Source organism: Pseudomonas sp. PSPC3-2 (assembly GCF_049897085.1).
Lineage (GTDB): Bacteria > Pseudomonadota > Gammaproteobacteria > Pseudomonadales > Pseudomonadaceae > Aquipseudomonas > Aquipseudomonas paraveronii.
Window position 1 is genome coordinate 168,977 of record NZ_JAFCVO010000009.1, and the last position, 55,084, is coordinate 224,060.

Genomic DNA, 55,084 nt, shown 5'->3' on the forward strand with positions numbered 1-55,084 from the left:
TGCAGCCATAGGGTTGTCATCAGCCAGCGACGGGTTGTGTTCGCGGCCTTGCGGCGCAGGCTCGCCACGACCACACCGAGCGCAGCCGCCAGGCCAAAGCATGGCCAGAACAGGTCTGCCTGCCAGGCGCCCTTGAACTGCGCGCTGGCCATCTGTGACAGAAAGGTCGCCGGAATGATGTAGCCAAGGCCGAACAGAAAATAAATCCCGCCCAGGTGCGCGATGCTCGCATTGCTGTCCGCGCCGCTGATGGGCGCGTCAGTGAGGCTCGGTCGAGGCAGGAAAGGCAGGATCGCCAGCAGCATCAGCAGCGCCACCCCGCCGTAGACCAGCCACAGCGTCGCGGAGCTTTGCCCCAGCAGGTTCGAGCCTAGCGCCAGCAGGCCGGTCAATAGAATCCCCAGGCCCGGCCCGGCAAACACCAGGGCGCCCAAGCGTGGCTGCCCTGCGGCAATCGCCAGCGGTTGGCTGAGGCTGGTGATCATCACCAGTGCCCAGGCGCTGGCCACGCCGGTGCCGAAGCGCAACAGCAGGTGCGGCCAGAACCCATGGGCCCAGTACGACGCCAGGGTCAGCAGCACGCACAACCACAACCCGCCGTACAAACGGGCGCGCACATGCTGATGGCTGCGGGCAAAAATCGAATCCACCGCACCGACGAAGTAGCCCAGGTAGTTGGCGGCAGCGATTAGCCCGGCACCTGTCAGATCGATCTGTCCTTCGCTCAGCAAATGCGGCATTTGCGGGGTGAGGGCGAAGCGGCCAATGCCCATGGCCATCATCAAGGCGATAAAGCTGGCGAGGAGGCGAATCAAGGGGGACATGTTCAAGGTTTCCTGCGGGAAAGCGAATGATGTGCAGGCTAAGGTGGATTGATGTTCTGTAAAATTGAATAATAGTGATCAACTTGTTCAGTTTTGGAGAAAGGTATGGAGTTCAGTCAATTGCGCATTTTCCAGGCCGTGGCGGAAGAGGGCTCCATCACCCGCGCTGCCGAGCGCTTGCACCGCGTGCCGTCGAACCTGTCGACCCGGCTCAAGCAGATGGAGGAACAACTGGGCGTCGAGTTATTCGTCCGTGAACGTCAACGCCTGCAGCTTTCCCCAGCGGGCAAAGTGTTGCTGGACTACAGCACCCGTCTGCTGGCGCTGCACGACGAAGCCCACGGTGCCGTGCAAGGCGGGCAACCGGCCGGCGACTTTGTGCTGGGCAGCATGTACAGCACCGCCGCGATTCACTTACCGAAACTGTTGGCGCGCTACCACAAGGCGTATCCGCTGGTGAATTTGCAGGTGCAGTCGGCGCCCAGCGGGGAGCTGCTGGAAGGCTTGATCACCGGGCGTCTTGACGCTGCGCTGGTCGACGGCCCGCTGACCCTCGCGACGCTGGACGGTGTGCCCCTGTGCGACGAAAAGCTGGTGCTGATTTGCGAAGCCGACCACCCACCGGTACACGGTCCCCAGGATGTGGCCGGCCGTGCGGTGTTCACCTTCCGACGCAGTTGTTCCTATCGCAGACGTTTGGAGACGTGGTTTTCCCACGAGCGCGTGGCCATGGGCCGCGCCATTGAGATCGAGTCTTACCAGGGCATGCTTGCCTGTGTGATCGCCGGTTCCGGCGTGGCCCTGATGTCCGAATCCATGCTCGACAGCCTGCCAGGCAAGGACAGCGTGTCCGTTCATCCCCTATCTGGGCCTTTTGCCACTGCGACCACCTGGCTGATGTGGCGAAAGGGTATGCTCGGCGCTAATCTCAACGCATGGATCGAACTGCAGCGCGAAGGCCAGGCAGAGTTGCCGCAAGACGCCCGTGCGATTGCCTGAACGTACCGTCGGCATTTGAATCAATTCAGTAATAGTTCGTTGTGGTTTCGTTGAAGCAATGCGTAGGAGTTAGGGCTACTATCTGTAGGAAGAGGCGAACGAATTCCCGCCGACCCGCACTACCCTCAAAGGGGGCAATCATGAAAGAGAAAATCCAAAACTGGCTCCACGACCTTGGCGTTGCGCTGGGTCTGATCGAGCCCCCGCTGCAGCCGGTGCCCATTCGCACGGATGATGAGCAGCGTCGTCCACGTCGGCGCTAAACCGCAGCCACTGGAATGCCGCAGAATTAATGTAGGTGCGGGCTTGTGTAGGAGCGAGCAAACCCGCCCCCACCCTGTCTTGTACGCCACGCAAAAAAAACGGGTGCGACATCCGACGTCGCACCCGCTGAAGAAAACGTGATAGGCCAGGTGTTTGTTCAGGCCGCCCGAGCGGGCACCGTTTCAGGCCGGCGCGACAACAGGCTCACCCCGACAAAACTCACCAACGCCACCGCCAGGCTGTAGTAGATCGGCGTGTTCGCGTCCAAGCCATCCTTGAACATGAACACCAGCGCGGTCACAAAGCCCAGGGTCATGGACGTAATCGCCCCTGCGGTCGTCGCGCGCTTCCAGAAAATCGCCCCAATCAGCGGGATCAGCATGCCCCCCACCAACAGGTTGTAAGCCAGGGTCAGGGCGCTGATCACATCGTTCACCACCAGGGCGATGCCCAGTACCGCGATACCGGTCAGCATCGTGAACAGGCGGTTGATGTTCAGACTCGACTGCTTGCCGCCGCGCAAACGTGGCAGCAGGTCCTCGGTCAATACGGTGGACGCCGCCAGCAAGCCGGCGCTGGCCGTCGACATCATCGCCGCCAACGCCGCCGCAATCACCAATCCACGAATCCCATCGGGCAGCGACATTTTGACGATCGCGGCAAACGCGTTGTTGACGTTATCCAGATCGGGGATCAGCACATGGGCCGCCATGCCGATCAACGCACAGGCCAGGCCGTAGAGAATGCAGTAGAAACCGGCGAAGGTGCCTGCGTACTGGGCGACTTTTTCGTCGCGAGCGGTGAACACCCGTTGCCAGATGTCCTGGCCGATCAGGATGCCGAAAAAGTAGATCATGAAGTAGGTGATGATCGTGTCCCAGCCGATCGCGGTGAAGCTGAAGCTCGACGCCGGCAGCTTGGTCACCAGTTCGTCCCAGCCGCCGACGCGGTACAGGCAGATCGGCAGCAGGATAAACATCAGGCCGACGGTCTTGATCACGAACTGCACGATGTCGGTCAGGGTCAGCGACCACATGCCGCCGATGGTCGAGTACACCACCACCACGCCACCGCCGAGCAGCACCGAAATCCAGAAGGGCAGGCCGAACAGCACCTGCAGCACGGTGCCGATGGCCAGGATCGAGGTCACGCCGATCATCAGCGCGTAGGCCAGCATGATCACCGCACTCGCCTGGCGGGCCATGGGGTTGTAGCGTTTTTCCAGGACCTGGGTGACGGTGAAGATTTTCAGCTTCAGCAGCGGCTTGGCCAGGAACAGGTTCAGCGCAATGATCCCCATGCCCAGCGCGGCGCACAGCCAGAAGCCGGAGATGCCGTGCACATATCCCAGGCGCACGGTGCCGACGGTGGACGCACCGCCCAATACCGTGGCGGCCATGGTGCCCATATACAGCGTCGGGCCGAGATTGCGCCCGGCGACCAGGTAGTCTTCGTGGGTCTTGGCGCGGCGCATGCCGTAATAGCCGAGCACGAGCATGCCGGCGGCGTAGATGAGTACGACGAATAAATCCAAAGCCATGACGGCGAGTCTCCGATTGTCTTTTTTATGGGAATCAGGCGGCCTGTTGCAGCGCCGGTTCAGCGCGCACGTCCTTGCGTTTGCTGCGCGGATCGGTCGGCCCATATACGCAAGCCGGTTCCGGGAACACGCGAAGCAAGGTCAGGTACACCGCCGAGGCCAGCCCCAAGGTCACCGGCAGGCTGATATCGATGCCGTCGGCGAGATTGCCCAGTGGCCCGACAAACTGCCCCGGCAGGTTGACGAAGCACAGCCCCACCAGCGCGCTCGGAATCCAGGCGCCCAGGCCGCGCCAGTTCCAGCCGTGGCTGAACCAGTAGCGCCCGCCGCGTTCGCCGCGGGTAAACACCTGCAGGTCGTCCGGGCAGTAGAAGCCGCGGCGCACGATCAGGCCGATGATCATCATCACCATCCATGGGGTGGTACAGGTGATGATCAGCACCGCGAAGGTCGACACGCTTTGCACCAGGTTGGCGGCGAAACGTCCGATGAAGATGAAGGCAATCGACATCACCCCGATCAGCAACGTGGCCTTGACCCGCGACAGCAGGCGCGGGAACACGCTGGACATGTCCAACCCCGTGCCATACAGCGACGTGGTGCCGGTGGACATGCCGCCGATCACCGCGATCAGGCACACCGGCAGGAAAAACCAGCTCGGCGCCACCGCCAGCAAACCGCCGACGTAGTTGTTGGCCGCGATGTAGTCCGGCGCCCTGACCGCGACGATGGTCGCAGTGGCCAGGCCAAACAAGAACGGGATCAAGGTGGCGATCTGTGCTGCGACCACCGCCAGCATGATGCGCATTTTCGGCGTTTCACGCGGGATGTAGCGCGACCAGTCACCGAGGAACGCGCCGAAGGAGATCGGGTTGCTCATGGCCACCAGCGCCGCGCCGATAAACGCGGCCCAGAAGCCGCTCTGGCCGAGGGCGACGGTGCCGGCGAAGTGGCTGTCGAAGGTCGGCGCGAACGCGAAGATCCCCAACAGAAACAGCAGGCTCGCCGCCCATACCGCAATGCGGTTGACCCACAGCATGAAGCGAAAGCCATAAATGCACACCGTCAGCACCAGAATGGCAAACACGCCGTAGGCCAGGCCCAGGGTCAGGTCGGTTTCCGGCAGGCCGATCAGGCGTTTCGCACCGCCTACCAGCGCATCCCCTGAACTCCACACCGACAGTGAGAAGAAGGCAATCGCCGTCAGCAATGACAGAAACGAGCCGATAATCCGCCCGTGTACACCGAAGTGCGCCCCGGACGACACGGCATTGTTGGTGCCATTGATCGGCCCGAACAGGCCCATGGGCGCCAGAATCAGCGCACCCACCAGCACGCCCAGCACAATCGCCCAGACACCGGCCTGGAACGACAGGCCGAAGAGCACCGGGAAGGCGCCCAGCACAGCCGTGGCAAAGGTGTTGGCACCGCCGAAGATCAGGCGAAACAGATCCTTGGGCCCGGCGGTACGTTCGTGGTCCGGGATCTGTTCGACCCCGTTGGTTTCTATCTTACGAATACTGTTTTCGTTGTTTTTATTATTCATGATCAGCTCCGATCACATTGGCTAAGGGGGCGGCAGCCCTTCCGGCATAGCGGACAAATGTTCGTGACAGGCCAGCCACAGGCCTTGTTTTTGTTGTACGTCTAACCCTAGTCGTGTGAAGACAATGGTCTCGCGTTCCTGGCTATTGAATTGCTCCCCGTTCATGCGCAGCTCGGTGGCCACGTCATGCATAAAAATCGCCACATCACCCTGCAGGCTGACAACGGCGTTGCTCGAGATGCAGGACAGCACCTCGAACCCCTCGTCCCGGCGCCAGCTGTCCCACAACGCCTGGTAGGCATCGCGACTGAGCAGCGGCTGGGGCAGGGTGTAGAACACAAAGCTGGCGTCGGCGGTGAACGCGCCGAAGTAGGCCGCGCGATCATTGCGGGCAAAGGCCGAGACCAAATCGGCGGCGGCCTGCAATACCTCGCGCGCGCTCATCAGCGGTGCACCACGCCGGGCAGTACGCAGAGCATCTCGTACAGTAGGTTGGCGCCCAGCAGCGAGGTGTTGCCGCTGGTGTCGTAAGGCGGCGAAACTTCTACCAGGTCGCAACCAATCAGGTCGAGGCCTTGGCAGCCACGGATGATTTCGATCGCCTGGATGGTGGTCAGGCCGCCGATTTCCGGCGTGCCGGTGCCCGGTGCCCAGGCCGGGTCGATACCGTCGATGTCGAAGCTCAAGTACACCGGGCCGCCGCCGACTTTTTCGCGCACTTCGGCCATCAACGGCGCGAGGGAGTGGTGCCAGCATTCTTCAGCCTGCACCACGCGAAAGCCCTGCTTGCGGCTCCAGTTGAAGTCTTCGGCGGTATAGCCCTGGGCGCGCAGGCCGATCTGCACCACGCGGTCGCAATCGAGCAAGCCTTCTTCCACCGCGCGGCGGAAGGTGGTGCCGTGGGCGATCTTCTCGCCGAACATATGGTCGTTGACGTCGGCATGGGCATCGATGTGTACCAGCCCGACCTTGCCGTGTTTCTTGTGGATCGCCCGCAGGATCGGCAGGGTGATGGTGTGGTCGCCGCCCAGGGTCATGGGGATCACGTTGTGCTCGAGGATCTCGTCGTAGGCTTCTTCAATGATGCGCACGGCGTCGAGCAGGTTGAAGGTGTTGATTGCCACGTCGCCGATGTCGGCCACCGACAGCGAGTCGAACGGTGCGGCACCGGTGGCCATGTTGTACGGGCGGATCATCACCGATTCGGCGCGGATTTCCCGGGGCCCGAAGCGGGTGCCGGCGCGCAGCGAGGTGCCGATGTCCAGTGGCACGCCGATAAAGGCCGCGTCCAGGCCCTTGGCCGATTGCAAATGGGGAAGACGCATCATGGTGGCGATGCCGGCGAAGCGCGGCATTTCGTTGCCGCCCAGTGGTTGGTGGAAAATCTTGTCCACGGGATTGCCTCATCGTTGTTGTGTTTATAAGGGGCCGATTCTGCGAAAAGCCTGGGGCGGGAAGAATCGGCAGGGGTAAATACTTAGTTCAGATTTTTCTAAACTAATGCCGGCAGGTAGACTGCTGCGATCACCTCCCCGGAGCCGACCATGGCCAACGCCTTGCCCGACCTGAAACTCCTGCGCATCTTTGTCAGCATCGTGCGCCACCAGGGGTTCGCCAATGCGCAGCACGAACTCAACCTCTCGACCTCGGCGATCAGCACCTATATGAGCCAGCTCGAATCGGCGCTGGGCCTGGTGCTGTGCCATCGCGGCCGGGGCGGGTTCAGCCTGACCAGCAAGGGTGAGCTGTTCCATCAGGAAACCCTGAGGCTACTGGGCGAGCTGGAAGGCTTCGAGCAGTACGCCGCCGCGCTCAAAGGCGAGCTGCGTGGCACGCTCAAGCTCGGCGTGCTCGATTCCACCGTCAGCGACAAGGCCCTGCCGTTCGCCGAAGTGATCGGCGCCTACAGCCTGGAGCACCCGGCGGTGCATTTGCATTTGTCGGTGATGAGCCCTTACGAACTGCAACTGGGCGTGCAGGACAACCGCTTGGACCTGGCCATCGGCGCGTTTTCCAATCGCATGAGCGGGCTGATCTATATGCCGCTGTACCGCGAGCAGCACTGGTTGTATTGCAGCACCCGGCACCCGCTGTTCAATGAGCGGCGCATCCCTGAACAGGTGATCACCCAACAACGCATGGTCGGGCGCGGCTACTGGAGCCAGGCGGAGCTGGCACGCCATGGCTTCAAGCACAGCGCCGCCACCGTGGAAAGTATGGAGGCGCAACTGATCCTGGTGCTGTCCGGCGCCTACATCGGCTACCTGCCCGAGCACTACGCCCAGGCGTGGGCCGACAAGGGCGACCTGCGGGTGCTGCTGCCGGCGACCTTCGGCTACCAGGCGCCGTTCTCGATGATCATGCGCCGTGGCCGTAGCCGTGAACCGCTGATCCAGACCTTTCGCGACTTGCTCAAAACCCAGCTCAACCAGGCCTGAAAAACCATGTCCAGACCCCACTGCTCCCGTTGCCTGCGGCCTACCAGCCATTGCCTGTGCGCGCTGATCCCCAGCCTCGACAGCCGCACCCGCGTGTTACTGCTGCAGCACCCGAGCGAGGTCAACCATGCGCTCAATACCGCGCGGCTGGCGGCGTTGGGCTTGAAAAATGCGCAGTTGGTGGTGGGCGAGGTATTCGATGATCTGCCGAGTTTGTTGAACCCGCCTGGTTATCAGGCGCGCCTGTTGTTTCCCGCTGACGATGCCCGGCCGCTGCAGGCTTATGGACAGAGTGACGAGCCGTTGTTGCTGGTGGTCCCCGACGGCACATGGCGCAAGGCGCGCAAGTTGTTGCACCTCAACCCGCTGCTGGCGGCGCTGCCCAGGGTGGCGCTGGTCGAGGCGGCCGTCTCGCGCTACCGGCTGCGCAAGGCGCCGGGCCCCGGTGCGTTGTCGACGGTAGAGGCGATTGTGCAGGCGTTGCAGGTGTTGGAGGCGCCGACATCGTTTGCCGCGCTGCTCAAGCCGTTTGAGGCGCTGATTGACGGGCAGATCGCGGCGATGGGGGAAGAGGTTTTTCAGAGAAATCATGGCGATGGGTATTTGGGCTAGTCCATTTATCGAGGCGCGTCCATCGGGGGCAAGCCCCCTCCCACAGGGGGTTGTGGGGTACACACTATTTTTGGTGAGCACAGGGCAAATGTGGGAGGGGGCTTGCCCCCGATGGGCGCGCCACTTCACTCGCTTATTCCTATAAGCCATAAGCACCGCACTTTGCGTGATATGGCGCGCCAGGCTTTCCCGGTATGATGTTCGTCCCCGCAGTCTGGATTGCGAATACGCCATGACCTTGCAGTACCCTACAATCGCCGATTGCGTCGGCAACACGCCCCTGGTCCGCTTGCAACGCATGGCGGGTGAAACCAGCAATACCCTGTTGCTCAAGCTCGAAGGGAACAACCCGGCCGGTTCCGTCAAGGACCGTCCGGCGCTGTCGATGATCACGCGCGCCGAGCTGCGCGGGCAGATCAAACCCGGCGACACCCTGATCGAAGCCACCTCCGGTAACACCGGGATCGCCCTGGCCATGGCTGCGGCGATCAAGGGTTACAAGATGGTGCTGATCATGCCCGACAACGGCAGCGCCGAGCGTAAGGCTGCGATGACCGCCTACGGTGCCGAATTGGTCCTGGTCACCCAGGAAGAAGGCATGGAAGGCGCCCGCGACCTCGCCGAGCGCATGGCCGCCGAAGGCCGTGGCCAGGTGCTGGACCAGTTCGCCAACGGCGACAACCCCGAGGCGCACTACACCACTACCGGCCCGGAAATCTGGCGCCAGACCCAGGGCACGATTACCCATTTCGTCAGCTCCATGGGCACCACCGGCACCATCATGGGCAACTCGCGCTACCTGAAGGAGCAGAACCCGGCGATCCAGATCGTCGGCCTGCAACCGATGGAAGGCGCGTCGATCCCCGGCATTCGTCGCTGGCCCGAAGAGTATTTGCCGAAGATCTACAACGCCTCGCGCGTAGATCGCATCATCGACATGGCCCAGCGTGAAGCTGAAGACACCACGCGCCGCCTGGCCCGTGAAGAAGGCATCTTCTGCGGCGTGTCCGCTGGCGGCGCCGTGGCCGGCATGTTGCGATTGTCCAAGGAGGTGGAAAACGCGGTGATCGTCGCGATCATCTGTGACCGTGGCGACCGTTACTTGTCGACCGGCATTTTCGACGAACCCAACTGATGGCCAAGCACGAGAGAGGCCTGCGCTTCCAACCGACGGGCGGCAGCCGTGCCCCACAGATCCCCGTGGGCAAAAAGCAACGCCTGACCATCGAGCGCCTGGCCAATGATGGCCGTGGCATCGTGTTCTTTGAAGGCCGCACGTGGTTCGTCAACGGTGCGCTGGCCGGCGAAGAGGTCGAAGCGCGTGTGTTGGGCGCCCACGGCAAAGTGGTCGAGGCGCGCACCGAGCGGGTGTTCAAGGCCAGCGAGCTGCGCCGCCCGGCACCGTGCGCGCACTTTGGCCGTTGCGGCGGTTGCAGCGTGCAGCACCTGCCCCATGCTGAACAACTTGCCCTGAAACAGCGCATGCTCGCCGAGCAGCTGTCGCGTGTGGCGGGGGTCGAGCCGCAAGAGTGGGCCGCGCCGTTGAGCGGGCCGGAGCTGGGCTATCGGCGTCGCGCCCGTGTGGCCGTGCGCTGGGATGCCAAGGCCAAGAAACTGGAAGTCGGTTTCCGCGCCGTGGCCAGCCAGGACATCGTCGCCATCGACGATTGCCCGGTGCTGGTACAGGCCTTGCAACCGATCATGCAGCGTTTGCCCGGTATGCTGCGCCGCCTGAGCAAACCTCAGGCTTTGGGGCATGTGGAGTTGTTCAGCGGGTCGTCCATCGCCGTATTGTTGCGGCATATGGCGCCGTTGTCGGACGCCGACCTGCTGATCCTCAACGAATTTTGCGCTTTCCATGAGGCCCAGTTGTGGCTGCATGGCGAGGGCCAGCCCGAACCGGTCGAGCCTGACCAGGCCCTTGGCTATCGGTTGGAACAATGGGATCTGGAACTGGCGTATCGACCGGGCGATTTTGTTCAGGTCAACGCCGGGGTCAACGCGGCGATGGTGGCCCAGGCGCTTGAATGGCTGGCGCCGCAAGCCGATGAGCGGGTGCTGGACCTGTTTTGCGGCCTGGGTAACTTCGCGCTGCCACTCGCTCGCCAGGTGCGCGAAGTGGTGGCGGTGGAAGGTGTACAGGCGATGGTCGAGCGCGCGGCGCTCAATGCCATCAGCAATAATTTGCATAATGTGCAGTTTTTTCAGGCCGATTTAACCCAGTCGCTGACTGACGCGGACTGGGCCAAACAGGGCTTTTCTGCGGTACTCTTGGACCCACCCCGCGATGGTGCCCTGGAGGCTGTGCGCAAGCTCGCCACTCTGGGAGCCAAGCGCCTGGTGTACGTGTCCTGCAACCCGGCCACGCTGGCGCGGGACACGGTTGAGCTGGTCAAGCAGGGCTACCGGCTAAAACGTGCCGGGATTCTCGACATGTTTCCGCAAACCGCGCATGTCGAGGCGATGGCGTTATTTGAAGCGGGCTAGGACGCCCGTTTAATCCGACTGGCCTGCATTCTCCTGGGCCGTGATCTGCCTGGGAGTGTGTGAGCTTTAGTGATAAAGCAGGTCAGCGATGATTTTTGGCGCATCAAAGGTGCGTCGTAGGGAAGGTAAGCAAGATGGTACAGGTGAGAGCACACCAGCCGATCAACACCGACGGCAGTATCAATCTCGAGGCATGGCTGGATCATGCCGTCAGTGTCGACCCGGCACTGGACCGTGAAGCCTTGAAAGCAGCCTGCGAGTTCGCTCGTGAGTCTGAACAGCAAGACAATGCGGCCAAGAACCTGTGGGCGGAGGGCACTTCAAGCTTTCGTACCGGGTTGGAAATCGCTGAGATCCTCGCGGATCTCAAGCTGGACCAGGATTCGCTGATCGCCGCCGTGCTCTATCGCGGCGTGCGGGAAGGGCATATTGCCTTGCCGCTGGTCAGCCAGCGTTTTGGCACGCTGGTGGCCAAGTTGATCGACGGCGTGCTGCGCATGGCCGCCATCAGCGCCAGCCTCAGCCCACGCCAGTCCATGGTGCTGGGCACCCAGGGCCAGGTGGAAAACCTGCGCAAGATGCTGGTGGCGATGGTCGACGACGTGCGCGTCGCCTTGATCAAGCTGGCCGAACGCACCTGCGCGATCCGTGCGGTGAAGACCGCCGACGACGAAAAGCGCAACCGCGTCGCCCGCGAGGTCTTCGACATCTACGCGCCCCTGGCGCATCGCCTGGGTATCGGCCATATCAAGTGGGAACTGGAGGACTTGTCCTTCCGCTACCTCGAACCCGACCAATACAAACAGATTGCCACGCTGCTGCATGAGCGCCGGCTCGACCGTGAGCGTTTCATCACCGACGTGATGGGCCAGTTGCGTGCCGAGCTGCAGGCCACCGGCGTCGACGCCGACATCAGCGGCCGCGCCAAGCACATCTATTCGATCTGGCGCAAAATGCAGCGCAAAGGCCTGGAGTTCAGCCAGATCTACGACGTGCGTGCCGTGCGGGTGCTGGTGCCGGAAGTGCGCGACTGCTACACCGCGCTCGGTATCGTTCACACCCTGTGGCGGCACATCCCCAAGGAATTCGACGACTACATCGCCAACCCCAAGGAAAACGGCTATCGCTCGCTGCACACAGCGGTGATCGGCCCCGAGGGCAAGGTGTTGGAAGTGCAGATCCGCACCCACTCCATGCACGAAGAGGCGGAGTTGGGGGTGTGTGCGCACTGGCGCTACAAGGGCACCGACGTCAAGGCCGGGTCCAACCAGTACGAAGAGAAAATCTCCTGGCTGCGCCAAGTGCTGGAATGGCACGAAGAACTCGGCGACATCGGCGGCCTGGCCGAACAACTGCGGGTGGATATCGAACCGGACCGGGTCTACATCTTCACCCCCGACGGCCACGCTATCGACTTGCCCAAGGGCGCCACACCGCTGGACTTTGCCTACCGCGTCCACACCGAAATCGGCCACAACTGCCGGGGCGCCAAGATCAACGGGCGCATCGTGCCGCTCAACTACAGCCTGCAGACCGGTGAACAGGTCGAGATCATCACCAGCAAGCACGGCACGCCGAGCCGCGACTGGCTGAACCCGAACCTGGGCTACATCACCACGTCGCGGGCGCGGGCGAAGATCGTCCACTGGTTCAAGCTGCAGGCGCGCGATCAGAACGTCGCCGCCGGCAAAACCCTGCTCGAACGCGAACTGGCGCGCCTGGGCCTGCCCCAGGTGGATTTCGACAAGCTGGCTGAAAAAGCCAACATGAAGATCGCCGAAGACATGTTTGCCGCTCTCGGTGCCGGCGACCTGCGCCTGGCGCAACTGGTCAACCTGGCCCAGCAACTGGTGGAGCCGGAGCGGGGCAACGAACAGCTGGAACTGATCCCGCGCAAAGCCACCGGCTACAAGCCTGGCAAGCGTGGCGATATCCAGATCCAGGGCGTCGGCAACCTGATGACGCAAATTGCCGGTTGCTGCCAGCCGCTGCCGGGCGACGCCATTGTCGGCTACATCACCCAGGGCCGTGGCGTGAGCATTCACCGCCAGGACTGCGCCTCGGTGCTGCAGTTGGGCGGGCGCGAGCCGGAGCGGATCATCCAGGTCAGTTGGGGGCCGGTGCCGGTGCTCACCTATCCGGTGGACATCATCATCCGTGCCTACGACCGTTCCGGCCTGCTGCGTGACGTGTCGCAAGTGCTGCTCAATGAGCGGATCAACGTGCTGGCCGTCAATACCCGCTCGAACAAGGAGGACAACACCGCGTTGATGTCCCTGACCATCGAGATTCCGGGGCTGGACGCGTTGGGGCGGTTGCTGGGGCGGATTTCCCAGTTGCCGAACATCATCGAAACCCGGCGCAACCGCACCCCATGAGCATCTGGATGAACACAGTCTGAAAGGCGGGAGGGGCTTGTCCCCGAAAGCGGAGTGTCAGGTACCAGATTCTTGGTTGACCCACCGCAATCGGGGGCAAGCCGCCTCCCACATTTGATCGGCTGTGTTCATACCTGATCGGAAATAGAATGATGTATTCACTTGAAGATCTGCTGCACCTGATGAGCCGCCTGCGCGATCCGAAGTACGGGTGCCCGTGGGACATCAAACAAACCTACGCGAGCATCGTCCCGCACACCCTGGAAGAGGCCTACGAAGTCGCCGACGCCATCGAGCGCGGCGACTTCGATCACCTTCAAGGCGAACTGGGCGACCTGCTGTTCCAAGTGGTGTATTACAGCCAACTGGCGCGCGAAGAAGGGCGCTTCGAGTTCGCCGGAGTGATCGACAGCATCACCCGCAAGCTGATTCGACGTCATCCCCATGTATTCCCCACCGGCGATCTGTACGCGCCGCTGGATGTCGCGCAACTGAGCGAGGAGCAGGTCAAGGCGCGCTGGGAGCAGATCAAGGCCGAGGAGCGTGCAGAAAAGTCCGACGCTCCTGAGCAACTTTCCCTACTCGACGATGTGCCCACCGCTTTACCGTCCCTGTCCCGTGCCGCCAAATTGCAAAAGCGCGCCAGCCAGGTCGGTTTCGACTGGCCCGCTGCTTTGCCGGTGGTGGATAACGTCCGCGAAGAGCTGGATGAAGTGCTCGAAGCCATGGCCGATAACGATGCAGTGGCCATCGCCGATGAAGTCGGTGACCTGCTGTTTGCGGCGGTCAACTTGGCCCGGCACCTCAAGGTCGACCCGGAAACTGCCTTGCGCGGTGCCAATGCCAAGTTCGAGCGACGTTTCCGATTTATCGAACAGGCATTGCGCGATACGCGCCAATCCATGGAAGATTGCACCCTCGAAGAGTTGGACGCCCTGTGGGGCGAAGCCAAACGCCAGGAAAAGAATGTGTCCAGCTGCGGTTGAGCAGTTGCCTAAGTGAGTAAGCACCATGAGCCTTTCCCTTCGCGACCAGTTGCTCAAAGCAGGTCTGGTCAACCAAAAGCAGGCCAAGCAGGTCGGCAAAGACAAACAGAAACAGCAACGTCTGGTCCACAAGGGCCAGGCCGAGGCCGATGACACCCAGGCACGCCTGGCCCAGGAAGCGATGGCCGAGAAGGTCAAGCGCGACCAGGAGCTGAACCGCCAGCAGCAGGAAAAGGCCGAGGCCAAGGCCCGCACGGCCCAAGTCAAGCAACTGATCGAGACCTCGCGCCTGCCCAAGCTGACCACCGAGGACTACTACAACTTCGTGGATGACAAGAAGGTCAAGCGTCTGTCGGTCAACACGCTGATGCGTAACAAGCTGAGCAACGGCTCCCTGGCGATCGTGCATCACGCTGGCAGTTACGAGGTGATTCCGCGCGAAGCGGCACTGAAGATCCAGGAGCGCGCGCCGGAGCGTATCGTCCAGCTCAATATCCTGACGGAAAGCCAGGTGCCGGATGAGGATGATCCATACGCCGCCTACCAGATCCCGGATGATCTGATGTGGTGAGGCTGTAGAGGCAACAAAACCCGCTCAAAGGCGGGTTTTTGTTTTCAGGCAGCCAAGCTGCGTGGGCCTGGCGCCTGTCTTACAAATATTCAGACGCTTTGTGCCTGGCGTTTCATCTCAAGGCTTTCGAGCTCGTTCTTATAATTATGAGCGTCGCTCTCGTTATGAAACATGCCGACCAGCAGGTCTTGTTGGTGTACATCCCAGATGTGAATCCCATGGCCCAATGCTTCGTGGGACATATGTTCGTCGTCGCGTTCAGTTACTTTTACAGTCATCTGCTTGCTCCAATCTCTGGTTGATCTGCGGCAAGTCGTCGCAGGCGTTTGTTATATGTTTTGTTAGCTTGCTACGTAAACTGATTTTTCCTGCAACAGTTCTTTGCAGTAATCGCAACAATCCAGCAGGCCGCGTAAACCGCGACATTGCGCCGCAGGCTGCTGAGTTTTATGACAAAAGTTTCATCTTGGCGTAAGGCTTTAATATTGGATTGGCGTTGTTCGCGATGGCGATAGTGGCCTTGCCTAAAAAATCCCAGGCGAAAAAAAGCCCCGCATTGCGCGAGGCTCTTTTCAACGCATCAGCGCTATCAGCTACCTTTGACAGACTGACCGTCAACCGTACCGTCTAGCAGCATGATGTTGTATTCCTTGCCGTCGGTTTCCACCTGACGCAGAGCAACCAGGATGCCGCCCCAGTCCTTGGCAAACCACATCTGGGTGATACGCTTGCTTTGGGTTGGGTCACGCACGCGCTCGACCTTGATCGCGTCGATGGAGCCGGCTTTGGTCTGGACCTTTTCCGGGCCGATCACGCGGAAGTCGTAGGTGTCGACGTCGGTGCCTTCAACCACGTTGTAGCTCATGCTCTTCTTGCCTGCCGCGACATCGCGCTGCAGCGCCAACTGGTAGGTCGACTTGTCGAGCATGCCGCTTTGCAGGGCGACGTTGACCGGATCTTTGTTTTCAAAACCGGTGACTTTCTTGGCCGTCTGGTCGAAGTCCAGGTTGATCTTCTTCGCCTTGCCCAGGCCGCCGCGTTCGAAGGTGTAGCTCTTCGGTTGCAGGGCGTCCTTGTCGAAGTGGATCACGCTGGTTTCGGTGAGGCTGGCGATCATCATGGACGCCTTGAAGTTCAAGGTCCAAGTGCCGTCGCCATTGTGGGTCAGGCTGCGTTCGGCCGAGCCGCTCATGGGCAACTGTTTCCAGTCGGCGGTATAGCTGGCGGAGAAAGGATGTAAATCTGCTGCTTGCACCGCAGGCAAGGCGAACAGCGCAAAAGCGAAGAGCAAGGCGCGACGCATAAAATCTCCTAGGTTCGAATCAAGTGGCCGCTGGCCGCGAGTAACTGACCGTCCAATAATGCACCCTGTTCACCAAGAATCAACCGCCCCTCGGCAAACCAGCGAACAGCCAGCGGGTAAATCCTGTGTTCCTGGGTATGAACCCGTTGCGCAAGCGTCTGCGCCGAGTCGTCAGACTCTACCGGAACCACTGCCTGTACGACCAGAGGCCCGCCATCGAGTTCCTCCGTAACAAAATGCACACTGCAGCCATGCTCGCTGTCGCCCGCGTCGAGGGCGCGCTGATGGGTGTGCATGCCTTTGTACTTGGGCAGCAGGGAAGGGTGGATATTCAGCAGCCGTCCTGCGTAGTGCCGCACGAAATCTGCGCTGAGGATGCGCATGAAGCCGGCCAGTACCACGAGTTTGGGGTTAAAGGTGTCGATCAGTTCGATCAAGGCGCTGTCGAAGGCCTCGCGACCTTCGAAAGCCTTGTGATCCAGGGTGCGCGTGGCAATGCCCGCGTCCCTGGCGCGTTGCAGGCCATAGGCGTCGCTGCGGTTGGAGATCACCGCAGCGATGCGCGCCGGGCTGTCGCCGGTGCGCGTGCTGTCGATCAGGGCCTGCAAATTACTGCCGGTGCCGGAGAGCAGCACTACGACATCACAGGTTGCAGGCATCAGTGCGCCTTAAGGTTCTTCAGTTCAACCTGAGCCGCGCCTTCAGCAGCAGCGGCGATCTGGCCGATGACCCAAGGCTGCTCGCCGGCTTCGCGCAGTACGTTCAGCGCGGTTTCCACGTGCTCTTGCGCCACGCAGATCACCATGCCCACGCCGCAGTTCAGCACGCGGTGCATTTCGGTTTCGTTGACGTTGCCTTTCTCTTGCAGCCAATCGAATACCGCAGGACGCTGCCAACTGGCCACGTCGACAATCGCCTGGGCGCCTTTTGGCAGGACGCGCGGGATGTTGTCCAGCAGGCCGCCGCCGGTGATGTGGGCCATGGCTTTGACCGCGCCCGTGTCCTTGATCAGCTTGAGCAGTGGCTTGACGTAGATGCGCGTCGGGGCCATCAGCAGGTCGGTCAGTGGCTTGCCGTCGAGCTGGATGTTTTCGATGTCGGCGCCGGACACTTCGATGATCTTGCGGATCAGCGAGTAACCGTTGGAGTGCGGGCCGGACGATGGCAGGGCAAGCAGGGCGTCGCCGGCAGCGACTTTGGAGCCGTCGATGATCTCGGCTTTTTCTACCACGCCGACGCAGAAACCGGCCAGGTCGTAGTCTTCGCCTTCGTACATGCCCGGCATTTCAGCGGTTTCGCCGCCGACCAGGGAGCAACCCGACAATTCACAGCCGGCGCCGATACCGGTGACCACCTGGGTGGCGGTCTCGACGTTGAGCTTGCCGGTGGCGTAGTAGTCAAGGAAGAACAACGGCTCTGCGCCGCACACCACCAGGTCGTTGACGCACATGGCGACCAGGTCGATGCCGATGCTGTCGTGTTTGTTCAGGTTCAGTGCCAGGCGCAGCTTGGTGCCCACGCCGTCGGTGCCGGAGACCAGCACCGGCTGTTTGTAGCCGGCCGGGATTTCGCAGAGGGCGCCAAAACCGCCCAGGCCGCCCATGACTTCGGGGCGCGCAGTGCGCTTGGCGACGCTCTTGATGCGTTCGACCAATGCTTCACCGGCGTCGATGTCTACACCGGCGTCCTTGTAGCTCAGGGAGGGTTGCTTGCTCATGATCCAGGCCTTTAGGGGGGATTCAGGGGTAACGACCGAGTGGGCAAGGGCTCTTGTGAAAAAGGCCCAGCCGCTGACGGTCTGCGAAGGCGCGCGATTTTATCAGGCTTGAGGGGCAGCGGCCATCCTCGGGCCGACGGGCAGGGCCATATAGGTTAAAAAGCCGGTTAAAAAAATGCTAATCGGCTCTGCTTCGGTGCGTATTAAGGTATAGCCTTGAAGCCGCTATCGTTATGACAGTAGGAAAACTTACCGAGACTCCGTGAATGTTTTGCCGGTCGCTGTGGTCACAGCCTTGGCAAACCGAGATCACGCGGTCTGTTCCAGCCGCTAATTTTGTCGTTCGGGAATCTTCCATGCGTCTGTGTAATGTCTTTTTTGTAGGCTGCTTGTCGTTGGTCAGCCTGGCGAGTCATGCCGAAACCCTCAATGGTCTTTATCAAGTACTCGAACCGGTCAGCAGCCAGTCCCCGCAAGAACGCGACCAGGCGACCCAGCGCGCCGTTCAAACCCTGGTGCTCCGCCTGACTGGCGACGCCAAGGCCGTCGATGGCCCGGGCCTGGCGGCGGTTCGCAAGGACCCGCAACAAATCATCAGCCAATACGGCTACGACGCCGGCCCGCCGGAAAGCCTGCAAGTGGATTTCGATCCGGTCAGCACCGATCGCGCGTTGCGTGGCGCGGGCTTGTCGATCTGGGGCAGCAATCGGCCGTCGATCCTCGGTTGGTGGCTGAACGACTCGACCGACGGCAGCAGCCTGGTGGGTGATGGCCAGGCCATCGCCCAGGCGTTGCGGCGCGCGGCGCAACACCGCGGCTTGCCGCTGCGCCTGCCGTTGGGGGATCTGGATGAGCAGGTGGTTGCCACCGCGCCGAATCTGGAAAGCGCGGACGCCACGCCGTTGCGTGCGGCCTCGGAACGCTACGGCGCCGATGCGATGCTCGCGGTGCATGCGCGCCAGGAAGGCAGCCAATGGCAGGCCAAATGGCGCCTGTGGCTGGGCGACAAGAGCGAGCAGGGCACTGCGCAAGGGGCCGACACCGCCGCCGTGGCCGATGCCGTGATGCTGGCCGTCAGCCAAAAACTGGCGCCGCGCTTTGCTGTCAAGCCGGGTGTGAGCACCGAGCAATTGCTGGAAGTGCAGGGCATGACCCTGGAACGCTACGCCGCGCTGGGCCACTTGCTTGAGCCGTTTGGCGGCCAGCCGCAGCGCGTGGATGGCAATCGTATTGTGTATCGCGTGAATGGCAGCGCCGATCAGTTGCGGACTCAGTTGAGTCTGGCCAGGTTGCAGGAGATTCCCGCAGGTGAGGCGCCGGCTCAGCAACCGCCGGTGGACGCTACACAGCCGGCCGCCGCCCCTGAGCCGCAGGCGCAACTGCGTTTTCGTTGGTGAATGTTCTTCCTTCTCTATATAGAAGGGGAAAGTAAATAAAAGATGGAGTGGTTTATGGCGGATACGCGTCGTTGGGTTTGGCTTGGCGGAATCGCCCTGCTGTGCATTTTTGTGTTGTTGCTGCATTCGATCCTGACGCCGTTCCTGATAGCGCTGTTGCTCGCCTATCTGTTTGATCCCGTGGTGGATCGCCTGGAGAAAGCCGGCCTGTCACGGACCTTGGGCGTGGTCACTGTGTTTGCGCTGTTTACGCTGATCATCACGGCGCTGGTGCTGGTGCTGGTGCCGATGCTGGCCAAGCAATTGTTCCGTCTGTATGAGCTGGCGCCGCAAATGCTCGACTGGCTGCAGCATACGGCGATGCCGTGGACCCAGGCTAAGCTGGGGCTGGCGGATGGCTTCTGGAAGTTCGACAAGGTCAAGGCCGCGATCAGCGATCATATGGGCCAGACCAGCGATATTGTCGGCGTGGTTCTCAGTCAGGCGACGGCATCCAGCCTGGCGCTGATTGGCTGGCTGACTAACCTGGTGTTGATCCCGGTGGTGGCGTTCTACCTGTTGCGGGACTGGGACATCATGATGGCCAAGATTCGTGGCCTGCTGCCGCGCGCCCGCGAGGCGCGCATCGTGTCCCTGGCCGGGGAGTGTCATGAGGTGCTGGGGGCGTTCGTGCGTGGCCAATTACTGGTGATGCTGGCCCTGGGGATTATCTATGCCGCCGGCTTGATGGCGATCGGCCTGGAGCTGGGCCTGTTGATCGGCTTGATTGCCGGCCTGGCCGCTATCGTGCCGTACATGGGCTTTGTGATTGGCATCGGTGCTGCGCTGGTAGCCGGGCTGTTCCAGTTTGGCGGTGACCTGTACCCGATGCTTGGGATTGTCGCGGTGTTCATGGTCGGCCAGGCCCTCGAAGGCATGGTGCTGACCCCGCTGCTGGTGGGCGACCGCATCGGCCTGCACCCGGTCGCGGTGATCTTTGCGATCCTGGCCGGCGGCGAGTTGTTCGGCTTTACCGGCATCCTGCTTGCGCTGCCGGTGGCGGCGGTGATCATGGTGCTGGTGCGGCATGTACACGATCTGTATAAGGATTCGGATGTGTATACGGGCGTCGAGGACCCCGACGTGTAATCGCGGTGTCACAAACCCGGCTCAGGCCGGGTTTGTGGTTTCTGGCACTGTCGCGTCAAACAATTCGCGTAAATCCAGCAAGTTAACGCAAACCTTTGATTTTGCTTGTGGTCTGCTGCATTGTGCGCCCGGCGTCACGGGTATAAACTTTGCAAACTTTTCACAGAGGCCACTAACGGTTCGATCGGAACCGTTCAGTCAGCATGAAACCGATTCAGCTGCCCTTAGGTGTGCGTCTGCGTGACGACGCCACCTTTATCAATTACTACCCAGGCGCCAATGCCGCTGCACTCGGCTATGTCGAGCGGCTCTGCGAAGCCGACGCCGGGTGGACTGAAAGCCTGATCTATCTGTGGGGCAAGCAGGGCGTGGGGCGCACCCACCTGTTGCAGGCCGCGTGCCTGCGCTTCGAGCAAATGGGTGAACCGGCGGTTTACCTGCCTTTGGCCGAGTTGATGGATCGCGGGATCGGGATTTTCGACAACCTCGAACAATACGAACTGGTGTGCCTGGATGATCTGCAGGCCATCGCCGGCAAGGCGGATTGGGAAGAGGCGCTGTTTCATCTGTTCAACCGCCTGCGCGACAGCGGCCGCCGCCTGTTGATCGCGGCCTCGACCTCGCCCCGTGAGTTGCCGGTCAAGCTGGCGGACCTCAAGTCGCGCCTGACCCTGGCGCTGATCTTCCAGATGCGCCCATTGTCCGACGAGGACAAATTGCGTGCCCTGCAATTGCGTGCTTCCCGTCGCGGCCTGCACCTCACCGACGAGGTCGGGCACTTTATCCTCACCCGTGGCACCCGCAGCATGAGCGCGTTGTTCGATTTGCTCGAACAGCTCGATCAGGCCTCTTTGCAGGCCCAGCGCAAGCTGACGATTCCCTTCCTTAAGGAAACCCTCGGCTGGTAGCAAACCCTTGTATTTCGTGGGGTTTAGGCAAATTCCAGGCGCCAGAAAACCTGCGTTTTGGCCGGCTTGGCCACGCAAAACACGTGCATAGGGTATTAAGGGCTTAGATGTCATAGCGCAAACAGTAAGTCACATAGATCACGATTGAATTTGCAAATCGATGTGATAGAAGGCATAGTCTCGGCTTCTTTACACATTTGCCACGGTCGTGCCCATGCTGAATCGCTTCGCACCCCTCGTGCCTCTCGCACTCGTAGCCCTGTTGTTTGGTTGCGCCTCCCACCCTCAACAAGTGGCCGAGCAGCACGATCAACAGTATAAAAATCAGGCAAAATTCGTTGCTGCGCAGTCTTCCACTGTTTATGAGGAAGAGCTGGCAACCGAAAAAGAACTGGCCGCCTTCGCTGGCAACAAGCCTTATCAGCTTCCCGTTCTGGCCGACAGCATTCTCGAACGCGGCATGTCCCTGATCGGTACCCGTTACCGTTTCGGCGGCACTTCCGAAGCCGGTTTCGATTGCAGCGGTTTTATCGGTTACCTGTTTCGTGAAGAAGCTGGCATGAACCTGCCACGCTCCACTCGCGAAATGATCAACGTGAATGCACCGTTGGTCGCGCGTAACAACCTCAAGCCTGGCGATCTGCTTTTCTTCAGCACCAGTGGTCGTGGTCGCGTCAGTCACGCCGGTATCTACTTGGGCGATAACCAGTTTATCCACTCCAGCAGCCGCCGCAGTGGTGGTGTTCGAGTCGACAGCCTGGGCGACAGCTACTGGAGCAAAACCTTCATCGAAGCCAAGCGCGCACTCGCCATGGCCCCGACGACGATTACCGCCAGTAAGTAAAGTTAAAGTGATACTTGAAGTTTGACGTGTAAGCGCTAGAATCCTTGAACATTGTTGTAATCCGTTCGCGCAAGCCTTGCTTGCGCGTTCTGGTTTTCAGCGTTCGGCAGCGAAAGCCGCATCCAGACCAGGATTGTTCTGCACATGTCGACCTCGGCCCGCCTGATTCTCATTGTTTGCGTCGCGCTGCTCAGCGCCTGCGCAAGCCGACCGCAGCCAGCGCCTGTCGCGGCCAAGCCTAAACCGGTATTCAACACCAGCCAGAATTTCTCGCCGGCCGCCGAAGACGTGCTCTTCCGAGCGCTGGGCCTGGTCGGTACGCCTTATCGTTGGGGTGGCAACACGCCAGACTCCGGGTTCGATTGCAGCGGGCTGATCGGGTTTGTCTACCGTGATGCCGCCGGCATCTCCCTGCCGCGCACCACGCGCGAACTGATCGTAATGCGTGGCCAGGACGTCAGCGAGCAGAACCTGCAAACCGGTGACCTGTTGTTCTTCGCCACGGGCGGCGGCTCGCAGGTCAGCCACGCCGGGATCTATGTCGGCGAAGGGCGCTTTGTACATGCGCCGCAGACGGGCGGTACGGTGAAGCTGGATACGCTGTCCAAAGCGTATTGGCAGAATGCCTACCTGAGCGCCAAGCGTGTGTTGCCGGCTGAAAACCTGGCGCGTAACCCTTAGATAAAACCTAGACCCAAATGTGGGAGGGCGCTTGCTCCCGATGAGGGCGTGTCAGTCCCTGCATTTGGTGACTGACCCACCGCTATCGGGAGCAAGCGCCCTCCCACATTTGTTTTGTGGTGGTCTTGGGGGCGGTTACTTAGCCGCAGAAACCCGCCACACCTTATTCCCCACATCATCCGCCACCAGCAAGCCGCCCTGCTTGTCGATGACCACGCCAACCGGTCGGCCCATGGCTTTCTCGTCGCTGTTGAGGAACCCGGTCAGCACGTCCACCGGCGGCCCCTTCGGCTTGCCGCCCTCGAACGGTACGAAGATCACCTTGTAGCCGCTGTGCGGCTTGCGGTTCCACGAACCGTGCTGGCCGATGAACGCGCCGTTGATAAAGGGCGCCGGCAGTTTGCTGCCCTCGGCGAAGGTCAGGCCTAGCGAGGCGGTGTGCGGGCCTACGGCGTAGTCCGGCGCAATGGCTTTGGCCACCAGGTCCAGGTTTTGCGGCGTGACGCGTACATCCACGTGCTGCCCGTAGTAGCTGAAGGGCCAGCCATAAAAGGCGCCATCCTGGACCGACGTGATGTAGTCCGGTACCAGGTCGCTACCGATCTCATCGCGCTCGTTCACGGCCGTCCACAGCTTGCCGCTCTGCGGTTCCCAGGCCATGCCGTTAGGGTTGCGCAGGCCGGAGGCGAAGATACGGTGCTGGCCGCTGGCGCGGTCGACTTCCCAGATCGCGGCGCGGCCTTGTTCCGCCTCCAGGCCGTTCTCCGCCACGTTGCTGTTGGAACCCACGCTCACATACAGCTTGCTGCCGTCCTTGCTGGCCACCACGTTTTTCGTCCAGTGGTGGTTGATGCTGCCGCCGGGCAGGTCGATGACCTTGCTGCCGGCGGTCTTGATCGCGGTCTCGCCCGTCTGATAGGGAAAGCGCAGCAGCTTGTCCGAATCGGCCACGTACAGGTCATTGCCGACCAGCGTCATGCCGAAGGGCGAGTTGAGGTTTTCCAGGAATACCGTGCGGGTCTCCGCGACCCCATCATGGTCGGCATCGCGCAGCAGGGTGATGCGGTTCGGGCTCGGTACCCTGGCGCCGGCGCGGCCCATGACTTTCTCCATCACCCAGCCACGAAGGCCTTTGGAATCATCCGGCTTGGGCGGCGCGTTGGTTTCCGCCACCAGCACATCGCCGTTGGGTAATACGTACAGCCAGCGCGGGTGGTCCAGGCCTTCGGCGAAGGCCGCCACCTGGGTGCCGGCGGCGGCCGTGGGCTTGGTGCCCGCTGGCCAGCCAATGGCCGGGGCGATGTTCACAGTGGGGATCAGCGTCTTGTTCGGCTCCGGCAATTGCGGTGAGGGCCCGGTGCCGTCGGATACCTTCAGGGTCGAGCTTTCGCCGCAGGCGGCAAGGCTGCCCGCGAGCATGATCAGTAAGGCGAGTCTTGTTTTATGCATGGTTTTCTCCTGGATGCCTGTAAGGGTAGAGGTGTGTGTTGCGACGATGGTTCAAGTACAAGGCCAGCTTTAATTGACGCTCCACCCCCAACCCACTAACCTTCGCGGCTTGTTCCAGGTGCTCTGTGACCTACGGGTCGACTGAGTGAAACAGGGAAGCCGGTGAGTGAGCGCACTTGTACACAGTGTTGCCGCGATTCCGGCGCTGCCCCCGCAACGGTAAATGAGTCAAAACGGTGCTGTTTGCCACTGTATCGCCCGCGATATGGGAAGGCGCGCCGTCGGCGTGTGCTCTAGCGCGCCACTCATGAGCCCGGAGACCGGCCCGGATCATCCAACAGCATCACGGTGGGCGATGCTTGGCTGTCTGTTTTTGATTTTTCCTGCCCGCCGTTTTTGTCCAGCCCCAACGGAGAGCTGCCATGACCGATTCCCCCGAGCGCGACGAACGCCACCTGGCGCGCATGCTGCGTAAAAAAGCCGTGATCGATGAGCGCATCGCCAATTCTCCGAACGAATGCGGCTTGCTGCTGGTGCTGACCGGCAACGGCAAAGGCAAGAGCAGCTCGGCATTTGGCATGCTGGCCCGCGCCATGGGCCACGGCATGCAGTGCGGTGTGGTGCAGTTCATCAAGGGGCGCAACAGCACCGGCGAAGAGCTGTTCTTCCGCCGCTTCCCCGAGCAAGTGCGTTTTCATGTGATGGGCGAGGGTTTTACCTGGGAAACCCAGGACCGCCAGCGCGACATCGCGGCCGCCGAAGCTGCCTGGGCGGTGTCCCGCCAATTGCTGCAAGACCCGTCCATCCGCCTGGTGGTGCTGGATGAGCTGAACATCGCGCTCAAGCACGGCTATCTCGACCTGGATCAAGTCCTTGGTGACCTGCAGGCCCGCCCGCCGATGCAGCACGTGGTCGTCACCGGCCGTGGCGCCAAGCCCGAGCTGATCGAAATGGGCGACACCGTCACCGAGATGGGCATGCTCAAGCACGCATTCCAAGCCGGTATCAAGGCACAGAAAGGCGTCGAACTTTGAATCAGCCCCGTCATTGCCCGGCCGTCTTGATCGCCGCGCCGGCGTCCGGCCAGGGCAAAACCACGGTCACCGCCGCGCTGGCCCGTTTGCACCGCAACCTGGGTCGCAAGGTGCGCGTGTTCAAATGCGGCCCGGACTTCCTCGACCCGATGATTCACGAGCGCGCCAGCGGTGCGCCGGTGTATCAATTGGATATGTGGATGGTAGGCGAGCAGGAAAGTCGTCGCTTGCTGTGGGAAGCGGCGGGGGAGGCGGACCTGATCCTGATCGAAGGCGTGATGGGCCTGTTCGACGGCACGCCTTCCAGCGCTGACCTGGCGCGACACTTCGGTGTGCCGGTGCTCGGCGTGATCGATGGCACGGCCATGGCACAAACCTTCGGTGCCTTGGCCCTCGGCCTGGCACGCTACCAGCCGGACTTGCCGTTCGCCGGCGTGCTGGCCAACCGCGTCGGCACCCTGCGCCATGCACAACTGCTTGAAGGCAGCCTCACCGAAGGACTGCGCTGGTATGGCGCGCTGTCCCGCGAGACCGCTATAGAATTGCCCAGCCGCCACCTGGGCCTGGTGCAAGCCAGCGAACTGAATGACCTCGACCTGCGCCTGGACGCTGCCGCCCAAGCGTTGGGCAGCAGTTGCGAGGTCGCGTTACCGCCGCCGGTGACCTTTGCCGCACCGCCCGTGACCCGCGCCGAACCGTTGCTGGCCGGCGTGCGTATCGCCATCGCCCGTGACGAAGCCTTCGCCTTCACCTACGGTGCTAGCCTTGATCTGCTGCGGGCGATGGGCGCTGAGTTGAGCTTCTTCTCGCCGATCCATGATCGCCAATTGCCTGAGGCCGACAGCCTCTATCTGCCTGGCGGTTACCCCGAACTGCATCACCAGGCGCTGTCGGAAAACACCGCGATGCTGGGTGCGATCCGTGCTCATCACGCTGCCGGCAAACCGCTGCTCGCCGAGTGTGGCGGGATGCTTTATCTGTTGGACTCGCTCACCGATGTCGACGGCATCCGCGCCGAACTGGTCGGCCTGCTGCAGGGCGCTGCGGTGATGCAAAAGAAGCTCGCGGCCCTGGCCCTGCAAAGCGTCGAATTGCCCGAGGGCGTGTTGCGCGGTCATACCTATCACCACTCGCTGACCAGTACCGAATGGCAGCCCGTTGCCCGTGGCGTGAGCCCCAATGGTGGGCGCGGGGCGGAGGCGGTGTATCGGCAGGGGCGGCTGACCGCGTCCTACGTCCACTTCTATTTCCCTTCCAATCCCCGCGCCGTTGCTGCGCTGTTTGCGCCCGGCGAAGGCGAATCGCACTCGGCTAAACACCACGAATCCACTGCGGGAGCGGGCTTGCCCGCGATAGGCTCATGACCGACAACGCCTTCCCCGAAGCCGAGCGCCAGGCCGTCTACCGCGCCATCGCCGAGCGCCGCGACATGCGTCACTTCAGCGGCGGCGATGTGGCTCCCGAACTGCTGCACCGTTTGCTCCAGGCCGCACACCAGGCGCCGAGCGTTGGCTTGATGCAGCCGTGGCGGTTTATCCGCATCAGCGACCGCCAACTGCGTAGCCGGATTCAACAGTTGGTGGAGGAAGAACGCATACGCACCGCCGAAGCGTTGGGCGAGCGTTCCGATACATTTATGAAGCTCAAGGTCGAAGGTATCCACGACTGCGCCGAAGTGCTGGTGGCGGCGCTGATGGATGACCGCGAGCGGCATATCTTCGGCCGACGCACCTTGCCGGAAATGGACATGGCCTCGTTGTCCTGCGCGATCCAGAATCTGTGGCTGGCGGCGCGGGTCGAAGGCTTGGGCATGGGCTGGGTCTCGCTGTTCGAGCCGCAGGCCCTGGCCGACCTGCTGGGCTTGCCGCCCGGCGCGAAACCCTTGGCGGTGTTGTGCCTGGGGCCGGTCGAGGCGTTCTACCCGGCACCGATGTTGCAGCTCGAAGGCTGGGCCGAACCTCGGCCGCTGAGTGACATGTTGTATGAGAATACCTGGGGAGTGAGTCAATGAGTGTGGCCTTGCTGTGTGTCGCGGCGGTGGCGCTGGATGCGCTGCTGGGCGAGCCCAAGCGCTGGCATCCGCTGGTGGCGTTCGGCAATTTTGCCGCGCGCATTGAGCGGCGTTTCAACAGTGGCGGCCGTGGCTGGCGCAGCCACGGTGTGACCGCGTGGTTTATTGCGGTGGTGCCGCTGACGCTGCTGGCCACCGCGTTGTCGTGGGCGCCCTATATCGGCTGGGTGCTGGAGATCCTCGCGTTGTACTGTGCCCTCGGCATGCGCAGTCTCGGTGAACACGTGATCCCGGTGGCTCAGGCCTTGCGCGGCGATGACCTGGACGAAGCCCGTCGGCGCGTGAGTTACCTGGTGAGTCGCCAGACCAGTGAGCTGGATCGCACTGAAGTGGCCCGCGCCGCCACTGAATCGGTGCTGGAGAACGGCAGTGACGCCGTCTTTGCCGCGCTGTTCTGGTTTGTCGTCGCGGGTGTGCCGGGCGTGGTGCTGTACCGCTTGAGCAACACCCTCGACGCGATGTGGGGCTATCGCAACGCACGCTTTGAGCGCTTCGGTTGGGCGGCGGCCAAGATCGACGACGTACTGAACTATATTCCGGCACGCCTGGTGGCGTTGACCTACGCCGTACTCGGTAAAACCCGGCTGGCGATCAAATGCTGGCGCCGCCAGGGCCCGACCTGGGATAGCCCCAACGCCGGCCCGGTCATGGCGGCGGGGGCGGGTGCCTTGGGCGTCGAGTTGGGCGGTGCCGCGATCTACCACGGTGAACTGCACCAGCGCCCGCCACTGGGCGAAGGCCCGGCGGCGGATGCAGACGCCATCGACCGAGGCTGGCAACTGGTGCAGCGCGGCGTATGGTTGTGGCTGCTGATTCTATGCATCGGGGGGCAATTGTATGCTTGAGCACGGTGGTCGCCTGCGCAAGGCGGCGATTGAATACGGGATTGCCGAAGCCGAATGGCTCGACCTGTCCAGCGGCCTGGCGCCCTGGCCGTGGCCGATCCCCGAGATTCCGTTGCGCGCCTGGGCGCGCCTGCCGGAAACCGACGACGGCCTGGAACAAGCCGCCAGCGAGTATTACGGTACCGCGCATTTATTGCCGGTGCCTGGTTCCCAGGCGGCGATCCAACTGCTGCCGCGCCTGCGCCGGGGTGGCAAGGTCGGTGTGCTGTCACCTTGCTACGCCGAGCACGCCGAGGCCTGGCGCCGCGCGGGCTACGTGGTGCGCGAAGTGCAGGAGCAGGAAGTCGACTTCTTTCTCGACAGCCTGGACGTGCTGGTGGTGGTCAACCCGAATAACCCGACCGGCCTGAGCCTGTCCCCGCAACGTCTGCTGGATTGGCACGCGCGGCTGGCCCAGCGCGGTGGCTGGCTGGTGGTGGACGAAGCGTTCATGGACGTCACGCCGCACCTGAGCCTGGCAGGCCAGGCCCATCAGGTCGGCCTGATCGTGCTGCGCTCGTTCGGCAAGTTCTTCGGCCTGGCCGGTGTGCGCCTGGGGTTTGTGCTGGCGGAGCGCCGGTTGCTCAAGCTGTTGGCCGAACAGGTCGGGCCATGGGCGGTCAGCGGGCCGACGCGGGTGATCGGCCAGGCGTGTCTGCGCGATACCGCTGGGCACACCCGGCAACGTAATCGTTGCCAGGAAGCCGGCCAGCGCTTGTTCGAGTTGCTGGAACGCCAAGGCTTTCAACCCCAGGGCGGCTGCGCCCTGTTCCAATGGCTGATCACACCCCACGCCGAACGCCTGCATGCGTTCATGGCCCAACGCGGCATTCTGCTGCGCCTGTTCGTCCACGACAGCAGCCTGCGTTTCGGCCTGCCCGACACCGATGCCGACTGGCTGCGCCTCGAACAGGCGCTGATCGCCTACAAGGAAGCGCCATGAGTACGCTGATGGTGCAAGGCACGACGTCCGATGCCGGTAAAAGCACCCTGGTCACCGCCCTGTGTCGCTGGCTGGTCCGCCAGGGCGTCGCGGTGGTGCCGTTCAAACCGCAGAACATGGCGCTCAACAGCGCGGTAACGGCCGAAGGCGGCGAAATCGGCCGCGCCCAGGCGGTGCAGGCCCAGGCCGCCAACCTGGCGCCGCACACAGACATGAACCCGGTGCTGCTCAAACCCAACAGCGATACCGGCTCCCAAGTGATCATCCATGGCCGTGCCGTGACCAGCATGAACGCGGTCGCCTATCACGACTACAAAGCCATCGCGATGCGCGCGGTGCTGGCGTCCCACGCGCGCTTGAGCGAGGCCTACCCAGTGGTGATGGTGGAAGGCGCGGGCTCCCCGGCGGAGATCAACCTGCGCGCCAATGACATTGCCAATATGGGCTTCGCCGAAGCTGTGGACTGCCCGGTGCTGCTGATCGCCGACATCAATCGCGGCGGCGTATTTGCTCATCTGGTCGGCACCCTCGAATTGCTTTCGCCGACCGAGCAAGCGCGGGTCAAGGGCTTCATCATCAACCGTTTTCGCGGCGATATCGCTTTGTTGCAGCCGGGGCTGGATTGGCTGGAAGCACGCACTGGCAAGCCGGTGGTTGGCGTATTGCCCTACATAATGGACCTGCATCTGGAAGCCGAAGACGGCATCGACCAGCGCCAGATCGACAAGGCTGCCCAGGTGCTCAAGGTGGTCGTCCCGGTATTGCCGCGCATCAGCAACCACACCGACTTCGACCCGCTGCGCCTGCATCCCCAGGTGGACTTGCAGTTCATCGGCCCGGGCCAGCCGATTCCCGCCGCCGACCTGATTATCTTGCCGGGCTCGAAAAGCGTGCGCAGTGACCTCGCGTACCTGCGTGCCAATGGCTGGGACACGGCGGTGGCGCGGCACTTGCGCTACGGCGGCAAGGTGCTGGGGATTTGCGGCGGCTTGCAGATGCTCGGCGAGCAGGTGCATGACCCGCTCGGGCTCGAGGGGCCGGCCGGGTCGAGTGCAGGTCTGGGCTGGCTGGCGTTCAGTACGACGCTGGAGGAGCACAAGCAATTGCGCAATGTGCGTGGGCGCCTGTTGCTGGAGGACGCGGAGGTCAGTGGTTATGAGATTCACGCGGGGGTGACGTCCGGCGCTGCGTTGTCGAACGCGGCCGTGTTGCTGGACGACGGCCGCAGTGATGGCGCGCAGAGCCCCGACGGGCAGATCTTCGGCACCTACCTGCATGGCTTGTTCGAAACCCCTGCCGCGTGCAGCGCCTTGTTGCGCTGGGCCGGTTTGCAGGCGGTACAGGCGGTGGATTACCACGCCCTGCGTGAGCGCGATATCGAGCGCTTGGCCGACCTGGTGGACAACCATCTGGATACCGCGCTGTTGCGCACGTTGTGTGGGGTTTGACGGTGTACATGCGCTCGAAGTGTGGGCGCTGGCTTGCCCGCGATGGCATCAACCGCGTTTCCCAGAGGCAGCGAGATGCCTGCATCGCTGGCAATCCAGCGCCCACCGTTGACCGAGTCCGGCTCGAATACCGAGGTGCCCTCCCATGCTCCAACTGATCCTCGGCGGCGCCCGTTCCGGCAAAAGCCGCCTCGCCGAAAAACTTGCCGGCGACAGCGCGTTGCCCGTCATTTATATCGCCACCAGTCAACCGCTGGACGGCGAGATGAACCAGCGCGTCGCCCTGCATCGTCAGCGTCGCCCGGATGCCTGGGGTCTGATCGAAGAACCGATCGAACTGGCACGGGTGCTGCGTGAAAACGCCGCGCCCGAGCGCTGCCTGCTGGTGGATTGCCTCACGCTCTGGCTGACCAATCTGCTGCTGCTCGACAACCCCGAGCGCCTGGCTTTTGAGCGTGACCAATTGCTGGAAAGCCTGGCCTCATTGCCAGGTGAAATCCTGTTTGTCAGCAACGAGACCGGTTTGGGTGTCGTGCCGCTGGGCGAATTGACTCGCCGCTATGTGGATGAAGCCGGTTGGCTGCATCAAGCCTTGGCCGAGCGGTGTCAGCGCGTTGTCCTGACCGTTGCCGGCCTGCCCCTGACTTTGAAAGGTACTGCGTTATGACGGAAACCTGGTGGCTCAACCCGTGCAAGGCCAGCGATGCCTTGGCGTATCAACAGGCCTTGGCGCGCCAACAGCAATTGACCAAGCCGGCCGGCTCCCTCGGCCAATTGGAAGCGTTGGCGGTGCAGTTGGCCGGCTTGCAAGGCCGGGTCAAACCTACGCTGGAGCAGGTGTGGATCGCCATCTTTGCCGGCGACCACGGCGTGGTCGCCGAAGGCGTGTCGGCGTATCCCCAGGAAGTCACCGGGCAGATGCTGCATAACTTTGTCTCCGGCGGTGCGGCCATCAGCGTATTGGCGCAGCAACTGACGGCGCAGTTGGAAGTGATCGACCTCGGCACAGTGACGCCGTCGCTGAACCTGCCCCGGGTGCGTCACCTGAATATCGCAGCGGGCACCGCCAACTTCGTCAACGGCCCGGCCATGACCGAGGCACAAGGGCGGCTGGCGCTGCAGGCCGGTCGCGACAGCGCACGCCGTGCGTTGACGAGCGGCGCGCAGTTGTTTATCGGCGGCGAGATGGGCATCGGCAACACCACCGCCGCCAGTGCGTTGGCGTGTGCCTTGCTCGATTGCCCGGTCAGTGATTTGACCGGGCCGGGCACCGGCCTGGATGCCCAGGGCGTCAGCCACAAAGTCGCGGTCATCGAACGCGCGCTGGCCGTGCACGCCGCGCAACGCGGTGACGCGCTGCAAACCCTGTTCAACCTGGGCGGGTTGGAGATTGCAGCGTTGGTCGGTGCCTATCTGGCCTGCGCCCAGGATGGCATTGTGGTGCTGGTGGACGGCTTTATCTGCAGCGTCGCGGCGTTGGTCGCCACGCGGCTGAACCCGGCATGCCGTGAGTGGCTGGTGTTCGGCCATCGCGGCGCCGAGCCGGGCCATCGCCACGTACTGCACAGCCTCGACGCACAACCGTTGCTCGAACTCGGCCTGCGGCTCGGCGAAGGCAGCGGCGCGGCCCTGGCGGTGCCGCTGCTGCGCCTGGCCTGCGCGCTGCACGGGCAGATGGCCACATTTGCTGAAGCCGCTGTGGCGGACCGCCCGGCATGACCTTGTACCTGGACCTGCTGCGCCACGGCGAAACCGAATTGGGTGGTGGCCTGCGCGGCAGCCTCGACGATGCGCTCACCGAAAACGGCTGGGCGCAAATGCGTGCTGCCGTGGCCGAGCAGGGCCCGTGGGATCGCCTGATCAGTTCGCCGCTGCAACGGTGTGCGCGGTTTGCACAAGAGCTCGGCGCAACACTCAACGTGCCAGTGAGCCTGGAAAAGGCTCTGCAGGAATTGCACTTCGGCGCCTGGGAAGGGCAGAGCGCAGCGGCGTTGATGGAGACCGATGCCGAAGGGCTGGGCGCGTTCTGGGCTGATCCCTATAGCTTCACACCACCAGAGGGCGAACGTGTCAGCGACTTTTCCGAACGGGTCCTCGGCGCGGTCTCACGCTTGCATCAGGCTTATGCTGGCCAGCGTGTGCTGTTGATCAGTCACGGTGGGGTGATGCGTCTGCTGCTGGCCCAGGCGCGCGGTTTGCCCCGAGCGCAATTGCTGAATGTCGAAGTCGGCCATGGCGCGCTGTTCAGCCTGCAGGTCGCGGCCGACGGCGTGCTGAAGGAAGGGCGCTGAACATGCTGCCGTTCTGGATCGCCCTGCAGTTCCTGAGCAGCCTGCCAATTCGTCTGCCGGGCATGCCGCAACCGCAGGAACTGGGGCGCTCACTGCTGTTTTACCCATTGGTGGGCTTGCTGTTCGGCCTGCTGTTGTGGGGACTGAATCTCGCGTTGACGGGCGCGCCGTTGTTGCTGCACGCAGCGCTGTTGCTGACGGCCTGGGTGTTGCTCAGTGGCGGTTTGCACCTGGACGGGCTGGCAGACAGCGCGGACGCCTGGCTCGGTGGTTTTGGCGATCGTGAGCGCACCCTGAGCATCATGAAAGACCCACGCAGCGGGCCGATCGCCGTGGTCACCCTCGGCCTGGTGTTGTTGCTCAAGTTCACCGCGCTGGTAGCGCTGATCGAACAGCACAATGGCGCAGCGCTGATCCTCGCGCCGCTGATCGGGCGTGCTTCGATGCTCGCGCTGTTTCTCACCACGCGCTATGTGCGTGCAGGAGGACTGGGCCAGGCATTGTCGGATCACTTACCGAGGATTGTCGGCCAGCAGGTGCTGATCCTCAGCGGCCTGGCCTGCCTCCTGATCGCTGGTTTCAGCGGCGGGATTGCGGTCCTGCTCGCGGCGCTGTGCTTTATCGGCCTGCGCCACCTGATGGTCAAGCGCCTCGGCGGCACCACGGGCGACACCGCCGGCGCGCTGCTGGAGTTGCTGGAAGTGGCGGTTCTGGTCGGTCTGGCGCTGTAACACTTGCTTGCATTTGCTGAATCGCGGGTATATACACGTTCCATGCTTGCCTCCCAATGTTTATGCACCAACCTGCGACGCGCCGCCCGTGGCGTCAGCAGGCATTACGACGGCGCTCTCGACGGCTTCGGGATCAACGTCGCCCAATATTCTTTGCTGTGCAATCTGCAGCGTCTCGATCAGCCGAGTATTTCCAACCTGGCCGACGCCATGGGGCTGGATCGCAGTACGTTGGGGCGCAACCTGCGCGTACTGGAAGGCGAAGGCCTGGTGCGGTTGGTCGAGGGCGATGACCTGCGCAACCGCCTGGTGCTGTTGACCGAGGCCGGCGCGGCGCGACTGGCCGCAGCTTTGCCGGCCTGGGAGGCGGCGCAGCAGAAATTGATTGATCGGTTGGGCGCGGAAAAACGCGAAACCCTGTTGGCCTTGCTGGATGAACTCGCCTGAACGCGGGTTTGCTCGACTAAAAGCGGGTATATACCCGCAAATGGAGAATAAGAAATGACCTCGATGTGGCGCACCGGTGGCTGGATTCTTGTGGGGAGTGCGCTGATCCTGGCGTTGTCCCTGGGTGTACGGCATGGCTTCGGGCTGTTCCTGGCGCCGATGAGCGCCGAATTCGGCTGGGGGCGTGAGACGTTTGCCTTTGCCATTGCCCTGCAGAACCTGATCTGGGGCCTGGCGCAGCCTTTCACCGGCGCCCTGGCCGACCGCTTTGGGGCGAGCAAGGCCGTGTTGGTTGGCGGGGTGTTGTACGCCGTCGGCCTGGTATTGATGGGTATGTCCGACTCGGCATGGTCGCTGTCGTTGAGCGCCGGTTTGTTGATTGGTATTGGCCTGTCGGGCACCTCGTTCTCGGTGATTCTGGGCGTGGTCGGCCGTGCCGTGCCGCCGGAAAAACGCAGCATGGCCATGGGCATTGCCAGTGCCGCCGGTTCTTTCGGCCAGTTCGCCATGGTGCCGGGCACCCTGGGCTTGATCAGTTGGTTGGGTTGGTCGGCGGCACTGCTGGTGCTGGGCTTGATGGTGGCGCTGATTCTGCCGCTGGTGAGCATGCTCAAGGATCGGCCGCTGCCTGTCATGGCCGGCCAGCAAACCTTGCGCGAAGCACTGAAGGAAGCCTGCTCTCACTCTGGGTTCTGGTTGCTGGCGTTCGGTTTTTTCGTCTGCGGTTTCCAAGTGGTGTTTATCGGCGTGCATCTACCCGCCTATCTGGTCGATCAGCATTTGCCGGCGACTACCGGCACCACCGTCTTGGCCTTGATCGGCCTGTTTAATATCGCCGGCACCTACACCGCCGGCTGGCTCGGCGGGCGCATGTCCAAGCCGCGCCTGCTGACTGGCCTGTACCTGTTGCGGGCGTTGGTGATCGGGCTGTTCCTGTGGGCGCCGGTGACTGAAATCTCGGCCTACCTGTTCGGTATGGCGATGGGCTTTTTGTGGTTGTCCACGGTGCCGCTGACCAATGGTACGGTCGCGACGTTGTTTGGTGTGCGAAACCTCTCGATGCTCGGTGGGATCGTGTTTCTGTTCCACCAGCTCGGTTCGTTCCTCGGTGGCTGGTTGGGTGGAGTGGTCTATGATCGAACCGGCAACTACGATTTGATCTGGCAAGTGGCGATTCTTTTGAGCCTGCTCGCCGCCGCACTCAACTGGCCGGTGCGTGAGCGGCCGGTGGCGCGGTTGCAGACGCAGATGGAGGTAGCATGAGTTCCAATGGCTATTGGCTGGTTGGGGCAGGGGCGGCAACGCTTCTGCTGCTTCTGGCGTGGTGGGGCTGGCAGCACGGCGGGCTGGCGTTGATGCAACTGGGTATGTCGATCTGTTAAGTTCATGGTCTGACTCCTTTGAAGGACACACGATATGCAGATGCGCTGGCTCGCAGTACCCGTCCTGATGGCTGCTTTTGGCGGTGCGGCCATGGCTGCCAGTTGCCCGCCGTTGCTGGAGGGGCAGTTGCCCAAGTTGCGCGCCAAGGAATCCATCGACCTGTGCCAGCGCTTTGCCGGTAAGCCTCTGGTGATCGTCAATACCGCCAGCTTCTGCGGGTTTGCGCCGCAATTCAAAGGCCTTGAGGCGTTATACCAGCGCTACAAGGGCCAGGGCCTGGAAGTGATTGGCGTGCCTTCCGATGACTTCAAGCAGGAAGCCAAGACCGGAGAGGAAACCGCCAAGGTTTGCTACGTGAATTATGGCGTCACCTTCACCATGACCGAGCCGCAGACGGTCAAGGGGCCGGATGCCGTGCATCTGTTCAAGATACTGGCGCAGCAGAGCAGCGCGCCGAAGTGGAATTTCTACAAGTACGTGGTGGATCGTCAGGGCAGGGTGATCGCCAATTTCTCCAGCCTGACCAAACCTGACAGCCCGGACTTGCTCAAGGCGGTGGAAGAGGCGCTAGCTTCGAAACCCTGATCGTTGCCCATTGAAAAGCCCCGCCTCCTTTGCAGGAGAGCGGGGCTTTCTTATGCGCGAGCAGGTCAGAACTTGTACGTCACACCCAGGCCGAAACCGTTGGCGCTGTTTTCGTATTTGGAGCTGTAGGAACCCAGTGCGTTGGATTTGTTGACTTTGACCGACTCTTCCTTGAGGTAGGAGTAAGCCACGTCAACGGTCATGTTATCCATCACTGCGTAACCCATACCAACACTGAAGATGGTCCGGTCGCCGGTAGGGATGCGTGGTGAACGATCGGTGTTGTTGGTTGGCGACTGGTCGAAGCTCAGACCGGTACGCAGTACCACCTGCTTGGTGAGCTGATACGAGGTACCCAGGGCGTAAGCCCAGGTGTCGTGCCAGTTCTGCGGCTCAGTGATGGTTCCGACAAGCGCAGGTGCCAGTGCGCCTCCGCTAGCCGCTGTCACACCTTCGTTTTTGATGGTGATGTCTTTCAAACGGCTCCAACGAGTCCAGGTCGCACCCGCATACAGTTTCCAGGCGTCGCTGAGGTCTTGAGTCATCGACAGGTCCCAGGATTCAGGTGTGTCGACGTTCAGTGACGCATCGTAGCGGTTGTTGGCCAGCACCTGCGATGGAACCGTGGCGGCTTTGGTGACGTCGGTGTGGCCTTCGAGTTTGTACTTCACTTGCGAGTGGTAGGTCAGGCCAACGCGAGTGGTATCGGTGGCTTGAACCAGAATACCGGCGTTAAAGCCCAGGGCTGTATCATCGCCTTTGACTTTGACCTTGTTGTCGCCTGGGATCCCTAGGCCAGCCAGGCTTGGCTGCGATTCCAGGGTGCCGTCGATACGGTTGATGGTCGGACCAAAGCCGATGGATACGCGATCATTGAACTTGTAGCTGACAGTCGGTTGGAAAGTGATGACCGAGACTTCGCTCTTGCTGCCAAACCCGCGCCCCTGGAAGCCACTTTCGTAGTCGGTTTTCAGGCCGAACGGCGCATAAACACCGAAGCCGATAGCCCACTGATCGTTAAGTTTGTTGGTGTAGAAACCGAAAGGTACGCCAGTGAAAGGCACCATGTCGCCTTTGTTGGTGCCGCTGGAACGGCCGCCGGCATCTTTGATATTGGTCGAGGCATCAATCACCGCGAAACCACCGGTAATTTGCTGGCCTTCCAGGCGAGCCATACCGGCAGGGTTACCATAGACGGTGCTTGCGTTTTCGGCAGCGGAAGAGCGTCCTGCGAAGCCCGTACCCATCCCGGCGACGTCTTGTTCGTTAAGGGCAAAGCCACTTGCGAAGACGTGGGATGAGGCCATGGCAACGGCGAGGCTAAGTGTGGTCTTGAGCATTACTTTTTTCATTATTAGAACTCCGTGTGATCACCGAAGCGGAAAGTATCAATAAATTACACATCACGCTATAGGCTGTAACATAGGAGATAGAGCGGTTTTGTAGGACAATCCTACTAAAATCGCGGTTTTTTAGCGAATATTGTAAGTTTACCTATCAGCAAACCACCTGATTCATGGATGAAACACAGGATTTCCAGGTTTGGGTGAAGTCGCGAAGACGGCCTTGAGGGTGAAATATTTCTTTCCAGATACGCGCCATGGCCAATACATCACCCGGTGCGGGCAACGCGGGGCGCCGTTGTTCCACCAGCAGCCAGGCGATGGCTGTGGCGTAACGCAGGTTAACGGTCAGCTCAAGCTGGGGCGCGCTGAGGAAAGCATGCTGGCTGGCCAGGCCGCGCACCAGGCTTGCGCGTTCCGGGTCCAGCGCCAGGTAGGTGTCCCATAGGGCGCGGTGACGTGGTTCGGTGATGCTATACAGGCCGTGGCCGCGGCGGTCGTGCAATGCGGAGCCGAGTTCCGACTGGCTGGCGGCAATGCCCAGCAACAGAGATTCAGCCGTCTGGTCGTGGCACCCGAGGTAAATAAGCGTCGGCTTGATTACATAACGACACAATTCGCTGGCAGCGATACCCATACTCGCCTCAATCCGTGAAAGTGGTCGACGAAGCCTGAGCGGGTGGGGGCTTGGCAGCGGTGGATCGGATCTCAGGCCCGTCGTAAGCGGATCATGCCGCTTGAGTTGAAGTGTAGTGTCATATTCGTAGTGTAAAGGACTGTTTTTAAAACATCTTCTTTAATCAGTTATAACGGTTATATCTATTCGTGCTGAGTGCAAACATTCAGATCCTGAATATCAGGCAATAAAAAACCCTGCGTCTTAAACAGGGTTTTTGTGTTTCAGCAGCTCGGGTCGATCAGGCAACCAGTGCCTGACGGGTACGCTCGATCACGGCCTGCAGCGGCTCTGCGCTGGAGTATTGATCGGGGTACAGGCGTTCGCTGTGACGAGCGATACCGTGTTCGTTGACCAGGGTGAAGCTGAAGCAGCCTTTGCGAGCGGCCATGATCAGACAGTTCATTGGTGCAAAAGCGTTGGTGAGGGTGCGAATGGCATCCTGAGTATGGATTTGAGTGGACATATTATTGGTGTTCCTACAAATAACACGGTTAAGAACCGCGCAACGTTAAAACGTTCCAGTGACGTCGATCACCATTGATCGAACGAAGAACCCGACTGGAACAAAGCAGCCAGTTTGAAGCGCTAATAGTTTAGGCGCGCTTGGGCTGGCAGGTAGGTACTTAGGAGGGCAGGCAACACAACAGGGGCAAAGGTTCTGGGCCCAGGGTGAAGATCCTGATCAATTGGCAGGTTGGTTCGGTCAGAGTATTGATACTTCGCGACACCCTTTGCTTGTTCAAAGGCAGTGTCGTCGCAAGTGATACCTGGAAACCATCAAGGTGGCCGATCCCGTGTTGTTCAGGGGAGTTGTTCGACCAGAATTGACTTTCAGCTTGGTACTAACGCTGCGGATAGTAACGGATCGAAGCGGGGAATGGAAGCGTGCAGGCAAAAAAACTTCAGTCAGCCCTCCAGCAACCCGTGATACACCAGCACCGTGACGGCTGCCGCCAGCGAGGAGCCCAGCGCATACGCGGCCAGGGTCAGGCGCAGGGACTGGCCGGTTTCGATCATTTTCATGACATCGCCCATGTCATTGATCCGGCCCTCGCCCAACTCGATACACAGGCTGATGGCGGTGAACGCCGCGGAGAGCAGGATCGCGATGGCGAACAATGCGCCGTCGGGTGAGGGTAGTGCGGCATTGATTCCCAGGGAGGTCGCGCAGATAGCCAGCAACAACACTGTGAATAACAGAATTCCTTTCATCGACCCGCACATGGTTGCGTTGTAGGTGGGGCAGTGTGGCGACCTGTACTGAATTTGAAAAGTCCCTGCCTGGCCGTGCCGGTAACATATTCAAGCAGTATCGGATCAAAAAATACCGGCGATATAACCAGGGAAGAGGGGGTTGTACACATTGTTCACAGTAGGTGTCACCGGCCTGTCAAGTGTTTCGAACCGGCTCCGTCAGCCTGCAATGAAAATTTAAGTCAATGAAAAATATCGCTTTTTTTTATTGGTGAAAAAATCGTCAGTTTGACTGCGGCCCCCATTCCATGGGGCTTTGCGCGAGTTAAAGGAGGGTTGTCCACTGAGTTATCCACAGCTTCTGTGGATTGTCCCAAGCGCTTGCTCTAGCACGGGCGTGCAGGTTTTTTTCGGCTTTACCTGTACGAAAAAAAGAGTAGAGTGGCGCGCCTTCCGTTCTGTCCCACAGTGCTTTATGAAGTTTCGCTCAGTGTCACTTTCTGCTACCGACACCCCTCCGGCTGTTACCCCACCCAAGCGTTTCTCCTTGAAAGTTGCATTGTGGTTGCTCGACAGCCCGCTGCTAGGCCACAGCGCCAACGTCAAACATTTTGCCGGGCGCTTGCTCAAACAGCCGGCGCGTGATGGCGTAGTCGCCGCGCAAAGCCGACTTGGCCAATTGATGTGCCGCGAATGTGGTAATGCCCGCGACCGCCGCATCGGCCACGACCTCCTGCGCCTGGCTGCTCGCGCTGGCGACCGCCGCGCCCAGCGTGAATTGGGACAGGTCGAAGACTGAGCTGTCCTCAACTCCCTTGCTTGGTTAACCTTGCTCTTTTTCGGTGATGGCAGACATGGCTATGGCTTTTGACTGGACCAGTATTGCCCTGGGACTTGCTGGCGCGGCAGTGCCGTTATTGGCCGTATGCTGGCAGCTTCAGCGGCGCTTGGCCGCGCGCATGGCCGGCTGGGAATTGCTTGAAGAGCGCCTGGCCACTGCGCAACTTGCCCAGGAAGGCTTGGCTGCTCAACTGGATGCCAGTCGTGACGAGATCAGCGACCTCAGCCAGGCCAATGCCGCCAAGCAGGCTGACTTGGCCGCCGTGCGCCGCGAAGTCGAATTGCTGCAGATCGATCGCGACAACGCCCGCGACGCGGCCCACGCCTGGAACCTCGACCGCAGCGCCAAGGAAGCCGAACTGCGCCGCCTTGACGCGTTGTCGGCGGCCTTGCGTGCGGAGCTGCGTGAGCAACAGGAAAGCCATCAACAACGCCTCGCTGACCTACAGGGCGCGCGGGACGAGCTGCGGGCGCAGTTCGCCGAACTGGCCGGGAAAATTTTCGACGAGCGTGAACAGCGCTTTGCCGAAACCAGCCAGGAGCGCCTCGGGCAGTTGCTTGATCCCTTGAAAGAACGCATCCAGTCTTTCGAAAAGCGTGTCGAAGAAAGCTATCAGAACGAAGCCCGCGAACGCTTTTCCCTGGGCAAGGAGCTTGAACGCCTGCAGCAACTGAACCTGCGTCTGTCGGACGAAGCCACGAACTTGACCCGCGCGCTCAAGGGCCAGAAGACCCAGGGCAACTGGGGCGAGCTGATCCTTGAACGTGTGCTGGAACGCGCCGGCCTGGAGAAGGGCCGCGAGTACCAAACCCAGGTCAGCCTGAAAGGCCCGGACGGTGAGCGCTTCCAGCCGGATGTGCTGATTATGCTGCCCGATGACAAACAGGTGGTGGTGGACTCCAAGGTCAGCCTGACGGCCTATCAACAGTATGTGGCGGCGGACGATGATGTGATCGGCCAGGCGGCGCTCAAACAGCACGTGCTGTCCCTGCGCAATCACGTCAAAGGCCTGGCCGGTAAGGACTACAAGCGCCTGGAGGGCTTGCATAGCCTGGATTTCGTGTTGCTGTTCGTGCCGATTGAAGCCGCTTTTTCCGCAGCCTTGCAGGCCGAGCCCAATTTGTTCCAGGAAGCGTTCGACCGCCATATCGTCATTGTCAGCCCCACCACCTTGCTCGCCACCCTGCGGGTTATCGACAGTCTTTGGAAACAGGAGCGTCAGAGCCAAAACGCCCGGGAAATCGCTGAGCGCGCCGGCTGGCTGTACGACAAGTTCGTGCTGTTTATCCAAGATCTGGATGAAGTGGGCAACCGTCTGCAGCAGTTGGATAAGGCTTACAGCGCGGCGCGGAATAAGCTGACAGATGGTCGCGGTAATCTGGTCAGCCGCACCGAACAATTAAGATTGCTCGGCGCCCGCGCCAGCAAGAGCCTGCCCGCCGATCTGCTGGAGCGGGCAATGACCGATGCCGACGGTGTGGCGCACTTACCCGAATAGTGGCGGGTCAATGTCGGAGCTATCGAGCCTCGGCAGTGGATTGAGTTCGGCCTGATTAAAGGGGTAGATGCCGACTTAGCAACGCCCGCAACGCCGCCGGCTTAACCGGCTTGGCCAGATAATCCAGCCCCGCGGCATGCACTTGCGCCACCATCTCCGGACGGCCGTCGGCGCTGATGACCACGCCGGGGATCGGCTCAGCCAATTGCGTGCGCAGCCAAGCCATCAGCTCCGTGCCGGTTTCCCCGTGGTCCAGGTGGTAATCCACCAGCGCCAGTTGTGGGCGCACGCCGTCGGCCAGCAGTGCGGCGCACTGCGCCTGGTCGGTGGCGGTCCATACTTCGCAACCCCAACGCGTCAGCAGGCTGCGCATGCCTATCAGGATGCTTTCTTCGTTATCCACACACAGCACCTGTGCGCCACTCAGGGGCAGGCCGTTCTCCTGCACGGTCTTGATCGGCGGGCTCGTCTGGTTGCGAGCCAGCGGTACGCGCACGCTGAACACGCTGCCCTTGCCCGGCCATGAACGCACGCTTAGGTGGTGGTCCAATACGCTGCACAGGCCATCGGCGATCGCCAGGCCCAGGCCGAGGCCTTTTTCAGCGCGGGTCTGATGGCTGTCCAGGCGCTTGAATTCCTCGAAAATCACCTTCTGTTTATCCTGAGGGATGCCTGGACCGCGGTCCCATACTTCCAGGCTCAACTCGCCCTCGTGTCGGCGCACGCCCAGCAGCACTGGGCCGTCGGCATAGCGGAACGCATTCGTCAGAAAGTTCTGCAAAATGCGTCGAAGCAACTTGATGTCACTGTCGACCCGCAAATGACTGCCGCGCAAGCGGAAGCGCAAGCCTTGTTCCTGGGCCAGTGCCTTGAATTCGGCGCCGAGTGCGTCGAACAGTTCGTTGAGCACGAACGGCTGGCGTTGCGGGTTGATCTTGCCGTTTTCCAGGCGCGAGATGTCCAGCAGGTCGCTGATCAGGTCTTCGGCGGAACGCAGCGAGCTGTCCAGGTGTTGCACCAGTTGCCGGGCTTCGCTCGACAGGCCGTCGTTCTGGTGGGAGAGGGCGGCGGAGAACAGGCGTGCAGCGTTCAGCGGTTGCATCAGGTCATGGCTGACCGCTGCGAGAAAGCGGGTCTTCGATTGGTTCGCGGACTCGGCCACGCCCTTGGCGTCGGTGAGCGCCACGTTGAGTTGCGACAGCTCGTGTGTTCGCTCGGTCACCCGTCGTTCCAAGCCCTCGTTCGCCTCGGTCAGCGCGTGTTCGGCCTCGCGGAACGCGGTGATGTCGGTGAAGCTCATGACAAAACCGCCGCCGGGCATCGGGTTGCCGATCAGTTCGATCACCCGTCCATTTGGGAACAGGCGTTCGGAGGTGTGCGCGCGGCCTTGGCGCATCCAGTGCAGGCGTCGTGCCACATGCACTTCGGCCTCACCCGGTCCGCACAAGCCGCGCTCGGCGTTATAGCGAATGATGTCGGCAATCGGCCGGCCGACGCTGATCAATCCCTCGGGGTAGTTGAACAGCTCCAGGTAACGGCGGTTCCACGCCACTAACTTGAGCGACTGATCCACCACGCTGATGCCCTGGGTGATGTTTTCGATGGCGCCTTGTAGCAGGGCCCGATTGAATTGCAGCACTTCGGAGGCTTCGTCGGCGATTCGTACTACGTCCTCCAGCAGCATGTCCCGACCTTCAATCGCGGCCTTTACGACGGCGCGAGTCGAGGAGGCGCCGAGTACACCCGCCAGCAGGCGTTCGGTATGCGCGATCCAATCGTTATCGGCATTCTGGTTGGGGTTGAAGCCTTTGCCCTGGCGATAGGCGAAGCGGATAAAACTTTGCTGGGCGCGTTCTTCCCCGACAAAGCGCGCGGCCAGGCTCAGCAGGTCGCTGATCTGGACCGACAACATGGAGCGAGTGCTGGCGCGTTGGCTGGTTTCCTGGCCGATGAAGCGCCCGGCCTGCCAGTGCTCGGACACTCGAGTGCGCGAGAGCATCGAAACCCAGACGAACAGCGTGAAGTTGCCCGCCAGGGAGAACACGGTGCCCAGGGTCAGCGAGGTGAGGGGCAAACCGAGCGGTTGGGAATGCAACCAGGTCAGGCCTGGGAAAAGGCTGAGCGACCAGCCCAGGCTTTTCGCGGTAACCGGTAGGACCAAGGTGTAGAACCACAGGAACGTGCCCGCCGCCAAACCGGCAAAGACGCCGCGACGATTCGCCTGTTTCCAATACAGCGCGCCAAGCATGGCGGGTGCCAGTTGGGTCACTGCGGCGAAAGCGATCTGGCCGATCGTCGCGAGGCTCGCAGTGGAGCCCAGCAATCGGTAGCTGACATACGCCAGCAGCAGGATGATCACAATGCTGACGCGGCGTACCGACAGCAACCAGTGGCGGAATACTTCAAACGGCCGTTCCGCGCTGGAGCGGCGCAACAACCAAGGCAGCAGCATGTCGTTGGAAACCATGGTCGACAACGCAATGCTTGCAACAATCACCATGCCGGTGGCGGCCGACGCGCCACCAATGAACGCCAGCAAGGCGAGGACCGGATGGGCCTCGGCCAAGGGCAGGCTGATCACGTAGGAATCGGGTGGCACCGAGCCGGGCAAGAGCATTTTGCCGCCGAGGGCGATCGGCACGACAAACAGCGCTGCGAGAATCAGGTACGCAGGGAAGACCCATTTGGCCAGGCGCAAATCCTGGGGGTCGATGTTTTCCACGACGGTGACGTGAAACTGCCGGGGCAGGCAGATGATTGCCATCATTGCGACGCCGGTCTGTACCACCATCGTTGGCCAGTTGACGGTTTCTTTCCAGTATTCCTCCAGCCGTGGAGCCAGCATCGCCTGGTTGAACAAATCGCCGAAACCGTCGTAGAGGCCGTAGGTCACAAACGCACCGACCGCGAGAAACGCGAACAGTTTGACTATCGATTCAAAGGCAATCGCCAGCACCATGCCACGGTGGTGTTCGGTGGCATCGAGGTTGCGCGTACCGAAGACAATGGTGAACAACGCCAGCACCAGCGACACGATCAACGCCGTGTCCTGGGCCCGGGTGCCGGTAGCATCCGCGCCAGCGCCGATCAGCAGGTTCACCCCGAGTACGATGCCCTTGAGTTGCAGGGCGATGTAAGGCAGCACGCCGACCATGCAGATCAGCGCGACCACCACCGCTAACGATTGGGATTTGCCGTAGCGTGCAGCGATAAAGTCAGCGATAGAGGTGATGTTTTCCTGCTTGCTGATCAGAATCATCTTTTGCAGGACCCAGGGGGCCAATACCAGCAACAGCACCGGTCCCAGGTAGATCGGTATAAACGCCCACAGTTGTTCGGCCGCCTGGCCTACGGCGCCGAAGAAGGTCCAACTGGTGCAATAAACGGCCAGCGACAGGCTGTACACCCAGGCACGCATACGCGGCGGCAGCGGCGCATGGCGACGGTCACCGTAAAAGGCGATGGCAAACATAATGGCCATATAGGCCAAGGCAACGGCGGCGATCAGCCCGCTGGACAGCGTCATGGTAACTCCGGACATAAACACACCCAGGCATTTCGGGCCCGGTCGGACAGTCTCGCATGATGCCTGGGGATTAGTCAGTGTCGACCAAGGTCTCGTGAGCACTAATGTCGCAGGGGCGGGTGTTAAAGAGGCTCAGCGCGGCGGCAGGGTTTTTTGGCGCAGGATGTAGATCGTCACCAGCACGGCACTGGTCAGCATGAAGCCCCGTGCCCAGGGTAGAGGCACCAGGTAGCAGGAAAAACCGATGCTCAGCCACATCAGGCCGATGGCATAGACCTTGCCCTTCAGCGGGATGCCACTGCCGTCCAGGTAGTCACGAATCCATGGGCCCAGGCGCGGGTGTTCCACCAGCCAGTCGTAGAAGCGTGGGGAGCTTCGCGCGAAGCAGGCGGCGGCAAGAAGTAGGAAGGGGGTGGTCGGCAATACCGGCAGGAAAATACCGATTACTCCCAGCGCTACGCTCAGCCAACCGATGGCCAGTAGTGCATAACGCAGGAGCGGCGAGCGCTTGCCCATGGGTATCACGGGCATGCGACTCAGTGGTGACGAGGCTTGAGGAGCGCCGGTTTTTCGTCAGGGGCGTTGCACAGCAGGTACAGGGCGGTCAGGGCTTCCGGGATCTGTACGATCATGTCGTCCATCAGGTTGGCGTCGGAGGCGATGTCGGAGAACTCCGGCTGGTCGTCGAACAGGCCTGAACCGACCATGATTGGCAGCAGCATTTCGCTGACTTCTTCTTCGGCGGTTTCGAACCAGGCGGCTTCGCGCAGGAACACGCCTTCCATGAATCCGATGCACCAGCCGCGCAGGTCGGAGTCGTCCGGATCTTCGCCCAGGTCCAGGTCGCACGGCAGCTCGAATTCCTCATCGGAGGCCAGTTGGCGACCGATGTGGGCCTTGAGAGCGAGCAGGGTGGCTTCGATCTCTTCGCGCTGGGCGGCGTCAGCGTAGTGAGGTTCTTCGGCGAACAAGGCGTCGATCCACTCACGGTCCGGCACGATGTCGGAAGAAATCGACAGGGCGGTCAGGTAGCCGTGGGCGGCCACGTAGTCCAGCGCCTCGTCATGCAGCTCATCGGCGTCGAGGAAGGCTTGCAGGCGGGTTAGTTGCTCAGCGAAGGACATTGAAGGACTACCTTGGGAATAAACGATGCTGAATTCTAGGCTTTCTTGAGCGCCCCGGCCAGCCACACTGCATATTTGGCCGGTTTTCGATAGCGGCCGCTATTCGTCAGCCGCGCCCTTTGCCGGCCGACGCTCGGGTATACTGCCGCGTTTTGTGATGCCCCTGCAGGCCAGTGCCAACCCGAGAAAACTTCGCTTACGGATTATTTTCCGTAGTGCCGCGTTTTTTCGGCCAGCCTGTAGAGAGGGATTTCGGCGATATTTGGAGTTTTACATGCTCGAGCAGGCTCAACGCGTCCTCAAGGACATCTTCGGCTACGACAGTTTTCGTGGCCGCCAGGGTGCGATCATTGAGCGCGTGGCCAATGGCGGTGATGCCCTCGTCCTGATGCCCACCGGTGGTGGCAAGTCGTTGTGTTTCCAGGTGCCGGCGTTGCTGCGTAACGGTCTCGCCGTGGTGGTGTCGCCCTTGATCGCGCTGATGGACGATCAGGTAGCGACCCTCGAAGAACTCGGTGTTGCCGCCGCCGCGTTGAACTCCACGCTCAGCGCCGAACAGCAGCGCGACCTGGCTGCGCGTATCAAGCGCGGCGAAGTGAAAATGCTCTACCTGGCCCCCGAGCGCCTGGTGCAGCCGCGCATGCTGGCCTTCCTGCAGAGCCTGGAAATCGCCCTGTTCGCCATCGATGAAGCTCACTGCGTATCGCAATGGGGTCACGATTTCCGCCGTGAATACCTGCAGTTGGGGCAGTTGGCGGAACTGTTCCCCGACGTTCCGCGTATCGCCCTGACCGCCACCGCCGACAAGCGTACCCGTGAAGAAATCGTCGAGCGCCTGCATTTGCAGAACGCCGAGCGCTTCCTGTCGAGCTTTGACCGGCCGAATATTTTTTACCGCATCGTGCCTAAAGAACAGCCGCGCAAGCAGTTGCTGGCGTTCCTGTCCGAGCGGCGCAGCGATGCAGGCATCGTCTATTGCCTGTCGCGCAAGAAGGTCGACGAAGTGGCCGCCTTCCTGTGCGAGCAGGGTTATCCGGCGTTGCCCTACCACGCGGGCTTGCCCAACGAATTGCGTGCTTATCATCAGAAGCGCTTCCTCAACGAGGAAGGCCTGATCATGGTGGCAACCATCGCGTTCGGCATGGGCATCGACAAGTCCAACGTGCGCTTCGTGGCCCATATGGATCTACCCAAGTCCCTCGAGGCTTATTACCAGGAAACCGGGCGTGCCGGCCGTGATGGCCTGCCGGCGGATGCGTGGATGGTCTACGGCCTGCAAGACGTGGTGATGCTCAAGCAAATGCTGCAGAACTCCGAAGGTGACGAGCGCCACAAACGCCTGGAGCAGCACAAGCTCGACGCCATGCTGTCACTCTGCGAAGAGACGCGTTGCCGCCGCCAGACCTTGCTGGCGTATTTCGACGAAGACATGCCCGAACCCTGCGGCCATTGCGACAACTGTGTGGACGGCGTGCAAACCTGGGATGCCACTGAGCCGGCGCGCCAGGGCTTGTCCGCGATCTACCGCACCGGCCAGCGTTATGGCGTCGGCCATCTGGTGGATGTGTTGCTGGGCAAGGACAACGAGAAGGTGCGTAGCTTCGGCCACGAGAAACTCTCGGTCTACGGCGTGGGCAAGGCCCGTGCCGAAGGCGAATGGCGATCGCTGTTCCGCCAGATGGTCGCGCGCGGCTTGGTAGACATCGACATCGAAGGCTACGGCGGCCTGCGCCTGAACGACAGTTGCCGGCCGTTGCTCAAGGGTGAAGTCAGCCTGGAACTGCGCCGCGACCTCAAGCCGCAGACCACCGCCAAGAGCAGTACCAGCCAAGCCAGCCAACTGGTGCGCTTTGAAGAGCGTGAACAGTGGGAAGCCCTGCGTACCCTACGGCGCAAACTGGCGCAGGAACACAGCGTGCCGCCTTACGTTATTTTCCCCGACTCGACCTTGCTGGAGATGTTGCGCGAGCAGCCGACCACCCTGGCCGAAATGGGCCGGGTCAGTGGTGTGGGGGCGCGCAAGCTGGAGCGTTATGGCCAGGCCTTCCTCGAAGTGCTCGGCGGCCAGGCCGAAGCGCCGAAGGAAATCGCCGATATTCGCCACGAATTGATCAGCCTGGCGCGGGCCGGCATGACCCCGATCCAGATCGCCGGCCAGCTGCAATGCTCGGAGAAAAACGTCTATACGCTGTTGGCCGAATCCATCGGTCAGCAACAGTTGTCGTTAGAGCAGGCTCTTGATTTGCCGGAAGATTTACTCAGCGAAATCCAGGATGCCTTCCTAGACGGTGAAGGCGAATTGCCACCAGTTGCTGAGATCGCACCGCTGTTCACCGGGCGGGTTCCCGAGGGGGTTTTGTACTGCGTTCGTGCCGCGTTGCAGTCTGAGTTCGAAATTTAGTGTGCCAATTGCGACAATGTAACGAATCAGTACAGACGAGCGCTTGCCTACTGACATGGCTCATGCTTAGCTGACTAATAATTAGCCATACTTTGTTTTCAGTCTAAACCATGAGTTTTTTATGCCGTTAACCGATCAACACCGTTTTGGCATGCAGTTGGCGCAAATGTCCCGAGGTTGGCGCGCCGAACTGGACCGCCGTTTGGCGGGGCTAGGCTTGTCCCAGGCACGCTGGCTGGTGCTGCTGCACCTGGCTCGTTTCGAAGACGCGCCGACTCAGCGCGAACTGGCACAAAGTGTCGGCGTTGAAGGTCCGACCCTGGCGCGGTTGCTCGACAGCCTGGAAGGCCAAGGACTGGTTCAACGTCAGGCCGTGGTGGAAGATCGCCGCGCCAAGCGCATCCTGCTGTGCGACACCGCCCGACCGTTGATCGAGCAGATTGAAACCATCGCCACTGCGTTGCGCCATGAGTTGTTCGTGGGCGTGAATGAAGAGGACCTGCGGGTGTGCATGCGTGTGCATGGGCACATTCTGGCGAATCTGGAAAAGTCCTGACCTCAAGTACACGGCAGATCAATATGTGGGAGCCGGCTTGCCACTGCAAGCCAGCTCCCACATTGGGTATTACGGTCGGCGTTTTAGAAGGTCTGGCCGAGGTTCAGGTACACCGCTTGCTGATTGTCATCATTGAACCCGTAGCTGAAATTCAGCGGTCCCAACGGTGTGTCAAACCCCAGGAAAATACTCGCGGCGTTGATATAGCCGCTGTCGAATTCATTGTCGTTGTTCCACGCCCGTCCGCGTTCCAATGACGCGCCCAGGTACAGCGGGAAATCCAATGGCAGGTACGAGCGTGGCGTCAGGCGGCGGTAGTACACGGCGCGCATCAAGCTGACGTTCTGCCCCGAGATCGCATCCTGGCGAAAGCCCGACAGCTGCCGTGCGCCGCCCAGCAGGAAGCTGGATATCACCACGTCCGAATTATCCATGGTGCGCCCGTAACGGCCGCCCAGTACGAGCGTGTCCGGACCGTGGCTCATGGCCTTGTCCAGCTTGAACTCCCATTGTCGGTAGCGTTGATCCGAACCCAACCCTGGTTCGAACTCGCGAAAAGCCAGGCCGATGTCTTCGCCTGTGTGGGGGAAGTACACGTTGTCCAGGGAGTCGAAGGAGTACTTCAACTCGTAGAAGCCTTCGCTGAAGCTCACGCTTGGCAGGTCGCGGTCGCCGATGCGCACATCGGCCTTGCCCCAGGCCTCGCCGACGCCGAAGCGGATCTCGCCGCTGGTGCCGATCTGGCGCCCCACGTTCAGGCCGAAACCGTAGCGTTCCAGGCGGTATTCGGAGATGGGATCGTTGTCCAGAATCAGTTCCACATTCTGCGCCTGGGCCTTGAGGTAAGGTGCGACGAAGTAGCGCGAGCCGGTGTCCATCGGTTGGTAGAACTCGCTGTACAGCTCCTGCCGATCGCCGATCTGCACCCGCGTCAGCCATTCCGCGCCGAGGCGGTTGATGCCATTCATGCGGTAGCTCGCGCCGAGGTTGAAGGCGCTGTCGCCACGCATATCGTCGGACAAGTTCAGGCCCAGGCGCAGGTAGTCGGTGCCGCTGCGTTTGCCGCGTGCGCTGATCACCAGGGTGTTGTCGTGGCCTTTTTTCACCACGCGGTATTGCACCTGTTCGAAGTAATCCAGGCCATACAAGGTGCCCATGTCCACTTGCAGGCGACCCAGGTTCAGCGGCTCGCCCAGGGTTTGGCGGATGTAGTAGCGGATCACGTCGTCGCTGACTTTCGAGTCGTTCTCCACGCTGATCGCGGTGATGATCGGGGTCCGTTCGCCCGGGGTGCGCGCGGCCACCAGTTCCGGGTCGATCGGTTCGGCGGGGCGCAAGTGGGCCAGGCGCACATCGAGGGCGCGGGTGGCGCGGTAGCCGGCGTCGATTATGTCCTTGGCGCGGCCGAAGTCCGTGACGCCATAGGCGGCCAGCGGCGGCTGGATCAGCACATCTTTAGGGTTCAGGGCCCTAAGTTGTTCTTCGGAATTGTGCCGGGTCATCAGGGTGATGGACTGGTTGAGCACGTCCACCACCGTGGCCAGTTGCTTGCGTGAGCGCAGCGGCGTGCCGATGTCCACCACGATGGCGATGTCGACACCCATCTCTCGCGCTACGTCCAGCGGGATGTTATCGGTCATCCCGCCGTCCACCAGCAGCCGGCCATCGAGTTCCACAGGCGCGAATACGGCAGGGATCGACATGCTCGCGCGGATTACCTGGGGCAGGTGGCCTTTGCTGAAGACTACTTTTTCGCCGGTGGTGATATCGGTTGCTACGGCGCGAAAGGGGATCGGCAGCTTGTCGAAATTTCGCGTGTTGCTGCTGTGGGCGAACATGCTTTCCAGCAGCAGCGCCAGGTTCTGGCCCTGGATGACGCCCAGCGGCAGGCCGAGGCTGCCATCGTCGCGGATACTGAGTTTCTGCTTGACCAGGAAATCACGGTCATCCTGCTTGCGTCGAAACGGCACATCTTCCCGAGGAGGCGCATCGGAGAGCGCCTGCTGCCAATCGATACCCAGCGCGAGCTTTTCCAGCTCATCGATCTTGTAGCCCGACGCGTATAACCCGCCGATCACCGCACCCATGCTGGTGCCGGCAATCGCATCGATATGAATCCCCTGTTCCTCCAGGGCCTTGAGCACGCCGATATGGGCGAGCCCGCGCGCGGCACCGCCGGACAGCACCAGGCCGATTTTCGGGCGTGGCGTTTCAACCGCATCGACAAGGAGGGGTAGCAGGCAGAGCAACAGGCAGGACAGCAGGCGGTGCATCATGAATCTCGGGGCTGGACGATAAGGGCCGGTATTATAGCCACCCGACCCTCCAAGCCCGTTACGCCAGGAACCTGTCAAATTATGTCGCTGAGCAAACCCGAGATCGTCATCACCTATTGCACGCAGTGCCAGTGGTTGCTGCGCGCCGCGTGGCTGGCCCAGGAACTGTTGAGTACCTTCGCTGAAGACCTAGGCAAAGTGGCGCTGGAGCCGGCGACCGGCGGCGCGTTTCGCATTACCTGCGACGGTGTGCAGATCTGGGAGCGCAAGGCTGATGGCGGCTTCCCGGAGGCCAAAGTGCTCAAGCAACGTGTGCGCGACCAGATCGACCCGCAGCGCGACCTGGGGCACAACGATCATAAGTAATGAAGGCCACCGCCGCATAAGGGCGGTGACCGGTTGGTGCGTGCTTACTTGGCGGCCATCTTGCTCTTGATGAAGCCGATGACCCACGTCAGCACCAGGCCGCCGACGCCACCGCCGACAATATTGCTGCCGACCGCCGCGACATCCAGCGTTTCGCCACCGGGCGTGCCCGTCAGCGCCGAGACGATCTGGCCCAGCACCAGGCCACCGACACCACCGAGGAGGGTATTGAGCCCGGTGCCCAGGCTCTGTTTGGTCATCCCCGCCAAATTACCGCCGACGGCACCGCTGATGATCTGAACGAGCAAGCTGATAAACATTTCCATGATGCAACTCCTGCATAGCGTTAATGGAGTGACCACTCGCTTGCAGCAACTTCATACGTCCTGGCTGTCGTCGAGGAGTCTTTATCCGTAGACGACGACACACTGTTGCGGATGGGCAGAGTATAGATCAGGCCGCTGCAGCCGGCTGTTTGGCCTGGCTGGCGCTGCCCATCAGGCCGGAAAGCACGATGGCGACGATGATCAGCGCGCCGCCCAGCAGCATGCGCAAGGTCGGGGTTTCGGCAAACAACAGCCAGGCGACGCTGATGCCGTAGACCGGTTCCATGGCGAACACCACCGAGGCGGTGCGGGCCTTGATCACCGCGAGGCTGGCGACAAACAGGCTGTGGGCCAGGCCGGTACAGAACACGCCGAGCAGGCCGATCCACAGCCAGTCGATCGCGCGCACATCCGCCAGCCCCGGCGCGGCCACGGGCAACAGGCACAGCGCGACCACCACGTTCTGGCACAACGCCGCCTGCACCGCTGGAATCCGCCCGGAGCTGGCGCGGTTATTCAGTGACAGCAGGGAGAACAGCAACCCCGAGGCGATGCCCCAGAGCAGGCCGCCCGTGGCTTCGCTGGCGAGGTTGAAGTCCGGTGTCACCAGCACCAGGCCCACCGTGACCAGAGCCACCAGCAACACTTCATTGGCGCGAATGCGCTCGCGGAAGATCAAACCTTCGAGGATCACGGTAAACGCCGGGAACGCGGTAAACCCCAGGGTGGCGACGGCCACGCCGGCGACTTTGACCGCAATGAAGAACGTGACCCAATGCGCCGCCAGCAACACACCGCTGATCACCAGCCGACGCCAGTCGCGCATGTGCAGCTGTTTCCAGGGGGCGTTGCTGGCGAAGCGCGCAAAGATCGCCAGGGCAATCACCGCAAACGCGGCGCGGCCGAACACGATGATGGCCGGTGAGGCGGCCGCCAGCTTGCCGAATACGCCGGTGAGGCCAAACATCAATGCGCCGATATGCAGGGCGCCGAGGGCTGAGCGGGGAGTCATTGCGATCCTTGTAGCAACGGGGTGACAGGCTCGCAGTCTAGAGGCTGGGTGCGTGAGTGTCTGTCGCCTGGCTCGCGATTTTTAGCGCAGGACTCGCTATTTTTTCGTGCGCCGCAGGGCGCTCGGCGCGGCGCCGAATTCGCGCAGCATTGCAGCGGCAAACGCACTTTGCGAGGCATAGCCGACGCGCTCGGCAATCTCGCCGATGGCCAGTGGCGTTTCCCGCAACAGGCCCAAGGCTTTATGCAGGCGGCGACTGCGGATGTAGTCCATGGGCGTCTGCCCACACTCGGCAACAAACCGCGCATGCAGGCGTGCGACGGACAAGTCGGCGATGCGTGCCAGGTCGGCGACTTGCAGGGGATGGGCGACATGCTGTTCGATATGCGCATTGAACGCGGTGTAGGGCAGTCGGCGGCCCGGCACGCTGGGGGCCAGCGGATGATTGAGGCTGGCCAGCAGCAGCACCGCCCCTTGCTGGACGATCAGCGGGTCATCCACCGGGCTGTGCGCCAGCCATTGCACCAACTGGCTTTGCCGCGTATCCAGGGTCAGACGCGTCGGTTGGTCGAGCAGGCGGCGGCTGGCATCGGCATGCTCGCCCAACGATTGCAGCACCCAGTGTTCGTTGGGCACATCCAGCACCAGGCATCGGCTGCCGTCGCGACTGCCGCAGGTGTGGTGAGCCGAGAAGGGCAGCACCATCACACTGCTCTCGCGGACCTGGCTGGCGTGTCCATCCACTTCAAGGTCCAGGTGCCCGGACAGGCCAAAGACCAACTGCGCATGGTCATGGCTGTGGGCAATGGGCGCTTCGATGTAATGGCGTAGCGTGAGGGACGCGCTCATTGCGTTCTCCAGGGCAGCAGATCCGCAGTCTACAACGCTTTGCGAGGAGCCTGCGCTGTCATCAGACTGACGCATAGCTGTCATGGGCTATTAATCGCGAGGGCGCAAGCTCGCGAAAACACCGTCGAGGGATGCCCATGACCCGTGCCGAATTCGCCACACCCAGCCGTAAGCAACGGGTTCGTACCCTGTGGATTTCCGATGTGCATTTGGGCACCCGGGATTGCCAGGCCGAACACTTGTCGCAATTCCTCAAGGGCTACCACGCCGACAAGGTGTACCTGGTCGGTGACATCATCGATGGCTGGAAACTGCGCGGCGGCATGTATTGGCCCCAGGCCCACACCAATGTGATCCGCCGCCTGTTGACCATGGCCAAGCGCGGCACGGAGGTGATCTACGTCACCGGCAACCACGACGAATTCCTGCGCCGCTACTCCAAGCTGATCCTGGGCAACATCCAGTTGGTGGACGAAGCCATTCACGTCACCGCCGATGGTCGCCATCTCCTAGTGATCCACGGCGACCAGTTCGATGTGATCACGCGCTATCACCGCTGGTTGGCTTTCCTCGGTGACTCGGCCTACGAGTTCACCCTGACGTTAAACCGTTGGTTGAATCACTGGCGTGCGCGGTATGGCTACGGTTACTGGTCGCTCTCGGCGTATCTGAAGCACAAGGTGAAGACCGCGGTGAGTTTTATCAGCGATTTCGAAGAAGCCATCGCCCACGAAGTGACCCGGCGCGAATTGCATGGGGTGGTGTGCGGGCATATTCACCATGCGGAGATTCGCAAGGTAGGCGAGGTGGACTACCTCAACTGTGGGGATTGGGTGGAGTCGTGCACAGCGTTGATCGAGCACTGGGATGGGAGTATCGAGTTGTATCGGTTGGCGGATGCGCAGGCTAAAGAGGCGCAGCTAAAATCGGAGATGGTCGCGGGCTAAGGCCTTGTTCGGCCCCGAAAGTGAGAGCGGGCTTGCTCGCGATAGCGCAGTGTCGGTCACTGTATTTGGCAACTGATTCACCGCTATCGCGAGCAAGCCCGCTCTCACATGGGGTGCCTGTTTCGTCAGTCAGACGCTGCAGACATCGGCAATCGCTTGCGCCAGCAGGGTCAATCGCCTTGCATCGATCCCCGCCACATTCGCCCGCCCCGAGCTGACCATATACACGCTGTGCTTCGCGCGCAGTTGCTTGACCT

Annotated in this window: 56 protein-coding genes and 1 riboswitch (2 of these 57 cut by a window edge); of the genes, 34 read left to right on the forward strand and 22 right to left on the reverse strand. The window is 61.6% G+C overall.

The window, feature by feature from the left end; all coding sequences use genetic code 11:
* Positions 1-824, reverse strand: partial view of a YbfB/YjiJ family MFS transporter gene (locus ACP7CJ_RS16810; RefSeq protein WP_426100063.1) — the 5' portion only. Its footprint begins 394 nt before the window's first position; only the first 824 of its 1,218 coding nucleotides appear in the window; its start codon is at positions 822-824; the stop codon falls past the left edge of the window.
* 105 nt (positions 825-929) lie between these two features.
* Between ACP7CJ_RS16810 and ptrR the strand changes: the two genes are divergently transcribed.
* Positions 930-1,823 (forward strand): putrescine utilization regulator PtrR, encoded by an 894-nt coding sequence (gene ptrR, locus ACP7CJ_RS16815; RefSeq protein WP_276194265.1) that lies wholly within the window; start codon positions 930-932, stop codon positions 1,821-1,823.
* 140 nt (positions 1,824-1,963) lie between these two features.
* Positions 1,964-2,086: a PA1414 family protein gene (locus ACP7CJ_RS16820; RefSeq protein ID WP_003193089.1), complete on the forward strand. Its 123-nt coding sequence runs from the start codon at positions 1,964-1,966 to the stop codon at positions 2,084-2,086.
* A 158-nt stretch (positions 2,087-2,244) separates the two neighbouring features.
* Here the strand turns inward: ACP7CJ_RS16820 and ACP7CJ_RS16825 are convergent, their stop codons facing one another.
* Genes ACP7CJ_RS16825 through speB form a run of 4 tightly spaced genes read right to left on the reverse strand, consistent with a single transcriptional unit; the run spans position 2,245 to position 6,567 of the window.
* Positions 2,245-3,627, reverse strand: coding sequence for a sodium:solute symporter (locus ACP7CJ_RS16825; RefSeq protein ID WP_276194264.1), 1,383 nt, complete (start codon positions 3,625-3,627; stop codon positions 2,245-2,247).
* A gap of 34 nt (positions 3,628-3,661) precedes the next feature.
* Positions 3,662-5,173, reverse strand: a complete 1,512-nt coding sequence (locus ACP7CJ_RS16830) for a purine-cytosine permease family protein (RefSeq protein WP_426100062.1) — start codon at positions 5,171-5,173, stop codon at positions 3,662-3,664.
* Between the two features lie 21 nt (positions 5,174-5,194).
* On the reverse strand, positions 5,195-5,617 hold the full coding sequence (locus ACP7CJ_RS16835) for a YybH family protein (protein WP_426100061.1): 423 nt from the start codon (positions 5,615-5,617) through the stop codon (positions 5,195-5,197).
* Positions 5,617-6,567, reverse strand: a complete 951-nt coding sequence (speB, locus tag ACP7CJ_RS16840; RefSeq protein ID WP_247397418.1) for an agmatinase — start codon at positions 6,565-6,567, stop codon at positions 5,617-5,619. The genes ACP7CJ_RS16835 and speB overlap by 1 nt, the downstream gene beginning before the upstream one ends.
* Before the next feature lie 150 nt (positions 6,568-6,717).
* On the opposite strand from speB, the gene ACP7CJ_RS16845 reads away from it, so the two are divergent.
* The 7 genes from ACP7CJ_RS16845 to ACP7CJ_RS16875 all read left to right on the forward strand — a co-directional run bounded on the left by ACP7CJ_RS16845 (position 6,718) and on the right by ACP7CJ_RS16875 (position 14,645).
* Positions 6,718-7,611 (forward strand): LysR family transcriptional regulator, encoded by an 894-nt coding sequence (locus ACP7CJ_RS16845; RefSeq protein WP_247397420.1) that lies wholly within the window; start codon positions 6,718-6,720, stop codon positions 7,609-7,611.
* 6 nt (positions 7,612-7,617) lie between these two features.
* Positions 7,618-8,223 (forward strand): tRNA-uridine aminocarboxypropyltransferase, encoded by a 606-nt coding sequence (locus ACP7CJ_RS16850; protein WP_426100060.1) that lies wholly within the window; start codon positions 7,618-7,620, stop codon positions 8,221-8,223.
* A gap of 232 nt (positions 8,224-8,455) precedes the next feature.
* Positions 8,456-9,358: a cysteine synthase CysM gene (cysM, locus tag ACP7CJ_RS16855; RefSeq protein ID WP_276194260.1), complete on the forward strand. Its 903-nt coding sequence runs from the start codon at positions 8,456-8,458 to the stop codon at positions 9,356-9,358.
* The gene (gene rlmD / locus ACP7CJ_RS16860; protein ID WP_426100059.1) at positions 9,358-10,710 is read left to right on the forward strand and encodes a 23S rRNA (uracil(1939)-C(5))-methyltransferase RlmD; all 1,353 of its coding nucleotides are present in this window, start codon (positions 9,358-9,360) and stop codon (positions 10,708-10,710) included. The genes cysM and rlmD overlap by 1 nt, the downstream gene beginning before the upstream one ends.
* Before the next feature lie 134 nt (positions 10,711-10,844).
* Complete coding sequence (relA, locus tag ACP7CJ_RS16865) at positions 10,845-13,088, forward strand: GTP diphosphokinase (protein ID WP_247397032.1); 2,244 nt, start codon at positions 10,845-10,847, stop codon at positions 13,086-13,088.
* A 152-nt stretch (positions 13,089-13,240) separates the two neighbouring features.
* Complete coding sequence (gene mazG / locus ACP7CJ_RS16870; RefSeq protein WP_426100114.1) at positions 13,241-14,074, forward strand: nucleoside triphosphate pyrophosphohydrolase; 834 nt, start codon at positions 13,241-13,243, stop codon at positions 14,072-14,074.
* Between the two features lie 25 nt (positions 14,075-14,099).
* On the forward strand, positions 14,100-14,645 hold the full coding sequence (locus tag ACP7CJ_RS16875; protein WP_247397034.1) for a DUF2058 domain-containing protein: 546 nt from the start codon (positions 14,100-14,102) through the stop codon (positions 14,643-14,645).
* 89 nt (positions 14,646-14,734) lie between these two features.
* Here the strand turns inward: ACP7CJ_RS16875 and ACP7CJ_RS16880 are convergent, their stop codons facing one another.
* From ACP7CJ_RS16880 to purM, 4 genes are all read right to left on the reverse strand, one after another.
* On the reverse strand, positions 14,735-14,923 hold the full coding sequence (locus tag ACP7CJ_RS16880) for a hypothetical protein (protein WP_247397035.1): 189 nt from the start codon (positions 14,921-14,923) through the stop codon (positions 14,735-14,737).
* 311 nt (positions 14,924-15,234) lie between these two features.
* Complete coding sequence (locus ACP7CJ_RS16885; RefSeq protein ID WP_276194258.1) at positions 15,235-15,948, reverse strand: DUF3108 domain-containing protein; 714 nt, start codon at positions 15,946-15,948, stop codon at positions 15,235-15,237.
* 8 nt (positions 15,949-15,956) lie between these two features.
* Complete coding sequence (purN, locus tag ACP7CJ_RS16890) at positions 15,957-16,607, reverse strand: phosphoribosylglycinamide formyltransferase (protein WP_276194257.1); 651 nt, start codon at positions 16,605-16,607, stop codon at positions 15,957-15,959.
* Complete coding sequence (purM, locus tag ACP7CJ_RS16895; protein ID WP_247397040.1) at positions 16,607-17,665, reverse strand: phosphoribosylformylglycinamidine cyclo-ligase; 1,059 nt, start codon at positions 17,663-17,665, stop codon at positions 16,607-16,609. Before purM ends, purN begins: the two co-directional genes overlap by 1 nt.
* Before the next feature lie 356 nt (positions 17,666-18,021).
* On the opposite strand from purM, the gene ACP7CJ_RS16900 reads away from it, so the two are divergent.
* The 5 genes from ACP7CJ_RS16900 (at position 18,022) to ACP7CJ_RS16920 (ending at position 22,623) form a co-directional block, all read left to right on the forward strand.
* Entirely contained in the window at positions 18,022-19,062 is a 1,041-nt protein-coding gene (locus tag ACP7CJ_RS16900; RefSeq protein ID WP_276194256.1) for a DUF2066 domain-containing protein, read from the forward strand.
* A 54-nt stretch (positions 19,063-19,116) separates the two neighbouring features.
* Positions 19,117-20,190, forward strand: a complete 1,074-nt coding sequence (locus tag ACP7CJ_RS16905) for an AI-2E family transporter (protein WP_276194255.1) — start codon at positions 19,117-19,119, stop codon at positions 20,188-20,190.
* Positions 20,191-20,393: 203 nt separating this feature from the next.
* On the forward strand, positions 20,394-21,098 hold the full coding sequence (gene hda, locus ACP7CJ_RS16910) for a DnaA regulatory inactivator Hda (RefSeq protein WP_247406650.1): 705 nt from the start codon (positions 20,394-20,396) through the stop codon (positions 21,096-21,098).
* Between the two features lie 214 nt (positions 21,099-21,312).
* A complete protein-coding gene (locus ACP7CJ_RS16915) occupies positions 21,313-21,942 on the forward strand; it encodes a C40 family peptidase (RefSeq protein ID WP_247406653.1) in 630 nt (209 codons plus the stop codon).
* Between the two features lie 144 nt (positions 21,943-22,086).
* Complete coding sequence (locus ACP7CJ_RS16920) at positions 22,087-22,623, forward strand: C40 family peptidase (RefSeq protein WP_426100058.1); 537 nt, start codon at positions 22,087-22,089, stop codon at positions 22,621-22,623.
* 135 nt (positions 22,624-22,758) lie between these two features.
* Here ACP7CJ_RS16920 and ACP7CJ_RS16925 read toward each other — a convergent pair whose 3' ends face one another.
* Entirely contained in the window at positions 22,759-24,072 is a 1,314-nt protein-coding gene (locus ACP7CJ_RS16925) for a PQQ-dependent sugar dehydrogenase (protein WP_426100057.1), read from the reverse strand.
* A 99-nt stretch (positions 24,073-24,171) separates the two neighbouring features.
* Positions 24,172-24,415, forward strand: a riboswitch (cobalamin riboswitch).
* A gap of 79 nt (positions 24,416-24,494) precedes the next feature.
* Here ACP7CJ_RS16925 and cobO point away from each other — a divergent pair.
* The 14 genes from cobO to ACP7CJ_RS16995 all read left to right on the forward strand — a co-directional run bounded on the left by cobO (position 24,495) and on the right by ACP7CJ_RS16995 (position 35,889).
* On the forward strand, positions 24,495-25,106 hold the full coding sequence (gene cobO, locus ACP7CJ_RS16930) for a cob(I)yrinic acid a,c-diamide adenosyltransferase (RefSeq protein WP_276194252.1): 612 nt from the start codon (positions 24,495-24,497) through the stop codon (positions 25,104-25,106).
* Positions 25,103-26,470: a cobyrinate a,c-diamide synthase gene (locus ACP7CJ_RS16935; RefSeq protein ID WP_426100056.1), complete on the forward strand. Its 1,368-nt coding sequence runs from the start codon at positions 25,103-25,105 to the stop codon at positions 26,468-26,470. The genes cobO and ACP7CJ_RS16935 overlap by 4 nt, the downstream gene beginning before the upstream one ends.
* The gene (bluB, locus tag ACP7CJ_RS16940) at positions 26,467-27,117 is read left to right on the forward strand and encodes a 5,6-dimethylbenzimidazole synthase (protein WP_247408302.1); all 651 of its coding nucleotides are present in this window, start codon (positions 26,467-26,469) and stop codon (positions 27,115-27,117) included. Before ACP7CJ_RS16935 ends, bluB begins: the two co-directional genes overlap by 4 nt.
* A complete protein-coding gene (cbiB, locus tag ACP7CJ_RS16945; protein WP_276194250.1) occupies positions 27,114-28,022 on the forward strand; it encodes an adenosylcobinamide-phosphate synthase CbiB in 909 nt (302 codons plus the stop codon). The genes bluB and cbiB overlap by 4 nt, the downstream gene beginning before the upstream one ends.
* Positions 28,015-29,004 (forward strand): threonine-phosphate decarboxylase CobD, encoded by a 990-nt coding sequence (gene cobD, locus ACP7CJ_RS16950; RefSeq protein WP_276194249.1) that lies wholly within the window; start codon positions 28,015-28,017, stop codon positions 29,002-29,004. Before cbiB ends, cobD begins: the two co-directional genes overlap by 8 nt.
* The gene (locus tag ACP7CJ_RS16955) at positions 29,001-30,452 is read left to right on the forward strand and encodes a cobyric acid synthase (RefSeq protein ID WP_276194248.1); all 1,452 of its coding nucleotides are present in this window, start codon (positions 29,001-29,003) and stop codon (positions 30,450-30,452) included. Before cobD ends, ACP7CJ_RS16955 begins: the two co-directional genes overlap by 4 nt.
* 145 nt (positions 30,453-30,597) lie before the next feature.
* Positions 30,598-31,119, forward strand: a complete 522-nt coding sequence (gene cobU, locus ACP7CJ_RS16960) for a bifunctional adenosylcobinamide kinase/adenosylcobinamide-phosphate guanylyltransferase (RefSeq protein WP_253397747.1) — start codon at positions 30,598-30,600, stop codon at positions 31,117-31,119.
* A complete protein-coding gene (gene cobT / locus ACP7CJ_RS16965; RefSeq protein WP_276194246.1) occupies positions 31,116-32,171 on the forward strand; it encodes a nicotinate-nucleotide--dimethylbenzimidazole phosphoribosyltransferase in 1,056 nt (351 codons plus the stop codon). Before cobU ends, cobT begins: the two co-directional genes overlap by 4 nt.
* Positions 32,168-32,743: an alpha-ribazole phosphatase family protein gene (gene cobC / locus ACP7CJ_RS16970; RefSeq protein WP_247405035.1), complete on the forward strand. Its 576-nt coding sequence runs from the start codon at positions 32,168-32,170 to the stop codon at positions 32,741-32,743. Before cobT ends, cobC begins: the two co-directional genes overlap by 4 nt.
* Positions 32,744-32,745: 2 nt before the next feature.
* On the forward strand, positions 32,746-33,474 hold the full coding sequence (locus ACP7CJ_RS16975; protein ID WP_247405038.1) for an adenosylcobinamide-GDP ribazoletransferase: 729 nt from the start codon (positions 32,746-32,748) through the stop codon (positions 33,472-33,474).
* Positions 33,475-33,516: 42 nt separating this feature from the next.
* On the forward strand, positions 33,517-33,921 hold the full coding sequence (locus tag ACP7CJ_RS16980) for a MarR family winged helix-turn-helix transcriptional regulator (protein ID WP_276194245.1): 405 nt from the start codon (positions 33,517-33,519) through the stop codon (positions 33,919-33,921).
* Positions 33,922-33,984: 63 nt separating this feature from the next.
* Entirely contained in the window at positions 33,985-35,184 is a 1,200-nt protein-coding gene (locus tag ACP7CJ_RS16985; protein ID WP_426100113.1) for an MFS transporter, read from the forward strand.
* On the forward strand, positions 35,181-35,303 hold the full coding sequence (locus ACP7CJ_RS16990; RefSeq protein WP_276194242.1) for a hypothetical protein: 123 nt from the start codon (positions 35,181-35,183) through the stop codon (positions 35,301-35,303). The genes ACP7CJ_RS16985 and ACP7CJ_RS16990 overlap by 4 nt, the downstream gene beginning before the upstream one ends.
* A 34-nt stretch (positions 35,304-35,337) precedes the next feature.
* Positions 35,338-35,889, forward strand: a complete 552-nt coding sequence (locus ACP7CJ_RS16995) for a glutathione peroxidase (protein WP_276194241.1) — start codon at positions 35,338-35,340, stop codon at positions 35,887-35,889.
* A gap of 65 nt (positions 35,890-35,954) precedes the next feature.
* Here the strand turns inward: ACP7CJ_RS16995 and ACP7CJ_RS17000 are convergent, their stop codons facing one another.
* The 4 genes from ACP7CJ_RS17000 to ACP7CJ_RS17015 form a co-directional block, all read right to left on the reverse strand.
* On the reverse strand, positions 35,955-37,241 hold the full coding sequence (locus tag ACP7CJ_RS17000; RefSeq protein WP_276194240.1) for an OmpP1/FadL family transporter: 1,287 nt from the start codon (positions 37,239-37,241) through the stop codon (positions 35,955-35,957).
* 145 nt (positions 37,242-37,386) lie between these two features.
* Positions 37,387-37,869: a hypothetical protein gene (locus ACP7CJ_RS17005; protein ID WP_276194239.1), complete on the reverse strand. Its 483-nt coding sequence runs from the start codon at positions 37,867-37,869 to the stop codon at positions 37,387-37,389.
* Between the two features lie 280 nt (positions 37,870-38,149).
* Positions 38,150-38,374, reverse strand: a complete 225-nt coding sequence (locus ACP7CJ_RS17010) for a hypothetical protein (protein WP_007898912.1) — start codon at positions 38,372-38,374, stop codon at positions 38,150-38,152.
* 443 nt (positions 38,375-38,817) lie between these two features.
* Positions 38,818-39,123 (reverse strand): hypothetical protein, encoded by a 306-nt coding sequence (locus tag ACP7CJ_RS17015; RefSeq protein ID WP_247405053.1) that lies wholly within the window; start codon positions 39,121-39,123, stop codon positions 38,818-38,820.
* 457 nt (positions 39,124-39,580) lie between these two features.
* Between ACP7CJ_RS17015 and ACP7CJ_RS17020 the strand changes: the two genes are divergently transcribed.
* Positions 39,581-39,904 (forward strand): sel1 repeat family protein, encoded by a 324-nt coding sequence (locus ACP7CJ_RS17020; RefSeq protein WP_276194237.1) that lies wholly within the window; start codon positions 39,581-39,583, stop codon positions 39,902-39,904.
* 175 nt (positions 39,905-40,079) lie between these two features.
* Positions 40,080-41,444, forward strand: coding sequence for a DNA recombination protein RmuC (gene rmuC, locus ACP7CJ_RS17025; protein WP_426100112.1), 1,365 nt, complete (start codon positions 40,080-40,082; stop codon positions 41,442-41,444).
* A 55-nt stretch (positions 41,445-41,499) separates the two neighbouring features.
* Here the strand turns inward: rmuC and ACP7CJ_RS17030 are convergent, their stop codons facing one another.
* The 3 genes from ACP7CJ_RS17030 to ACP7CJ_RS17040 all read right to left on the reverse strand — a co-directional run bounded on the left by ACP7CJ_RS17030 (position 41,500) and on the right by ACP7CJ_RS17040 (position 46,094).
* Complete coding sequence (locus tag ACP7CJ_RS17030; protein WP_426100055.1) at positions 41,500-44,970, reverse strand: hybrid sensor histidine kinase/response regulator; 3,471 nt, start codon at positions 44,968-44,970, stop codon at positions 41,500-41,502.
* A gap of 132 nt (positions 44,971-45,102) precedes the next feature.
* The gene (locus ACP7CJ_RS17035) at positions 45,103-45,501 is read right to left on the reverse strand and encodes a YbaN family protein (RefSeq protein WP_276194235.1); all 399 of its coding nucleotides are present in this window, start codon (positions 45,499-45,501) and stop codon (positions 45,103-45,105) included.
* Positions 45,502-45,506: 5 nt separating this feature from the next.
* On the reverse strand, positions 45,507-46,094 hold the full coding sequence (locus ACP7CJ_RS17040; RefSeq protein WP_276194234.1) for a YecA family protein: 588 nt from the start codon (positions 46,092-46,094) through the stop codon (positions 45,507-45,509).
* A 274-nt stretch (positions 46,095-46,368) separates the two neighbouring features.
* Here ACP7CJ_RS17040 and recQ point away from each other — a divergent pair, with 274 nt between their 5' ends.
* Together recQ and ACP7CJ_RS17050 are read left to right on the forward strand one after the other, a co-directional pair.
* On the forward strand, positions 46,369-48,495 hold the full coding sequence (gene recQ / locus ACP7CJ_RS17045; protein ID WP_198718051.1) for a DNA helicase RecQ: 2,127 nt from the start codon (positions 46,369-46,371) through the stop codon (positions 48,493-48,495).
* A 121-nt stretch (positions 48,496-48,616) separates the two neighbouring features.
* Entirely contained in the window at positions 48,617-49,051 is a 435-nt protein-coding gene (locus ACP7CJ_RS17050; RefSeq protein ID WP_276194233.1) for a MarR family transcriptional regulator, read from the forward strand.
* An 83-nt stretch (positions 49,052-49,134) separates the two neighbouring features.
* On the opposite strand, the gene ACP7CJ_RS17055 is transcribed toward ACP7CJ_RS17050, so the two are convergent.
* Complete coding sequence (locus tag ACP7CJ_RS17055) at positions 49,135-51,324, reverse strand: patatin-like phospholipase family protein (protein WP_426100054.1); 2,190 nt, start codon at positions 51,322-51,324, stop codon at positions 49,135-49,137.
* 84 nt (positions 51,325-51,408) lie between these two features.
* On the opposite strand from ACP7CJ_RS17055, the gene ACP7CJ_RS17060 reads away from it, so the two are divergent.
* Positions 51,409-51,693, forward strand: a complete 285-nt coding sequence (locus ACP7CJ_RS17060; protein WP_276194232.1) for a SelT/SelW/SelH family protein — start codon at positions 51,409-51,411, stop codon at positions 51,691-51,693.
* 44 nt (positions 51,694-51,737) lie between these two features.
* Here the strand turns inward: ACP7CJ_RS17060 and ACP7CJ_RS17065 are convergent, their stop codons facing one another.
* From ACP7CJ_RS17065 to ACP7CJ_RS17075, 3 genes are all read right to left on the reverse strand, one after another.
* Entirely contained in the window at positions 51,738-52,019 is a 282-nt protein-coding gene (locus tag ACP7CJ_RS17065) for a hypothetical protein (protein WP_276194231.1), read from the reverse strand.
* Between the two features lie 127 nt (positions 52,020-52,146).
* Entirely contained in the window at positions 52,147-53,031 is an 885-nt protein-coding gene (locus tag ACP7CJ_RS17070; RefSeq protein ID WP_276194230.1) for a DMT family transporter, read from the reverse strand.
* Between the two features lie 96 nt (positions 53,032-53,127).
* On the reverse strand, positions 53,128-53,880 hold the full coding sequence (locus ACP7CJ_RS17075; protein ID WP_426100053.1) for an AraC family transcriptional regulator: 753 nt from the start codon (positions 53,878-53,880) through the stop codon (positions 53,128-53,130).
* Positions 53,881-54,017: 137 nt separating this feature from the next.
* On the opposite strand from ACP7CJ_RS17075, the gene ACP7CJ_RS17080 reads away from it, so the two are divergent.
* Positions 54,018-54,827 (forward strand): UDP-2,3-diacylglucosamine diphosphatase, encoded by an 810-nt coding sequence (locus tag ACP7CJ_RS17080; protein WP_247401752.1) that lies wholly within the window; start codon positions 54,018-54,020, stop codon positions 54,825-54,827.
* A 129-nt stretch (positions 54,828-54,956) separates the two neighbouring features.
* Here the strand turns inward: ACP7CJ_RS17080 and ACP7CJ_RS17085 are convergent, their stop codons facing one another.
* Positions 54,957-55,084, reverse strand: partial view of an amino acid aminotransferase gene (locus ACP7CJ_RS17085; RefSeq protein ID WP_276194227.1) — the end only. The gene runs 1,069 nt beyond the window's last position; 128 of the gene's 1,197 nt are visible here — the last part of the coding sequence; its start codon lies beyond the right edge, outside the window — the gene reads right to left on this strand; the stop codon is at positions 54,957-54,959.

Bases quoted from the DNA above. Each gene is read 5' to 3' on its own strand.
- ACP7CJ_RS17075 (WP_426100053.1), bottom strand. From the start codon at position 53,880: ATGAGCGCGTCCCTCACGCTACGCCATTACATCGAAGCGCCCATTGCC.
- ACP7CJ_RS16985 (WP_426100113.1), top strand. From the start codon at position 33,985: ATGTGGCGCACCGGTGGCTGGATTCTTGTGGGGAGTGCGCTGATCCTG.
- ACP7CJ_RS16900 (WP_276194256.1), top strand. From the start codon at position 18,022: ATGCGTCTGTGTAATGTCTTTTTTGTAGGCTGCTTGTCGTTGGTCAGC.
- ACP7CJ_RS16825 (WP_276194264.1), bottom strand. From the start codon at position 3,627: ATGGCTTTGGATTTATTCGTCGTACTCATCTACGCCGCCGGCATGCTC.
- ACP7CJ_RS17005 (WP_276194239.1), bottom strand. From the start codon at position 37,869: ATGGGTATCGCTGCCAGCGAATTGTGTCGTTATGTAATCAAGCCGACG.
- ACP7CJ_RS16830 (WP_426100062.1), bottom strand. From the start codon at position 5,173: ATGAATAATAAAAACAACGAAAACAGTATTCGTAAGATAGAAACCAAC.
- ACP7CJ_RS16925 (WP_426100057.1), bottom strand. From the start codon at position 24,072: ATGCATAAAACAAGACTCGCCTTACTGATCATGCTCGCGGGCAGCCTT.
- ACP7CJ_RS16885 (WP_276194258.1), bottom strand. From the start codon at position 15,948: ATGCGTCGCGCCTTGCTCTTCGCTTTTGCGCTGTTCGCCTTGCCTGCG.
- ACP7CJ_RS17030 (WP_426100055.1), bottom strand. From the start codon at position 44,970: ATGACGCTGTCCAGCGGGCTGATCGCCGCCGTTGCCTTGGCCTATATG.
- cobU (WP_253397747.1), top strand. From the start codon at position 30,598: ATGCTCCAACTGATCCTCGGCGGCGCCCGTTCCGGCAAAAGCCGCCTC.
- purM (WP_247397040.1), bottom strand. From the start codon at position 17,665: ATGAGCAAGCAACCCTCCCTGAGCTACAAGGACGCCGGTGTAGACATC.
- ACP7CJ_RS16955 (WP_276194248.1), top strand. From the start codon at position 29,001: ATGAGTACGCTGATGGTGCAAGGCACGACGTCCGATGCCGGTAAAAGC.
- ACP7CJ_RS17065 (WP_276194231.1), bottom strand. From the start codon at position 52,019: ATGGAAATGTTTATCAGCTTGCTCGTTCAGATCATCAGCGGTGCCGTC.
- ACP7CJ_RS17060 (WP_276194232.1), top strand. From the start codon at position 51,409: ATGTCGCTGAGCAAACCCGAGATCGTCATCACCTATTGCACGCAGTGC.
- ACP7CJ_RS17080 (WP_247401752.1), top strand. From the start codon at position 54,018: ATGACCCGTGCCGAATTCGCCACACCCAGCCGTAAGCAACGGGTTCGT.
- cobO (WP_276194252.1), top strand. From the start codon at position 24,495: ATGACCGATTCCCCCGAGCGCGACGAACGCCACCTGGCGCGCATGCTG.
- ACP7CJ_RS16850 (WP_426100060.1), top strand. From the start codon at position 7,618: ATGTCCAGACCCCACTGCTCCCGTTGCCTGCGGCCTACCAGCCATTGC.
- ACP7CJ_RS16845 (WP_247397420.1), top strand. From the start codon at position 6,718: ATGGCCAACGCCTTGCCCGACCTGAAACTCCTGCGCATCTTTGTCAGC.
- ACP7CJ_RS17020 (WP_276194237.1), top strand. From the start codon at position 39,581: ATGAAGTTTCGCTCAGTGTCACTTTCTGCTACCGACACCCCTCCGGCT.
- bluB (WP_247408302.1), top strand. From the start codon at position 26,467: ATGACCGACAACGCCTTCCCCGAAGCCGAGCGCCAGGCCGTCTACCGC.
- ACP7CJ_RS17055 (WP_426100054.1), bottom strand. From the start codon at position 51,324: ATGCACCGCCTGCTGTCCTGCCTGTTGCTCTGCCTGCTACCCCTCCTT.
- mazG (WP_426100114.1), top strand. From the start codon at position 13,241: ATGTATTCACTTGAAGATCTGCTGCACCTGATGAGCCGCCTGCGCGAT.
- rlmD (WP_426100059.1), top strand. From the start codon at position 9,358: ATGGCCAAGCACGAGAGAGGCCTGCGCTTCCAACCGACGGGCGGCAGC.
- ACP7CJ_RS16905 (WP_276194255.1), top strand. From the start codon at position 19,117: ATGGCGGATACGCGTCGTTGGGTTTGGCTTGGCGGAATCGCCCTGCTG.
- ACP7CJ_RS17050 (WP_276194233.1), top strand. From the start codon at position 48,617: ATGCCGTTAACCGATCAACACCGTTTTGGCATGCAGTTGGCGCAAATG.
- cbiB (WP_276194250.1), top strand. From the start codon at position 27,114: ATGAGTGTGGCCTTGCTGTGTGTCGCGGCGGTGGCGCTGGATGCGCTG.
- ACP7CJ_RS16880 (WP_247397035.1), bottom strand. From the start codon at position 14,923: ATGACTGTAAAAGTAACTGAACGCGACGACGAACATATGTCCCACGAA.
- hda (WP_247406650.1), top strand. From the start codon at position 20,394: ATGAAACCGATTCAGCTGCCCTTAGGTGTGCGTCTGCGTGACGACGCC.
- ACP7CJ_RS16990 (WP_276194242.1), top strand. From the start codon at position 35,181: ATGAGTTCCAATGGCTATTGGCTGGTTGGGGCAGGGGCGGCAACGCTT.
- ACP7CJ_RS16875 (WP_247397034.1), top strand. From the start codon at position 14,100: ATGAGCCTTTCCCTTCGCGACCAGTTGCTCAAAGCAGGTCTGGTCAAC.
- ptrR (WP_276194265.1), top strand. From the start codon at position 930: ATGGAGTTCAGTCAATTGCGCATTTTCCAGGCCGTGGCGGAAGAGGGC.
- ACP7CJ_RS16835 (WP_426100061.1), bottom strand. From the start codon at position 5,617: ATGAGCGCGCGCGAGGTATTGCAGGCCGCCGCCGATTTGGTCTCGGCC.
- cobD (WP_276194249.1), top strand. From the start codon at position 28,015: ATGCTTGAGCACGGTGGTCGCCTGCGCAAGGCGGCGATTGAATACGGG.
- ACP7CJ_RS17000 (WP_276194240.1), bottom strand. From the start codon at position 37,241: ATGAAAAAAGTAATGCTCAAGACCACACTTAGCCTCGCCGTTGCCATG.
- ACP7CJ_RS16975 (WP_247405038.1), top strand. From the start codon at position 32,746: ATGCTGCCGTTCTGGATCGCCCTGCAGTTCCTGAGCAGCCTGCCAATT.
- ACP7CJ_RS17035 (WP_276194235.1), bottom strand. From the start codon at position 45,501: ATGCCCGTGATACCCATGGGCAAGCGCTCGCCGCTCCTGCGTTATGCA.
- cobC (WP_247405035.1), top strand. From the start codon at position 32,168: ATGACCTTGTACCTGGACCTGCTGCGCCACGGCGAAACCGAATTGGGT.
- ACP7CJ_RS17015 (WP_247405053.1), bottom strand. From the start codon at position 39,123: ATGAAAGGAATTCTGTTATTCACAGTGTTGTTGCTGGCTATCTGCGCG.
- ACP7CJ_RS17010 (WP_007898912.1), bottom strand. From the start codon at position 38,374: ATGTCCACTCAAATCCATACTCAGGATGCCATTCGCACCCTCACCAAC.
- cysM (WP_276194260.1), top strand. From the start codon at position 8,456: ATGACCTTGCAGTACCCTACAATCGCCGATTGCGTCGGCAACACGCCC.
- ACP7CJ_RS16920 (WP_426100058.1), top strand. From the start codon at position 22,087: ATGTCGACCTCGGCCCGCCTGATTCTCATTGTTTGCGTCGCGCTGCTC.
- ACP7CJ_RS16915 (WP_247406653.1), top strand. From the start codon at position 21,313: ATGCTGAATCGCTTCGCACCCCTCGTGCCTCTCGCACTCGTAGCCCTG.
- ACP7CJ_RS16820 (WP_003193089.1), top strand. From the start codon at position 1,964: ATGAAAGAGAAAATCCAAAACTGGCTCCACGACCTTGGCGTTGCGCTG.
- relA (WP_247397032.1), top strand. From the start codon at position 10,845: ATGGTACAGGTGAGAGCACACCAGCCGATCAACACCGACGGCAGTATC.
- purN (WP_276194257.1), bottom strand. From the start codon at position 16,607: ATGCCTGCAACCTGTGATGTCGTAGTGCTGCTCTCCGGCACCGGCAGT.
- ACP7CJ_RS16980 (WP_276194245.1), top strand. From the start codon at position 33,517: ATGCTTGCCTCCCAATGTTTATGCACCAACCTGCGACGCGCCGCCCGT.
- cobT (WP_276194246.1), top strand. From the start codon at position 31,116: ATGACGGAAACCTGGTGGCTCAACCCGTGCAAGGCCAGCGATGCCTTG.
- recQ (WP_198718051.1), top strand. From the start codon at position 46,369: ATGCTCGAGCAGGCTCAACGCGTCCTCAAGGACATCTTCGGCTACGAC.
- ACP7CJ_RS17040 (WP_276194234.1), bottom strand. From the start codon at position 46,094: ATGTCCTTCGCTGAGCAACTAACCCGCCTGCAAGCCTTCCTCGACGCC.
- ACP7CJ_RS16995 (WP_276194241.1), top strand. From the start codon at position 35,338: ATGCAGATGCGCTGGCTCGCAGTACCCGTCCTGATGGCTGCTTTTGGC.
- ACP7CJ_RS17070 (WP_276194230.1), bottom strand. From the start codon at position 53,031: ATGACTCCCCGCTCAGCCCTCGGCGCCCTGCATATCGGCGCATTGATG.